Below are 56,864 nucleotides of genomic sequence, written 5' to 3'. Positions count from 1 at the left end.
CAGGACCGGGCCGGGGCGGCCGGTGGAGGCGATGTGGAACGCCTCGGCGATCGTCTTCGGGATGTCCGCGGCCCTGGTCACCAGGAAGTTGTGCTTGGTGATCGGCATCGTGATGCCGACGATGTCCGCCTCCTGGAAGGCGTCCGTGCCGATCGCCTTGGAGGAGACCTGGCCGGTGATCGCGACGAGCGGCACCGAGTCCATGTGCGCGTCGGCGATGGGGGTGACCAGGTTCGTGGCGCCCGGGCCGGAGGTCGCCATGCAGACGCCCACCTTGCCGGTGGCCTGCGCGTAGCCGGTCGCCGCGTGGCCGGCGCCCTGCTCGTGGCGGACCAGGATGTGGCGGACCTTGGTGCTGTCCATCATCGGGTCGTACGCCGGGAGGATGGCCCCGCCCGGGATACCGAAGACGGTGTCGCACCCCACCTCTTCGAGAGAGCGGATGAGGGACTGCGCACCCGTGACGTGCTCAACTGCGGCGGGCTGGTGTCCGCCGGAACGGGGCCGCGGCTGCGGATGGTGGGCCCCGGTGGCCTGCTCGGTCATCGGCATTCTCTTCTCGAAGCTGAGGGTTTTACGAGGATTCGAAGGTGTGCCAGTGCAACAAAAAACCCCTCGTGCCGGGAGGCAAGCGAGGGGAGCGCGTCGGGTGTGCGGAGCGGGGACATGTTGGTCCCAACTTCAGCCGACGCGCTTTCCAAGTACGAGAATTCGGGTGCGCATGGCACTGACCCTCCCTCCGGCGGGAGGGGGATGTCAAGCGGGTGGGACGGGCGTCTCATTATGTGAGCCTCTGCGGATGGCCATCGAGCCCCCGGACGAACCACCGGCCAAGGCAGGCTGGACCGCCCCGCCCGGTACTGGGAACGTACCGCGCACGAGCGCGCGGCGCAGCCTGTACTCGTCGAGTGGGCCGGAAAAAGCCACTCCCTGGCCGTGTGTGCACCCCATCGCACGCAGTGCCATGACCTGCTCCGGCAGGTCCACGCCGTCGGCGACCGACTGCATGCCCAAATCATTTGCGATGCGCAACAAACCAGCGGTGATCTTGTGGAGGCGGGCGGACTCGACCACGCCCTCGACCAGGCCGCGGTCCACCTTGAGGACGTCCACGGGGAGTCTGCGCAGGGCGCTGATGGCCGCGTAGCCGCTTCCGAAGCCGTCGAGGGAGATCAGGACCCCGAGGCGGCGCAGGGCCGCCAGGCGCCGCTCCAGCTCGTCGAAGGGCACTCTGGGGTCGGACACGGTCAGTTCGATCACCAGGGCCCCTGACGGCAGCCCGTGCCGGGTCAGCAGGGCCTCCACGGAGCCGAGCGGCGCGGCCCGGTCCAGCAGTCGCTGGGCGCTCATCCGTACGGCCACCGGCACGTCGTGCCCGATCCGGTGCCGCTCGGCGGCCTGCGCCACGGCCTCCCCCAGCAGCCAGTGGCCCAGCTCGGCGGCCCGGGTGGGCGTGCCCGCGGGGAGGCCGGAGCGGCCGTCGGACCCCGCCGCCGCGCCCTCGCTGTACTCGGCCACCCGGAGGAATTCCGCCGGGGTGAACAGAATCCCCTGGGCGGAGCGCCAGCGGGCCTGCGCCGCCACGGCCGTCACCTCGCCGGTCGCCAGCGAGACCACGGGCTGGTGCAGCAGGGCGAACTCCCCGTCGTGGAGCGCGGTGCGCAGCCGCCCCGCGAGCTCCGCCTTCCGTACGACCTCGGCCTGCATCTGGGGCGCGTACAGCTCGACCCGGTCCTTGCCGCCCGCCTTGGCGCGGTACATCGCGAGGTCCGCGTTGCGCATGAGGTCCGAAGGGGTGATGCCGGGGTCGGCGAAGGCCACGCCGATGCTGGCGGCCACCCGGACCTCGCTGCCGGCGATCCGGTACGGCTGGGACAGGGTGGTGCGCAGCCGGTCCGCGATCTCCTGCACCTGGCGTTCGCGGGCGCTGCGCTCGCGGGCGCCGTCGCCCAGGATCAGCGCCGCGAACTCGTCGCCGCCGAGCCGGGCCGCGGTGTCCCCGGCGCGCACCGAGTCCTGGAGCCGGCGCGCGGCCTCGGTCAGCAGCTCGTCGCCGGCCTGGTGGCCGATGGTGTCGTTGACCGCTTTGAACCCGTCGAGGTCGATGAAGAGCACGGCGGTGCTGTGGTCCCCCGCCCGCCGCCCGGTCAGGGCCTGGCGGACCCGGCGGGTGAACAGGGCCCGGTTGGGCAGGTCGGTCAGCGGATCGTGCTCGGCGCTGTGCTGGAGCTGCGCCTGGAGGCGGACCCGTTCGGTCACGTCGCGGCTGTTGAGGATGAGGCCGCCCTGGTGGCGGTTGACCGTGGACTCCACATTGAGCCATTCGCCGCTGCCGGACTTGAAGCGGCATTCGATGCGGGTGGTCGGCTCCTCGGCGGGCGGCGCGGCGAGGAAGCGGCGCACCTCGTGGACCACCCGGCCCAGGTCGTGCGGGTGGATCAGGGTGGCCAGCTCGGAGCCGACGAGCTCCTCGGCCTCGCGCCCGTAGACCCCGGCCGCCGCGGGACTGACGTACCGCAGGGTCCCGGTGGGGGCGGCGATCATGATGACGTCGCTGGAGCCCTGGACCAGGGAGCGGAAGTGGTTCTCCTTCTGGGCGAGTTCCTGCGTCAGCGCGATGTTGTCGATGAGCATGATGCCCTGCCGGATGACGAGGGCGAGGACCACCGTGCAGCCGGTGAAGACGACCACGCGGTCGACCTTCCGGCCGTCCACCACGTTGTACAGGATGCCCAGGGTGCAGACGGCGGCCGCGAGGTAGGGCGTGAGGGCGGGCAGCGAGCCGGTGATGGGGCGGCTGACCGGCCGGTCGGGGCGCGGCAGCCCCGGCGTGCCCGGGCCCGGATGGGCGCGCCGGGCCCCCCAGGGCGCGTACGCGAGCAGCAGCGAGCCGGCGAACCAGCCGGCGTCGAGCAGCTGACCGGACTGGTATTCGGCGCTCAGCAGCGGCGAGGTGAACAGGGCGTCGCTGAGCACGGTCAGGGCCAGGGCCGCGATGGCGGTGTTGACGGCCGAGCGGTTGGCCTCGGAGCGCCGGAAGTGCAGGACCAGCACCATGGAGACGAGCGCGATGTCCAGCAGCGGGTAGGCGAGCGAGAGCGCGGCGCGCGGGACGCTGCCGGGGGCTCCTGACTGGGCGGTCCGCGCCGCGTGCGCGAGGGCCAGGCTCCAGGACAGGGTGAGCAGGGAGCCGCCGATGAGCCAGGAGTCGAGCCCGAGGCAGACCCAGCCGGCGCGGGTGACCGGGCGTTTGGCGAGGACGAGCAGGCCCACGATGGCGGGCGGGGCGAAGCAGAGGAACGCGAAGTCGGCGAGCGAGGGCTTCGGCACGGCCTCGCCGAGGACCACCTCGTACCAGCCCCAGACGCCGTTTCCGCAGGCACCCATGAGGGAGGAGAACGCGAAGAGCAGCCAGGCCGGGCGTTCGCGGCTGTCGATCGTCCGCGCGTACGCGTAGCAGGAGACGGCGGCCAGTAACGCTGCGGCGCTGAGTCCGAAGTCGCCCATGATCTCGGCGAGTTCCTCGGAGCCCCAGCCGAGGGCGGCGCCGACGGCGTATCCGCCGCTGACCACGGCGAGGAGCAGCTGCATCGCCAGGCTCCTGCCGCCGCCCGAGGCGGGCGGCCTGGCCAGCAGCGCCGCCCCCGGGGCACTCACCGGTCCCCCTCGCCGGCTGGTTCCGGCGCAGCCCAGTCCTTGCAGCGTCGCCTTCGGCGGCTGTGCCGCATCGGATCCTTCGTCCATTGGCCGTGCATCGCCCGTCGCCCCCCAAAGTGTCCGATCACTTCCCAGCGCCAGACGAAAGCGCTGCAGCCCCTTGTTCCGGACGATACACCACTTTCGTCACTCAGGGACATAGACGGTCTACGCTCCGTTACCACGCGGGGAGTTGTTGCCACTGTGTGCGTTCGGACGGATGCGGAGCGTGCGCATCGCGCGTCAGTCGGTGATCAGGACCGTGTTCTCCACAGGCTCCCCGGCGGCGAACCGCTGGAGCTGGCGGGCCACCAGGCGCCTGGCCCGCGGCGCGAACGCCGTGCTGCTGCCGCCCACGTGGGGCGTGATCAGGACATTCGGAGCATGCCAGAGCGGATGGCCGGCGGGCAGCGGTTCCGGGTCGGTGACGTCGAGCGCCGCGCGCAGCCGGCCCGACTCCAGCTCCGCCAGCAGCGCCCCGGTGTCGGCGACGGGGCCGCGCGCCACGTTCACCAGCAGGGCGCCGTCCTTCATCCGGGCGAGGAAAGCGGCGTCGGCCAGGCCCTTCGTCCCGTCGGTCAGCGGGGTGGAGAGGATCACCACGTCGGCCTCGGGGAGCAGCCGGGGCAGTTCGGCGTGCGCGTGCACGGGGCCGCGCGTGGTGGTGCGCGCCGAGCGTGCGACCCGCGCGACCCGCGCGCACTCGAAGGGGGCGAGCCGGTCCTCGATGGCCGCGCCGATCGACCCGTACCCCACGATCAGTACGGACTTGTCGGCGAGGGCGTCGTAGAAGCCGGACCGCCACTGCTCGCGGTCCTGTCCGCGCACCATCCCCGGGATCCCGCGCAGCGAGGCGAGGGTGAGGGTGAGGGCCAGCTCGGCGGTGCTCGCCTCGTGGACGCCCCGCGCGTTGCACAGCCGTACACCGGGACGCAGCAGGTCGAGGCCGCCCAGGACGTGGTCGATGCCCGCGGTCAGCGTCTGCACGACCTCGAGGTCCGGCATGCCGGCCAGCGGGCGCAGGGTGACCTCGGAGGACTTCATGTACGGCGTGACGTAGAAGACGCAGGCGGCCGGATCGGCCGGGTAGGTGTCCTCACCGTCCCACCGGCGGTAGGTGAAGGCGTCGGGGAGGCCCTCGATCTGCTCGGCGGGGAACGGCAGCCAGACGTCCGCTGTCTTTGCATCCATGGCCAGGAGGCTATGCCAAGGCCAATGGATCCTGATCAAGCCGTTAGTTTGTTTGCCGGACCGGGAGGGGGACCAACGGGTGGAGCGCAGGTCGATCGGGGCGGGAGCGCTGACGGTGGGCGCCATCGGGCTCGGGTGCATGCCGATGAGCTGGGCGTACGCACCCTCGCAGCGCCGCGGGGCGGAGTCGCTGGCCACGGTGCACGCGGCGCTGGACCTCGGGGCGAACCTGCTGGACACCGCCGACATGTACGGGCCCTTCACCAACGAGCTGCTGCTCGGGCGGGTGCTGCGGGAGCGGCGGGCGGAGGCGTTCGTGTCCGCCAAGGTGGGGCTGCGGGCGGGCGAGCAGCACGTGGTGGCGGACGGGCGGCCCGCATACATGCGACGGGCCTGCGACGCCTCGCTGCGGCGGCTGCGGACGGACGTCATCGACCTCTACCAGCTGCACCGGGTGGATCCGGACGTTCCGGTGGAGGAGACCTGGGGGGCGATGGCGGAGCTGGTGGGCGCCGGGAAGGTGCGTTCGCTCGGGTTCTGCGCGCTCGGGGCGGGCGCCGGGCCGGGGGCGGGGCGGCGCGGGGACCGGGCGTACGAGGTGACCTTGGGACACCTGGAGCGGGTCCAGCAGGTGTTCCCGGTGAGCGCGGTGCAGGCGGAGCTGTCGGTGTGGTCCCCGGAGGCGGCGCGGTGGCTGCTGCCGTGGTGCGCGGCGCGCGGGGTGGGGTTCCTGGCGGCGATGCCGCTGGGCAGCGGGTTCCTGACCGGGACGCTCCGGCCGGGCGAGGGCTTCGAGTGGGAGGACGTGCGGGCCCGGCATCCGCGGTTCACGGCGGAGTCGATGGCGGCGAACCAGGTGCTGGTGGCGGGGCTTCGGCGGGTTGCGCGGCGGCTCGGGCCGCAGGTGACGGCGGCGCAGGTGGCGCTGGCGTGGGTGCTGGCGCAGGGGCCGCACGTGGTGCCGGTCCCGGGTGCCGACCGGGCGCACTGGGCGGCGGAGAACGCGGGGGCGGCGGAGCTGCGGCTCACGGCCGGGGACCTGGCCGAGATCGCGGCGCTGCCGGCGGCGGTGGGAGCCTGGGACTGAGCCCCGGCGCGAGCGGGGGCCGAGCCCTGGGCGAGGGTGGGGCGGCTCCGGGAACGAGCCCGGGACGGGTCCGGGACAACCACTCGATCGGGTGTACGAGGGCCGGAACTTCGGGAAGCGCCGCAGCTGTTGAGACGGGTGAAGGGCGCGATCGCCGACCGGAGGGGAGCAGGACGATGGGATACGGACAGGGGCACGAGAGGTACGAGGGCCCGCGCACCCGGACCCGTGGAGTGCTGGCGGCATTCGCCCTGGCGGGATGCGGGGCGCTGCTCGCGGCGGGCTGCGCGCCGGCGGGCTCCCCCGCCGCCAAGCCGGGCACGTCACCACCCGGCGCGGCGCCCGCCGCATCGGGGTCCGGGCCCGCGGGCTCCCCGTCCGGCCCCTCGGAGGCCGCGCCGCCGGCCAAGGGCTCGGTGACGGTGTCGGGCGAGGTCGCCAAGGGCCTGGAGTCCCCCTGGGGGGTGGCCCCGCTGCCGGGCGGGGACCTGCTGGTCGCCTCGCGGGACAAGGGGACGATCAGCAGGGTCGCGGCGGCCACCGGCACGGTGACGCAGATCGGCAAGGTGCCGGGCGTGGCCCCGGGCGGCGAGGGCGGGCTGCTGGGGCTCGCGCTGTCGCCCTCGTACGCCTCGGACCGGATGGTGTACGCGTACTTCACGACGGAGTCCGACAACCGCATCGCCCGGATGCGGTACGACGAGCAGCGGGATCCCGGCCAGCAACTGGGCGCTCCGGACACGGTGTTCCGGGGCATCCCCAAGGGCCTGATCCACAACGGGGGTCGGATCGCCTTCGGCCCGGACAAGATGCTCTACGCGGGGACGGGCGAGACCGGCGACACGGGGCTCGCGCAGGACAGGAAGTCGCTGGGCGGCAAGATTCTGCGGATGACCCCGGACGGGCAGCCGGTGCACGGGAATCCCGAGGCCGACTCGGTCGTCTACTCCTACGGGCACCGCAATGTGCAGGGTCTGGCCTGGGACAAGGACAAACGGCTGTGGGCGGCCGAGTTCGGCCAGAACACCTGGGACGAGCTGAATCTGATCGAGCCCGGGGCGAACTACGGCTGGCCGCAGGCCGAGGGGAAGGCCGGCAAGCCGGGTCTGCGCGATCCGGTGGCCGTGTGGAAGACCGACGAGGCCTCACCGAGCGGGATCGCCTGGGCCCAGGGTTCGGTGTGGATGGCGGGGCTGAAGGGCGAGCGGCTGTGGCGGATCCCGCTGGCCGGGACGAATCCGGTCGCCGAGCCGGAGGCCTTCCTGACGGGGAAGTACGGCCGGCTGCGCACGGTGATCGCCCTCGGCGGGGACAGATTGCTGCTGGTCACGAGCGAGACGGACGGGCGCGGGTCACCGGAGGCGGGCGACGACAGGATCCTCACACTGACAGTGCGGTGACCGACGAAGCCCCGGCGGGGGGGGGGGGGGGGCGAAAGGCACGGTGGACGCGGTGTTCAACATGATCGGGGAGCTCTTCGACCCGGGACGCAAGCACACGGACGAGGAGAAGAAGCGGCTGGAGCTGTCCCGGACCGACGTGCACGACGGCGATCCGGGACTGGGCCCGATAGACCTGGACTCCGGCACGGTCCTCATACGCCCGGCGGAGAAGTCCCCGCGGGAGTGAGCGGCGCGAACAGCCGCAGCCGGTGGGCCAGCGCGGCCGCCTCGCCGCGGCCGGCGACGCCCAGCTTGGCCAGGATGTTCGAGACGTGCACGCTGGCCGTCTTCGGGGAGATGAACAGCTCCTCGGCGATCTGGCGGTTGCTGTTGCCCGCCGCGACCAGGCGCAGGACGTCCCGTTCGCGGCTGGTCAGGCCCAGGGCCTCGACGGGGTCGGGGGCCGGTGCGGGCAGGGCCGGGGGCGTGTCGGTCCCGGTGAGCGGGATCCGGGCGCGCTGGGCGAGCAGGGCCAGGTCCTCGCGGAGCCCGCGGGAGCCGAGCCGTTCCGCGGTGGCGTAGGCCTCGCGGAGCAGGGCCGTGACGGGCTCGCGGTCGGCGCCGGAGGCCAGCAGGGCCTCAGCGAGCCGGTGGCGGGCGCGGGCCAGCAGGTACGGACGCTCCAGCGGGCGGATGGCCCGCTCGACGTCGGCCCAGTCGGCGGCGGTGTCGCGGTCCTCGGCCCGCAGCAGCTCCGCCCGGAAGAACTCGGCGTGGGCGGCCCATACGGGCACGGGGGTGGCCAGGGTGCGGGCGGCGGCGCGGAGCACGTCCAGGGCGGCTTCGCGGCCGGCGTCGGCGACCGGGAGTCCCCGGGCGTCCGCCTCGGCGGAGGCGGCGGCGAGCAGCAGCGGCCAGGCGTAGCGGTGGTGGCCCAGCGGGAAGCCGTAGGCGACCGCGTCGGTGATCTCCGCGCGGACGTCGGCGATCCGGCCCTCGCCGGCGGCGAGGCCGACGGCGAGGCGGTAGAGCGGTATGCGGTGCTGGGGCTGGCTGTCGTGGGTGCCGAAGTGGGCGTGGGCGGCGGTGAGCCGGCCGGTCGCCTCGGTCAGTTCGCCGCGCGCCAGGGCCAGGTAGGACAGCCGTGCGGAGGCGGAGCCGCGCGGGGCGGCGCTCTGGCCGACGCTCAGGCCGCGCTGGGCGGCTTCGGCGGCCTCGTCCCAGCGGCCGAGGCTGTACAGGCTCTCCGCCATGTTCCCGCTGAGCCAGGCCTCGGTGTCCAGCAGCCGTGACTTCTTGACGAGTTCGACCCCTTGTTCGGCCAGTTCCACGGCTTCGCGGGACCGGCCCATGCTTTCCAGCTGAGAGGTGAGGTTGATATGTGCGCGTCCCGTCAGCATGACGAGCCCGAGTTCGGCGGCCCGCTCCCGGACCACGAGCATCTCGGCGAGTCCGCGCTCGAGGTCGCCGGAGTCGGTGAGCAGGGAGCCCACAGTGATTCGGGCGTTGAGCTCGATCTCCTCCGCCCCGAGCATGCGGGCGTAGGCCGCGGCGCGTTCCGCGGCTTCGAGGTTGCCGGGGCCGGGGTTGTGGAGCATGCCCCAGCCCGCGGCCCGGACCAGGACCTCGGCGTGCACCTGGGACGGGGGCAGCCCCTTGACGAGCTCCTGGGCCTTGGCGAGTTCCTCCCAGCCGTCGCCGCGGGCCAGGCTGGAGACGAGCCGGGAGCGCTCGGTCCAGAACCAGGCGGCGCGCAGCGGGTCCTGCTCTTCTTCCAGCAGTCGCAGCGCCGTCTTGGTGAGCTTGAGGGCGCGTTCGCGTTCGCCGCCGAAGCGGGCGGCGACGGTGGCCTCGGCCAGCAGGTCGAGCCGCTTCAGCGGGGTGGTGGCCGGATCGCAGCCGCACGGAGGGTACACATCGGTGTAGTCGACCGGGCGCAGCGCCTCGCGGACCTCCTCCGGCGCGCTCTCCCACAGGTCCAGCGCCCTCTCCAGCAGGTTCAGCTGCTCGGAGTAGGCGTGCCTGCGGCGGGCGGCGACCGAGGCGGCGAGGACGGCGGGCAGCGCCTTGGCCGCGTCGTTGGCGCAGTACCAGTAGCTGGCCAGCCGGATGACGCGCTCCTCGGCCCGGATCAGCCAGTCGTCGGCTTCCATCGCCTCGGCGTAGCGGCGGTTGACGCGGGCGCGCTCGCCGGGCAGCAGGTCGTCGCTGACGGCCTCGCGGACCAGCGAGTGGCGGAAGCGGTAGCCGTCCCCGTCGGGGGTGGCGAGGAGGATGTTGGCGCCGACGGCGGCCCGCAGGGCCTCGATCAGCTCGTCCTCGCTCAGTCCGGCGACGGCGCGCAGGAGCGGGTACTCCACGGTGGAGCCGCCCTCGGCGACGATGCGCACCACCCGCTGGGAGGCCTCCGGCAGCACCTCGACGCGGACGAGCAGCAGATCGCGCAGGGACTCGGTGAGTCCCGCCTGGCAGCCGCTCCTCTTGCAGGCGGCGAGTTCCTCCACGAAGAACGCGTTGCCGTCGGAGCGGTCGAAGACGGAGTCGACGAAGGCCTCGTCGGGCTGCGAGGCGAGGATGCCGGCGAGCTGGCGGCGCACCTCGGCCCGGTTGAAGCGGGGCAGTTCGATGCGCTGGACGGTGCGGAGCCGGTCGAGTTCGGCGAGCAGCGGGCGCAGCGGGTGGCGACGGTGGACGTCGTCGGCCCGGTAGGTGGCCACGACGACGAGCCGGCCGCTCGCGAGGGTGCGGAAGAGGTAGGAGAGCAGGTGGCGGGTGGAGGTGTCCGCCCAGTGCAGGTCTTCCAGGACGAGGACGACGGTGCGGTCGGCGGCGAGCCGTTCCAGCATCCGGGCCGTCAGTTCGAAGAGCCGGGCGGTGCTCTCCTCGTCGTGCGGTCCGCGGGGGGTGTCGCCGAGTTCGGGGAGGATCCGGGCGAGTTCGTCCTCCTGGCCCGCGGCCGCGAGCGCCAACTCCCCCGGGAGCTGCCGGTGCAGGGTGCGCAGGGCCGTCGAGAACGGGGCGAAGGGAAGGCCCTCCGCCCCGATCTCCACACAGCCTCCGACGGCCACCACCGCGCCGCGGCGGGCCGACTCGCAGAGGAACTCCTCGGTGAGGCGGGTCTTTCCGACCCCGGCCTCGCCGCCGACGAGCATCGCCTGCGGCTCCCCGTCCGCCGCGCGGGCCAATGCGTCGGTGAGTACGGCCAGTTCGTCGGCTCGGCCGACGAACACCGGGCTGACAGATCTGGTCTCCACGTCGCCGAGCATCGCACAGGAGTCCTGGCCCGCGGCACTGGTCGGGGGTGCGCTTCTCATCACGTGTCAGTCCACGCGGTTCGCGGCGCGGGTCACGCGGCGCGCGTGAAGCGGCTTCGGTGGCCTCTCACCTGCCGTTCGGGTTCCTGGCTGCGCGAGGAGGCGCGGCGCGCCTTCTTGGCCTCCTGGACCAGGCGGTACCGGTCGGCCTGGCGGATGAGGTCGGCGCGGCGGGTGTTGGCGATCTCGTACTCGAACATCTCGTACTCCTCGGTTCGCGTTTCTCGGCACCTCGTTCGGTGTGATCCAAGATTCGCGTCCCAGGGGGTGCCGGCACATCGGGCGCATGCCGCATCTGTACGGGACGGGGGTCCTTAGGCCGCGGCCGAAGGACCCCGGGTCGGACCGGGAGTGCCTAGGAGGGGTCCTAGGCAGGTGGGTGGAGGTCCTAGGCGGCGGCCTTGGGGAGGGGAGCGAGGATGTCGAAGTACATGAGGCCGAAGAGCAGTACGCCCAGGGCGCCGAGGGCGACGGCGGCCCAGGAGACGGCGCGGACCCAGGTGGGGAGGGTGCGGCCGGGGGCGCCGAAGGCGGGGCGGGCCAGCACGAAGACGGCGAGCAGCAGGGCGAGGGTGGACAGGACGCCGTTGACGAGGGCGGTCATGTGCCAGGCGTCGCCGTACAGGGCCTCGATCTTCGCCTCGGTGGTGGCGGCGTTGACCGATTCGATCTGGCCCACGAGGGTCTGGCGCTCGGCTATGACGCGCGAGACCCAGCTTCCGCTGAGGGCGACGAGTCCGAGCCCGGCCGCGACGACGGCGGAGGCCGCGGCGCCGACGCCCTCGGACCGCTGCTCCGTCTCCTCGAGCTCGTCGTGGAGCTCGTCCTCGAGGTCCTCGTCGGCGAGGTCGGCCTCGGGGGCGTCGGCGGCCTCGGTGCTCTCCGCGGCGGGGGCGTCCTTGAGGTCGGCCGTGGCCTCGGTGGCCTCGGGGGCCTGGGGCTCGGCGGTGTCCGCCTCGGGAGCGGTCGGGGCGGCGGTCTTCGTGGTGTCCATGCGGGGCACCGTAGGCGGCTTGTCTGAGAGGTTTCTGAGAAGGCCCCGGCGCCGCCGGGCCGGGTCGGCCACGGGCCCCGGACCAGGGCCTCGGCGGCAGGTGTCAGGCGGTGGGGGCCGGCGGCCACTCGTGGGCGAGGACCGCCCAGATCTCGGTGTCCTGGCGGACACCGCGGTGCGGGTGGCTCTCGCGCAGGACGCCCTCGCGGGTCATGCCGAGGCGCTCCGCGACGGCGAGGCTCTTCCCGTTGGCGGCGGACGCGTGCCACTCGGCGCGGTGCATGCCGCGCTCCCGGAAGGCCCAGTCGATCAGGATGCGGCAGGCCTTGGTGACCAGGCCCCGGCCGGCCGCCTCGGGCTCCAGCCAGCAGCCGACCTCGCAGTTGCCCGTGTCGGCGTCGAAGGTCCGGAAGAGGACCCCGCCGACGAGGGTGCCGCCGACCCGGATGCCGTAGAGCCGCCCGCCGTCGGCGGCCGTCTTCTGCGCGTACGAGGAGAGGAATCCGCGCGCCGAGTCGAGGTCGGTGACGATGTCGGCCAGGACGATGTGCTCGCCGATGAACGCACGGCCGCGGTCCATGTGCGCCAGGAACTCCTCGGCGTGCCAGACCTCCAGCGGAAACAGCCGGGCGTCGTCGGCGAGGTCTGTCGAGAACATGCGGGTTCTTCCTTGGGTCTCATACGGCGGGTTGCCGGATCACCGGGATGCTGTGGCGGGCTCGGCGCCGTCCTCGCTCGTGGCGGGGACCTCGGCGGGCCGCTGCGCGGGCAGCGCCGCACGCGGGAGGCATTCCGGGGGCTCGATGCTGATCTTGGGCAGGCGGCGGTCCAGCCAGGCGGGGAGCCACCAGTTGGCACCGCCGAGCATGTGCATCAGCGCCGGGACGAGGAGGGTCCGCAGTACGAAGGCGTCGAGTGCGACGGCCGCGGCGAGCGCGATGCCGAACATCGCGATGATCCGGTCGCCGCTGAGCACGAAGGCCAGGAAGACGGAGATCATGATGACCGCCGCCGAGTTGATCACCCGGCTCGTCTCGGCGAGGCCGACGCGGACCGCCCGCCGGTTGTCTCCGGTCTCCAGCCACTCCTCGTACATCCGGCTGACCAGGAACACCTGGTAGTCCATGGACAGCCCGAAGAGGACCGAGACCATGATCACTGGCAGGAAGGGCTCGATCGGGCCGGCACTGCCCAGACCCAGCAGTTCACTGCCCCAGCCCCACTGGAAGATCGCGACGACGACGCCGAAGGAGGAGGCGACGGCCGCGACGTTCATGGCGGCCGCCTTGAGCGGGATGCCGAGAGAGCGGAAGGCCAGCAGCAGCAGGACGCAGCCGAGGGCGATCACCACTGCGACGAACAGCGGCAGCTTCCCGACGATGACGTCGGCGAAGTCGTCGTAGCCCGCGGTCACGCCGCCGACGTGGACGGTCATCGAGTTGCCGTGCCCGGCGGCCGGGATGACGTTCTCGCGCAGCGTCGTGACCAGCTCGCTGGTGGCCCGGGACTGCGGGGCGGAGTCCGGGATGACGGTCAGGACGGCCGTGTCCCCGCTGCGGTTGAAGACGGCCGGGCCCGTGGCTGCGACGCCGTCGGTCCTGCGGAGCGCCTCGGCCAATTGCCCGACGGCGAGCCGGTCCCCGGCGCCGTCGAGTCGGGAGACGACCGTGAGCGGGCCGTTCACTCCGGGCCCGAACCCGTCGGCGAGCAGGTCGTAGGCCTGCCGGGTCGTGGAGCCCGCCGGGTTGTTGCCCTGGTCGGAGGTGCCCAGGTGGAGCGAGAAGGTGGGCAGCGCCAGAACCGCCATGACCAGCGCGGCGACGGTTCCGAGCAGCTTGGGGTGCCGCTCCACGAAGGCCGACCAGCGGGCGGCGAACCCGGTGGGCGTCTCGGGCCGCGGGCCCTCGACGGCGAGCCTGCGGCGCTCGCGGCGCGAGAGGGCGCGTATCCCGATGTACGAGAGGAGGGCGGGGAGCAGGGTGACCGAGGCGGCGACGGTCAGCACCACCGTGAGGGAGGCGGCGATCGCGACGCCGTTGAGGAAGTTCAGCCGCAGCACCAGCATGCCGAGCAGCGCGATGCAGACGGTGGCCCCGGCGAAGACGACGGCCCGGCCGGTGGTGGCGACGGCCCGCTCGGCGGCCTCCTCGACCGGCAGGCCGCGCATGAGGCCCTTGCGGTGCCGGGTCACGATGAACAGCGCGTAGTCGATGCCCACGCCGAGCCCGACGAGGGTGCCGAGCATCGGGGCGAAGTCGGCGACGGGCATGGCGTGCCCGAGCAGGGTGATGCCGGAATACGCGGTGCCCACGCTGACCAGGGCGGTCGCGATGGGAAGCAGGCTCGCGGCGAGCGAGCCGAAGGCGAGGAAGAGGACGACGGCCGCGACGGCCACGCCGATGACCTCGGCGAGGTGGGCGGTGGGCGCCTCGGTCAGGGCGACGGCCTGGCCGCCGAGCTCGACCTGGAGTCCGCCCGCCTCGGTGATGGGGTTCTTCGCGGCGGCGACGACGGCCTTGGCCTGCGCCTTGGGTACGGAGTCGGCCGGCCGGTCGAAGGTCACCACGGCATAGGCGGTCCGCCCGTCCGGGCTGATCTGCGCGGCGCTCTCGGGGCCGGCGCCGTACGGGCCGGCGACCGAACCGACGCCGGGGAGCCCGGCGATGGTGTCGAGGGCCCTGGCCATGCGCTGCTCGACGGCGGGAGTACGAACGGTCTGATGCTCCGGGGTCCGCCACACGACGGTGTCGGTGTCGCCGCCCTGGCCGTGGAAGCCCGCGCGCAGGAGGGCGTGGGCGCGGCTGGACTCGGTGCCGGGGACCTCGTAGTCGTTGGAGAACGCCGATCCGGCGGCCGCGGCGGCCACGGCCGTGCCGCCGAGGGCGAGCAGCCAGAGGAGGACGGTCACCAGGCGGTGCCGCAGGCACCAGCGTGCGATCACTGCCAACGGACGTGCTCCCTGGTGGTTCGGATCTTTACCGGGGCTGCCCGACGCAAAGACGCTGGAACTCGTGAAGGCCCGGCCGACGGCCCGGGGATCGCCCGGGGGCAGGCCGGATATCGGCCGGATATCGGCCAAGATGGACTACACCGCCACGATCCCAGCGTTTCGTGATCGTTGGCCGCTTTCGTGTGCATCGTCACAGGGGCACAGGGCGGTACGGGACCAAGGTCATCCGCCGGACGGGCCGTTCGGGGGGCCGTCCGGTCCGTCCGGCCCGTCCGCCCGGTAGCCCGGGACGGAGGGCCACCTGACGGTGAGCACCACCGCGTCCTCCTCGGCGTACCAGGAGTGGTCGACGCCGCGGCCCCAGACCACGTAGTCGCCCTGCTCGGCGAGGACGACGGTCCGGCCGGGGAACTCCAGCCGGAAGCGGCCGCTGATCAGCACCTGGAGCGCGGTGCGCTCCTCGCCCCGCACCCACCGGTCCCGCTCCTCGCCCTTCGGGTGGACCCCCCACTTGATCTCCACGTCCTCGCTGTGGCGCGGATCGGCGGGGTCCTTGAAGTGGCCGAGCAGCCAGCCGCGGTCGGCGGCGGCGTCCGGGGCAGCCTTGCCCGTGTAGATGGAGTCGTCGTTCACGGGGGTGAGGCTAATGCAGTTGTGCGGGCATGCGGACGCCTGGTGAGCTGGGCCGATGACGATGAATGCCGACGAACTGGCGGACGTACTGGCCGCATACGACCGGGAGATGCGCCGTGGCGCGCTGCCGGACACAGCGGACGCCCGGGTGGAGCGGGTGGGGGCGGTCGTACGGCAGACCGCGGGAGGTACCGGCGCCGGGTGGAACGGCGTGCTCTGGTCGGACCTCGACGAGCGGACGGCGGACGCCGAGATCGCGGCGCAGGTGGCCTACTTCGCGGGGCGCGGGGCCGGCGAGGTCGAGTGGAAGCTGTACGGCCACGACCGCCCGGCGGATCTCGGGGACCGGCTGCGCGCGGCGGGCTTCGTACCGGAACCGGCCGAGACCCTCATGGTGGGACGGGTGGACGCGCTCGCCGCCCTGCCGGTGGAACCGCCCGGGGGGATCACCCTGCGGGTGGTGACGGACGAGGCGGGCGTCGACCTGATGATGGACGTCCACGCGAAGGCCTTCGGCAGGGAGCGCCCCGCGATCCGGCATCTCCTCCTCACCCTGCTGAGGGAGGAGCCGCAGACCCTCGCGGCGGTGGTGGCGATGGCCGGGGACACCCCGGTGAGCGCGGCCCGCATGGAGATGCGCCCGGGCTCCTCGTTCGCCGGACTCTGGGGCGGCGGCACCCTGCCGCAGTGGCGGGGCCGGGGCATCTACCGCCTCCTGGTCGCCCACCGGGCCCGCATCGCCGCGGCCCGCGGCATCCGGTACCTCCAGGTCGACGCCTCCCCCGACAGCCGCCCGATCCTCCAGCGCCTGGGTTTCGCGACCCTGGGCACGACCACCCCGTACATCTGGACCCCGAAGCCGTAGCGGGAGGGGGAGGCTCCGGGGGAAGATCGGGGGATGGAACGTATCGGGCCGCCGCTGACCGGGGACGAGCGGGAGACGCTGCGCGCCTTCCTCGACTATCACCGGGCCACCCTCGCCTGGAAGTGCGAAGGGCTCACGGACGAGGAGCTGCGACGGCCCTCGATGCCGCCGTCCACCCTGTCCCTTCTGGGCCTGGTCAGGCACATGGGCGAGGTGGAGCGGCACTGGTTCCGCCGCACCCTGAACGGCGAGGAGCTCCCCCACCTCTGGTCCGACACCCACGACTTCCAGGCCGCCTACGACGCCTCCGCTTCCACGCGCGAGGAGGCGTTCACGGCCTGGGAGGCGGAGGTCGCGCACGCGCGCCGCATCGAGGCGGCCGCCGAGTCCCTCGACGTCACGGCGTACGTGGTCAGTTGGAAGGAGGAGGCCTCGCTGCGCCTCGTCATGCTCCACCTGATCCACGAGTACGCGCGCCACAACGGCCACGCCGACTTCCTCCGCCAGGCCGTCGACGGCGCCACCGGAGCCTGACGGTCCGCCCCGACGGGACCGCCCTGCCCCACGGCGGTCCGTCCGTCCGGGGATCCGTCAGGCCGCCCGCCAGTAGCCCAGGCCGTTCACCCGCTGCTTCGGGAGGGACAGGTCCTTGCGGAAGTAGGCCGTCAGCGTGCGGGTCGTCGCCGTGTCGCACGCCAGCCAGACGTACGCCGACTCCGGGTCCGCGACGAGCTCCGGGAGCTCCGTCTTGACCTGCTCCACCAGCGCCGAGCCCGCGCGCTCGACCCGCCTGATCTCGTGCCGGGCCGGGTCCAGCCGCACTGGGAGGTCGGCGTCCGAGGCGTGCTGGGTCTCCAGCCAGATCGTGGCCGGGGTCTGCGGGTAGGCGTCCAGCAGGGAGTTGATCGCCGGGACCGAGGCCGGGTCGCCGATCACCAGCAGCCGCTCCGGCACCGGCGCCGGAGCGGTGAAGCCGGTCCCCTGGACGGTGGCCTCGATGGTGTCGCCCGCCTTCGCGGCCCGCGCCCACGCACTCGCCGGGCCGTCGTGGAGGGCGAACTCCAGGGCGAACGTTCCCGCCTCCGGATCCGGGTCGACGAGCGTGTACGCCCGCGTGTGCGGCTTGCCCGCGTTGTCGAACCACAGCCGCACCCACATCGTCGGGTGGAGCGATTCACCGGCCGCCGCGAGCAGCCCGCCGTCCGTCACGTACACACGGCGGTAGTGCTCCGTGACCTCTTCCGCGCCCGTGACCGTGAACGTGAAGTCCTTGCCGCGCAGAAGCCGCAGGACCACGCCTTCCCATCCCTTGCCGACGCCCGCCATGTGCGACCACCCCTCCCTCTGGAACCCCTATAGTTAGGGCAGCCTAACCTAATGCACTGGGGGAAGAGTGTGAGCCTTCTGAACAACGCCGGCACGTTCGAGCTCTACCGGGACGACTGGGGCATCCCCCATCTCCGCGCCGCCGACCCCGACCGCCTCGCCTACGCCCAGGGCTACGCCACCGCCCTCGACCGCGCCTGGCAGCTGGAGGTCGAGCGCCACCGCGCCCAGGGCTCCAGCGCCGCCTTCCTCGGCCCGGACTCCGTCTCCTGGGACCGGTTCGTCCGCCAGGCCCGGCTCGCCGACACCGCCCGCCGCTGCCACGAGGCCCTCGACCCCGGGACCGCCGCCTGGGTTGGGTCCTACGTGGCCGGCGTCAACGACGGGCTCGCCCAAGGCGCTGCCCGCGACGAGCGGTTCGCGCGCACCGGCCACGCCCCGACCCCCTGGGAGCCGTGGGTCCCGCTCGGCATCTGGATCGCCACCCACATCCTCTTCGCCGGGTTCGCCACCAAGCTGTGGCGCGAGCGCGTGGCCCGCGCCCTCGGCGACGAGGCCGTCACCCTCTTCGCCACCGACGGCCCCGGCACCGCCGGCAGCAACGGCTGGCTGGTCCCGGGCGAGCGGACCGGCACCGGCTCGGCGCTCATCGCGGGCGACCCGCACCGGTTCATCGAGGACCCGGGCGTGTACCAGCAGATACGGCTCTCCTGCCCGGAGTACGACGTCATCGGCCTGGCCGTCCCCGGCATCCCCGGCCTCGGCCACTTCGGCCACACCGGCAGCGCCGCCTGGGCGATCACCAACGCCATGGCCGACTACCAGGACCTGTACGTCGAGCGGCTGCGCCCCGCCGCCGACGGCGCCGGCATCGAGGCCCTCGGCCCCGACGGCGCATGGGAGCCCGTCCACCGGCACACCGAGACGATCACCGTCGCCGGCGCCGACCCCGTCGAGGTCGAGGTGCTGGAGACCGCCCGCGGCCCCGTGATCACCCACGGCGCAGCCGCGGACGAGGAGCAGCACCAGGAGCAGGGCCAGGGCCGGGACCGGGACCGGGACCGGGACCGGGAGCAGACCCTCTCGCTCCGCTACCCGCCCCGCGTCCGCCGCGACCTCGGCTTCGCCGTCCTGCCGGCCCTGCTGCGCGCCCGTACGGTCGCCGACATCGACCGCGCCCTCGACGGCTGGGCCGAGCCCGTCAACGTCGTCCACGCCGCCGACACCGAGGGCGGCCTGCTGCACCGCGTGGCCGGCGCCGTCCCGCTGCGCGACCCGGCCAACCGGCTGCGCCCGGTGCCCGCCTGGGACCCGCGGTACGCCTGGCAGGGCTGGGCCGAGACCCCCTCCGAGCCCGTGCAGGGCTTCGCCGTCATGGCCAACGCCCGCGGCATCGCCTCGCCGCTCGGCGTGGAGTTCGCGCCCCCGCACCGGGCCAACCGCATCCGCGAGCTGCTCTCCGGCTCGGCGGACTGGTCCCCGAAGGCGATGGCCGACGTACACCGGGACACCCACCTGGCCTCGGCCGCACCGCTGCTGGCCCTGCTGCCCGGGCTCGACGGCCTGTCCCCCGCCGCGCAGGCCCTGCGCGCCCGGCTGCTCGCCTGGGACCGGCACATGGCCGCCGAGAGCACCGACGCCACCGTCTTCTCGGCTTTCCGGACCGCGACCGTACGCCGCTTCGCCGCCGATCCCGCCCTCGCCGGGCTGGCGGGGGCGCCGACCGGCCCCGGCGTGTTCCACCCCTGGCTGTACCTGGTCCCCCGCGTCGGCTACGCCCTGGAGGGGCTGCTGGGCACCGCCCTCCTGCCCGGTCTGGACCGGGCGGCCCACGTACGCGCCGCCCTGGAGGAGACCGCCGCGGCGGACACCCCCGACACCCCGTGGTCGCAGGTGCACCGCCTCACGCCCTGGTCGGCGCTGCCCGACCCGGACGCGCAGTGGCCCGGCCTGGGCGGCGACCACGACTGTGTGAACGCCACCTCCACCGTGCCCGGTTTCACCGACCTCACCGCCCGCGCCTCGGCCGCCCGCTACGTGTGGGACCTGGCCCGCCGCGAGGACAGCCTCTGGGCGGTCCCGCTCGGCGCGGACGGCGTCACCGGATCACCCCACCACCGCGACCAGCTCCCGTACTGGGCCCGGTGCGAACTCATCCCCGTCGTCACCGACTGGACCCGTCTCACCAAGGAATCCGTATGACCAGCAGCAGCGCGTCCGCCTCCGGCGCCGGCACCCGGCAGCCCGTGTACTCCCAGCGCGTCGAGGGGGTCGGCACGGTCACCCTCACCCCCGTCGACCCGGCCACCGACGCCGCGCTGATCCACTCCTGGGTCACCGAGGAACGGGCCCGCTTCTGGGGCATGCGCGAGGCCAGCCGCGAACTCGTCCGGGAGATCTACGAGGACGTCGACCGCCGCACGACCCACCACGCCTTCCTCGCGCGCCGCGACGGCGAGCCCGCCGGGCTGTTCCAGACGTACGACTGCGCCGAGGACCGGATCAGCGAGTGCTACGAGGTCCTGCCCGGTGACACGGGCGTGCACCTCATGGTCGGCCCGGCGCAGGGCGCCTCCGAACGCGGCTTCAGCGCGGGCCTGATCGGGGCCTCCCTCTCGTACGTCGTCTCGCAGGAAAGCACCCGCCGGGTGGTCGCGGAGCCCGACGCCCGCAACGAGAAGGCCATCGCCCGCCTGGTGCGCAGCGGCTTCGAGCTCGGCCCGGAGATCGAGCTCCCGGAGATCGACCTGCCCGAGGTCTACCTGCCGGCGAAGAAGGCCCGCCTCGTCTTCTTCCACCCCCGGGCAAACTGACCGTTCCGATTGACCGTGTGATTCCGGCCACGCCAGACTGATGCCCACTCAAAGCATCGGCGCTGGGGGGAAATTGACCAGCCAGAATCTGCACATCGGGCCGGATGCGGCAGCCGACCGGTACCGGCTGCTCCGGTCGATCGGGCGCGGCGGGGAGGCCGTGCTCTATCTCGCGGAGATCGAACTCGCGGGTGGCAGCGAACCGGTGGTCGTCAAGGTGCTCGACTCCAAGACGACCATCACACCCGACGAGTTCGACCGGATCAGCCGCAAGTGGAACGAGCAGGCCGAGCTCCTGCGCTTCGTGCACCGTCCGGGCGTCGTCGGTGTCCGGGAGCACTTCGAGGGGCCGCCGATCCACCGGTCGGGAGAGTCCGGGACCCTGACCGGGCGGGCCCTCGTCCTCGTGATGAACCACGTGGACGGGCTGGACCTGCGCGACTGGCGGGCCGAACGGAACCTCGCCACCGCCGCCGAGCGGCGTGAGGTGATGCGGACGCTGGAGCAGCTGGCCGACGTCCTGGACTGGCTGCACTCCGGAAAGGCCACCCCGTCCGGGCGCCAGGTCATCCACGGTGACCTGTCACCGGGCAATGTGATGGTGGACGGCCACGGGCAGGCCACCCTGGTGGACTTCGGGCTCAGCAAGCTGACCGCCGACCACCAGACGGCGGAGGTCTGGTTCACCCCGGGGTACGCGGCACCCGAGGTCTTCGACGGCAAGCGCACCCCGGCGGCGGACCGCTACGCCTTCGGGGCCATCGCCTACTTCCTGCTGAGCGGCGAATCGCCGCCCAACTCCCCGGAGCAGCTGGCCCGGGCGATGGCGGCGCTGCCGCAGATCGCGGTGCTGGACGCCGAGCGGCGCGAGCGGATCACCGCCGTCCACGCGGGTGATCCGACGCAGCGGCCCGTCAGCCTGGCCGGCTGGATGAAGGACGTACGGCACGCGGTCGTGTCCACGACCGCGTCCACCTCGCAGCGGGCGGTGCAGGACGCGGTCCCGGCGCCGGTCCCGGTCAAGCCCGTGGTCCCTCCGCAGCCCGCGAGCCCTCCGCCGGCCGCGGAGCCGGTCCACACACCGGTCCAGGAGTCCTCCTACGCCCCGCCCCCGCCGGCCCGGGACTCCTGGCCCCAGCCGCAGGCGCAGCCCCAGCCACAGCCGCAGACCCGGCCCGAGCACGTGCCCGCCGGGTACGGGCCGACGTACCCGCTGCACGAGTCCCCGCCGCCGGGGCCCGCCGCGCCGAAGAAGCGCCGGGCCGCGATCGTCCTGGGCTCGGTGGCCACCGTCCTGGTCGTCGCGGCGCTCGCCGTGCTCGGCGTACGGCTGCTCGACAAGGACAAGGGCGGCGACCAGGCCACGGGCGGCAAGGGCGGCAGCTCCGCTTCCGACCCGGCCGTACCGGCGGAGGAGGAGTCCCCCACGCCCACCCCCTCGCCGAGCACGAGCGCGAGCGCGAACGGCAGCGACGACTCCGGGGCGACGCCCGATCCCACCGCCAGTGGCACCCAGCCGGGAGGCGTGGCAGCGGACATCAAGGCCGCCGACCTGACCCAGCTGACGCCGATCGCCGGGCTGGGCAACTTCACCGTCGGGGCCGCGAAGATCAACACCAAGCAGTACGGGGCGGCGTTCATCGCGCACCCGGACTGCAACGACGAGGCGATCACGGAGTTCGACCTCAACCGCGAGTGGAAGCACCTGGAGTTCACCGCCGGCATCGACGACGGCTCCACGAACGCGAAGGGCCGGGTCAGCATCTCGCTCGACGGGAAGCCCGCGGCCTTCTCCGAGCTCGTCGAGCTCGGCAAGCCGGCCACGAAGTCGGTGGACGTGACCGACGCCCTGCGGCTGCGCGTCAAGGTGGACATGGGCTGCGACAACGGCACCGTCGTCATCGCCGCCCCGCAGCTCACCCGCTGAGCCGCACCGGGCCGAAACGGCAGGCACAGCACGCACGGGACGCACGGCGGCCCCGCACCGGACACCGGTGCGGGGCCGCCGCCGTACGCGGGGTGCCGCTACTCGGAAACGCCCAGGCGCTCCAGGATGAGCTCCTTGACGCGGGCCGCGTCGGCCTGGCCGCGGGTGGTCTTCATGACCGCGCCGACCAGGGCGCCCACGGCCGCGATCTTGCCGCCGCGGATCTTGTCCGCGATGGCCGCGTTGCCCGCGATGGCCTCGTCGACGGCCGCGCCGAGCGCGCCCTCGTCCGAGACGACCTTCAGGCCGCGCTTCTCGACGACCTCGTCCGGGGTGCCCTCGCCGGCGAGGACGCCCTCCAGGACCTGGCGGGCCAGCTTGTCGTTCAGCTCGCCTGCCGCGACCAGGGCCGCGACGCGCGCCACCTGCTCCGGGGTGATCGGCAGCTCGTCGACGACGACGCCCTGCTCGTTGGCGTTGCGGGCCAGCTCGCCCATCCACCACTTGCGGGCGGCCGTCGAGTCGGCGCCGGCCTCGATGGTGGCGACGATGGAGTCCACCGCGCCCGCGTTGAGGATCGACTGCATGTCGTGCTCGTTCACGCCCCACTCCTCGCGGAGGCGGTTGCGGCGCACGCGCGGCATCTCGGGCAGACCGCCGCGCAGCTCCTCGACCCAGTCACGGGCCGGGGCGACGGGGACCAGGTCGGGCTCCGGGAAGTACCGGTAGTCCTCGGCGTTGTCCTTGATGCGGCCGGCGGTGGTGGAGCCGTCCTCCTCGTGGAAGTGCCGGGTCTCCTGCACGATCGTGCCGCCGGACGACAGCACGGCCGCGTGGCGCTGGATCTCGAAGCGGGCCGCGCGCTCGACGGAGCGCAGCGAGTTGACGTTCTTCGTCTCGCTGCGGGTGCCGAACTCGGACTCGGGGGTCGGGCGCAGCGACAGGTTCACGTCGCAGCGCATCTGGCCCTTGTCCATGCGGGCCTCGGAGACGCCGAGGGCCTTGATGACCTCGCGCAGCTCGGCGACGTACGCCTTGGCGACCTCGGGGGCCCGCTCGCCCGCGCCCTCGATCGGCTTGGTGACGATCTCGATGAGCGGGATGCCGGCGCGGTTGTAGTCCAGCAGGGAGTGGGACGCGCCGTGGATACGGCCGGTGGCACCGCCGACGTGCAGCGACTTGCCGGTGTCCTCCTCCATGTGGGCGCGCTCGATCTCCACGCGGAAGATCTCGCCGTCCTCCAGCTGCACGTCGAGGAAGCCGTTGAAGGCGATCGGCTCGTCGTACTGGGAGGTCTGGAAGTTCTTCGGCATGTCCGGATAGAAGTAGTTCTTCCGGGCGAAGCGGCACCACTCGGCGATCTCGCAGTTCAGCACGAGGCCGATCTTGATGGCCGACTCGATGCCGATCGCGTTGACGACGGGCAGCGAGCCGGGCAGACCGAGGCAGGTGGGGCACGTCTGCGAGTTGGGCTCGGCGCCCAGCTCGGTCGAGCAGCCGCAGAACATCTTGGTCTTGGTGCCGAGCTCGACATGGACCTCAAGGCCCATGACGGGGTCGAACGAGGCGAGAGCGTCCTCGTACGACAGCAGTTCGGTGAAGGTGGTCACGGTGAAACTTTCCCTCTCAGCCCAGCAGGACGTCGTCGTCGCCCAGGCGCTTCAGCTCGCGGTACAGGATCGCGAGACCGGTGGCGATGGCGGCGGCGGACACGACGGCGTCGACGAGCTTCAGCGTGTCGTGCTCGGTGCGGGCCTTCTTGACCTGCTTGATCACGCCGAGGGCGCCGAAGGCGGTGGTGCCCATCGACAGGTACGTGCCGGTCTTGGACTTCTTGAAGCCCTTGGCCTTGGTCAGTGCACTGGTGCTCACAGGGACGGTGCCTCCTCAAGCAGCGGGTGACCCCAGCGTGCGACGAAGGCTGCCTCCACGGCGGCGCCGACCTTGTACAGCCGGTCGTCCTTCATCGCCGGGGCGATGATCTGCAGCCCGACCGGCAGGCCGTCCTCCGGTGCCAGGCCGCAGGGCAGCGACATGGCGGAGTTGCCGGCCAGGTTGGTCGGGATGGTGCACAGGTCCGCGAGGTACATCGCCAGCGGGTCGTCGGTGCGCTCACCGATGGCGAAGGCGGTGGTCGGGGTCGTCGGGGAGACGATCACGTCGACCTGCTCGAAGGACTTCTCGAAGTCCCGCGTGATGAGCGTGCGGACCTTCTGGGCGGAGCCGTAGTACGCGTCGTAGTAGCCGGAGCTCAGCGCGTACGTACCCAGGATGATGCGGCGCTTGACCTCGTCGCCGAAGCCGGCTTCGCGGGTGAGCGCGGTGACGTCCTCGGCGGACTTGGTGCCGTCGTCGCCGATGCGCAGGCCGTAGCGCATGGCGTCGAAGCGGGCCAGGTTCGAGGAGCACTCGGACGGCGCGATCAGGTAGTACGCGGCCATCGCGAGGTCGAAGGAGGGGCAGTCCAGCTCGACGATCTCGGCGCCCAGCTCCTTGAGGAGCTCGACGGACTCGTTGAAGCGCTGGACGACGCCCGCCTGGTAGCCCTCGCCGGCGAACTGCTTGACGACGCCGACGCGCATGCCGGCGACGGAGCCGTTGCGGGCCGCCTCGACGACCGGCGGGACCGGGGCGTCGATGGAGGTGGAGTCCATCGGGTCGTGGCCGGCGATGACCTCGTGGAGGAGCGCCGCGTCCAGGACCGTACGGGCACAGGGCCCGCCCTGGTCGAGGGAGGAGGAGAAGGCGACCATGCCGTAGCGGGAGACGCCGCCGTACGTGGGCTTCACGCCGACCGTGCCGGTCACGGAGGCGGGCTGGCGGATGGAGCCGCCGGTGTCCGTGCCGATCGCGAGGGGGGCCTGGAAGGCGGCCAGCGCGGCCGCGGAGCCGCCGCCGGAGCCGCCGGGGATGCGGGTGAGGTCCCAGGGGTTGCCGGTGGGCCCGTACGCGCTGTTCTCGGTGGAGGACCCCATGGCGAACTCGTCCATGTTGGTCTTGCCGAGGATGACGACGTCGGCCTCCTTCAGCTTGCGCGTCAGGGTGGCGTCGTACGGCGGGATCCAGCCTTCGAGGATCTTCGAACCGACGGTGGTCGGGACCCCGACCGTGGTGAAGATGTCCTTGAGGGCGAGCGGGACGCCGGCCAGCGGGCCCAGCTTCTCGCCGCGCTCGCGCTTGGCGTCGACGGCGCGCGCCTGGGCGAGGGCGCCCTCGCGGTCGACGTGCAGGAAGGCGTGCACCTTCTCGTCGGTCGCGTCGATGCGGGCCAGGTGGGCCTCGGTGACCTCGACGGCCGTGAGCTCGCCGGAGGCGATCTTCTCGGCGGTCTGCGCGGCCGTGAGCTTGATGATCTGGTCAGTCATGGTTGTTAGTCCTCCCCCAGGATCTGCGGCACCTTGAAACGCTGCTGCTCCTGGGCGGGAGCGCCGGAAAGCGCCTGCTCGGGGGTGAGCGACGGTCGGACCTCGTCCGCGCGCATGACGTTCGTCAGCGGCAGCGGGTGGGAGGTCGGCGGGACGTCTTGGTCGGCGACCTCGGAAACGCGGGCGACCGCGCCGATGATGTCGTCGAGCTGTCCGGCGAAGTGGTCCAGCTCTTCGGCCTTGAGCTCCAGACGTGCCAGCCGAGCGAGGTGGGCAACCTCCTCGCGCGTGATGCCAGGCATGCAGCGATCCTCTGGGGGTGGTGAGTGTGTAGTTTCGTGCCCAATCCTATGGGGCGGGGCCCCGGACCCACGAAACCGTTTCCCACCAGGGGCGCCCCGGGCCCGGTGGGGGCCGCGGGGCGGGCTGCACGTACCACGGCTCGTACGGCCGCTTTGCGGATGCCTGCCCGGCCCCCGGCCCTCTACTGGGCCGGGGTTTCCGCCGGGGCCGGGGCGGCGGCCAGTTCCGCCGTGATGTCCGCCGGGCGGCGCCAGCCGCGTTCACCGCGGGCCAGCAGCCACGCGGTGGCCTCCTGCGGGGGCATGGCGGCCGCGACCAGCCAGCCCTGGACGGCGTCGCAGCCGAGGTCCCGCAGGCGCTCCCAGGTCTCGTCGTCCTCGACGCCCTCGGCGACGACGAGCAGCCCCAGCGAGTGCGCCAGGTCGACGGTGCAGCGGACGATCTCCGCGTCCTGCGCGTCCACCGCGAGCCGCGCCACGAACGAGCGGTCGATCTTCAGCTCGCTGACCGGCAGCCGCCGCAGGTGCACCAGGGAGGAGTAGCCGGTGCCGAAGTCGTCGAGCGACATCTTCACGCCGTGGCCGGTCAGGCCCGCCATGGTGTCGGCGGCCCGCTGCGGGTCCTCGAGCAGGACGTGTTCCGTTATCTCCAGCTGGAGCCCGCTGGCCGGGACCCCGTGGCGGGCCAGCCGGGCCGCGACCGCGCCCGCGAAGCCGGGGGTGTGCACGTCGCGCGGCGAGACGTTGACGGCGACCGGGACCTTCAGGCCCTGCGCCCGCCACCGGGCCACCTGGGCGAGGGCGGTCTCCAGCACGTACTCGGTGAGGTGGGGCATCAGCCCCGAGGTCTCGGCGATCGCGATGAACTCGTCGGGCGAGACCCGGCCGCGCTCCGGATGTACCCAGCGCACCAGGGCTTCGAGCCCGGCCACCTGGCCGTCGAAGCGGACCTTGGGCTGGTAGTGGAGTTCCACTTCGCCGGCGTCGAGGGCGCGGCGCAGGTCGCCGAGGAGGCCGAGCCGGTCGGGCGTGTTGCTGTCGCGCTTGGACTCGTACACCTCCACGCCGGTGCGGTCCCGCTTCGCCTGGTACATCGCGACGTCGGCGCGGCGCAGCAGCCCCTCCGCGTCGAGGGCGTGGTCGGGGAAGACGGCGAGGCCGGCGCTGGCCTCCAGGACGAGGGTCAGTCCGTCCAGGTCCAGGGGCGAGCTGAGCTCGGCGACGAGGTGGCGGGCGACGCGCTGGGCGCTGGTGGTGGAGTCGGCGACGGGCAGCAGTACGGCGAACTCGTCGCCGCCGAGGCGTGCGGCCTCGGCGTCCTCGGGCAGGGCTTGGCGGAGCCGGTCGGCGATCTGGAGCAGCAGCCGGTCGCCGGCGAGGTGACCCAGCGTGTCGTTGACCGCGCGGAACCGGTCCAGGTCGATCAGCACAAGAGCCGACCGGGTGCCCAAACGTTCAGCCTCGTCCAGAGCGGACCAGGTCCGCTCCAGCAGCCACTGCCGGTTCGGCAGCCCGGTCAGCGGATCGCGCAGCTGCTCCTCGGCGCGCGCCCGGGCGATCCACAGCGTGGAGTCCAGGGCGATCAGGGGTACGGCGAACAGCGGCAGCAGCACGGGCTGCGTCACGGCGACCACGCAGATCAGCGGGGCGATGCCGAGCAGGGCGACCGCGACTAAGGCCTGGCGGAGCAGGGCCGTACGGGCGACGGTGGGCAGGGCGCCGCCGCGCGGGGTCTGCGCGAGCCACAGCAGCACCTTGGTGACCAGCAGGTAGGCGAGGGCCACCAGGATGATCTCGGGGACCGCCTCCAGCCCCCAGGTGGTGGGCCGCCACGGGGTCTCGACGGTCGGATCCTCGCCGAACGCGGCGAGCACGAGGGCGCCCGCGCCGATGCCGAGGATGTCGGTGGCGCCGTGCAGCAGCCCCTGGCGCCAGCGGTGCCGGCGCGCGGCCCCGACCAGGGAGACCACCGCGAGCGAGACGAGTCCCGCGGGCACCCAGCCGTAGAGGACGAGGACGCCGAGGGTCAGCGCCGCGCCCGAGCCGGTGCCGCCCCACCAGCGGTCGCGGCCCAGCGCGACCAGGTGGCCGACGATGATGCCCGTCAGCAGGGCGAGGGCCCAGCCGACCGGGCCGCCGGGGAAGAGGGCGTGACGCTCGCTCAGCGCGGAGACGACGCCGATCGCGAGGGCGACGGCGGACAGGCCCACGACGATGAACGGCAGCACGGTGCGCTGCTCCGCTCTGCCCGATCCCGCGCCGCCGTCGAGCGGATGGGTGTCCGGCGTCCTGGCACCCAGGACATTCAGCCGGCCCGTCCGCATGGACGGGATCTCCCCGCCGACATCAGGTGACGGGTCGGCGCTTTCGGTGGGTTTCATGCCCGTCCCTCTCACAGCCGGCAATGCCGATGCCACGCGATGGCCCCGATGCCATGCCATCACGGCCGGAAGCGCATCACGCGGCCGTGCACGACAGGCGCCCCCCTCAACAGTAGGACGCGAGAGGCCCCCAAGGGCAGCGGTCGGCGGCGGTTGCCCGAATGCGACCCAGCCATCCTCATCAGTACGGTATCCGCCGAACGGGTGAGTTCGAACCAGGAATCCCGGGTCACCCATCCGATGATCCGACAGGTCACCGCCCTGCGAACAGCCCTGTACCGGCCTTTTACCACCGGGAGTTGCGCCTGGCGTGCGCCCGCCCGTACGGCCGCACGCCACGCATCCGTTCGCCTTCGCTACTCCCCTGGTACGAGACCTGCGTGTCGCCCGGGGGGGGTGTTACTCCGCTTCGGCGCCGCCGTCCACCGGGAGCGCCGCCTCGCGGGCCGCGTCCGGGCCCTCTTCGAGCAGCACCGCGAAGCCCGCGTCGTCGAGGACGGACAGTTTCAGCTGCATCGCCTTGTCGTACTTGGAGCCCGGGTTCTCGCCGACGACGACGAAGGAGGTCTTCTTCGAGACGGATCCGGTCACCTTGGCGCCGCGGCTCTGCAGGGCCTCCTTCGCACCGTCCCGCGTGTGGCTCTGCAAAGTGCCGGTGACGACGACGGTCAGGCCCTCCAGCGGGCGCGGCCCCTCCTCCTCGCCGGTGCCTTCGTCCTCCATCCGCACCCCGGCCTCCCGCCACTTGCGCAGGATCTCCTGGTGCCAGTCGACGGCGAACCACTCCTTGACCGCCGCCGCGATGATCGGCCCGACGCCCTCGGTCGCGCCGAGCTCCTCCTCGGTGGCCTGCTCGATCCGCTCGACCGACCGGAACTCGCGGGCCAGGGTCTGCGCGGCGACGGGCCCCACGTGCCGGATGGAGAGGCCGTTGATGAACCGGGCCAGCGGACGGTCCTTGGCGGCCGCGATGTTCTCCAGCATGGACAGGGCGTTCTTCTTCGGCTCGCCCTTCTGGTTGGCGAAGACCGTGACGATCTTCTCCTCGCCGGTCTTCGGATCGCGCTTGGGCAGCCCGCTGTCGGCGTCCAGGACGTACGCCTTGATGGGCAGCAGCTGCTCGATCGTGAGGCCGAAGAGGTCGCCCTCGTCGAGCATCGGCGGCTCGGCCGGCTCCAGCGGGCCGGTGAGCGCGGCCGCGGCCACGGCGCCGAAGTTCTCGATGTCCAGGCACTCGCGGCCGGCCAGGTAGAAGAGCCGCTCGCGCAACTGGGCGGGGCAGGTCTGCCCGTTGGGGCAGCGGAGGTCGATGTCGCCCTCCTTCATCGGCCGCAGCGCCGTCCCGCACTCGGGGCACTGGGCCGGCATCACGAACTCCCGCTCGGTGCCGTCGCGCAGGTCCACCACGGGGCCGAGGATCTCGGGGATGACGTCGCCGGCCTTGCGCAGCACCACGGTGTCCCCGATGAGCACGCCCTTGGCCTTGACGACGTCCTGGTTGTGCAGGGTCGCGAACTCGACCTCCGAGCCGGCCACCGTCACCGGCTCCACCTGCGCGTAAGGAGTCACCCGGCCGGTGCGGCCGACGCCCACCTTGATGTCGATCAGCTTGGTGTTGACCTCTTCGGGGGCGTACTTCCACGCGATCGCCCAGCGCGGGGCGCGGGCCGTGGAGCCCAGGCGGCCCTGGAGCGGGATCTCGTCGAGCTTGACGACGACGCCGTCGATCTCGTGCTCCACGGAGTGCCGGTTCTCGCCGAAGTACGCGATGAACTCGCGGACCTCCGCGAGGGAGGACACCGCCTTGTTGTGCCGGGCCGTGGGCAGGCCCCACTCCCCGAGCAGCTCGTAGGCGTGCGACAGCTTGTCGATCTCGAAGCCGTCGCGCGCGCCGATGCCGTGCACCACCATGTGCAGCGGGCGGGTGGCGGTGACCTTCGGGTCCTTCTGGCGCAGTGAACCGGCTGCCGCGTTGCGCGGGTTGGCGAAGGGCTTGTCGCCGGCCTCGACGAGCCGGGCGTTGAGCTCCTCGAACTTCTCCATCGGGAAGAAGACCTCGCCGCGGATCTCGACCAGGTCGGGGATCCGGTCGCCCTTGAGGCGGTCCGGGATCTCCGCGATGGTGCGGACGTTGGGCGTGATGTCCTCGCCGGTGCGGCCGTCGCCGCGGGTGGCGGCCCGGGTCAGGCGGCCCTTCTCGTACGTGAGGTTGACGGCGAGGCCGTCCACCTTGAGCTCGCACAGGTAGTGGAAATCGGGGGTGTTGACGTCCCGGGCCACCCGCTCGGCCCAGGCCGCCAACTCCTCGTCGTCGAAGGCGTTGTCGAGGGAGAGCATGCGCTCCCGGTGCTCGACGGACGCGAAGTCCGTCCGGTACGCCCCGGCCACCTTCTGGGTGGGGGAATCGGGCGTGCGCAGCTGGGGGTACTGCTCCTCCAGCGCCTCCAGCGAGCGCAGCAGCTTGTCGAACTCGGCATCGCTGACGACCGGCTGGTCGTTCACGTAGTACCGGAAGCGGTGCTCCTCGACCTGCTCGGCCAGCAGCGCGTGCTGTTCGCGCACCGCCGCCGGTGCGGCCGCGCCGTCTCCGGCCTGCTTCTGTTCGGCTGCCATGCCGTGTCCTCCCGTGGCCCGTCTGTTTCCGTCACTCAGGGTTGTCGGCGAGCGACCTCGCCGCCCTGACGCAGTGCGCCTGCACGGCGCGGGCGTAGGCGGGCGAAGCGCCCGCCAGACCGCACGCCGGGGTGACCACGACGGACTCCGCCAGAGTCCCCGGGGCCAGTCCCAGCCTGCGCCAGAGCTTCCTGACACCCATGACGCTACCGGCAGGGTCCGACAACGGGGCGTCGGTGCCCGCCACCACTCCGGCGAAGAGTTTCGTGCCGCTTTCCACGGCCTCGCCGATGGCGTCGTCCTCGCGCTCGGTGAGCAAGGAGAAATCGAACGACACCCCCGTGGCGCCGGCCCGCCGGAGCAGCCCGAAGGGCACCTCGGGGGCGCAGGAGTGGACGACGACCTCCCCGTCGTGGACGGCGAACAGCTCGCGCAGGGTGCCCTCGACGACCTGCCGGTCGACGGCCCGGTACGTGCGGTACTTGCTCGCGGACCGCACGCGCCCCAGCAGCACCGCGGTCAGCGACGGTTCGTCGAGCTGGAGCACGATCTGGGCTCCGGGGATGCGCTTGCGGACGTCGGCCAGGTGCTCGCGCAGGCCCTCCGCGAGCGATCCGGCCAGGTCCCGGCAGGCGCCGGCGTCCTGGAGGACGGCCTCGCCGCCGTGCAGTTCCAGGGCGGTGGCCAGGGTCCACGGGCCGACGGCCTGGACCTTGAGCTTGCCGGTGTACCCCTGGGTGAACTCCTCCAGGGCGTCGAGGTCTTCGCCGAGCCAGGAGCGGGCCCGCTTCGCATCGCGTCCCGGGCGGTCGCTGATCCGCCAGCCGCTGGGCTCGACGTGGGCGTACATGTCGACGAGCAGTCCGAGGGAGCGGCCGATCATGTCCGCGCCCGGCCCGCGGGCCGGCAGCTCGGGGAGGTACGGGAAGTCCTCGAAGGACCCGGTGGCGGTCCTGGCGGCCTCGCGGGCGTCGCCGCCGGGGAGGGAGCCGATGCCGGTGGCGCTCGCGCTCATCGGCCGGGCCTGACGCTCAGGTCGTTGACCTCGGCGTCGCGGGGCAGGTCGACGGCCATGACGATCGTGGTGGCCACGGACTCGGGGTCGATCCAGGCGGAGGGGTCGTACTCCTTGCCCTCCTGCGAGTGCACCTTGGCCTGCATCGCGGTTGCGGTCCGCCCGGGGTAGACGGAGGTGACGCGGATGCCGTTCGGCTTCTCCTCGGCGCGCAGCGAGTCGGCCAGGGCCCTGAGCCCGTGCTTGGAGGCGGCGTACGCGCTCCAGTCGGCGTGGGCGTTCAGGCCGGCGCCGGAGTTCACGAAGACCACGGTGGCGCGGGAGGCGCGCAGGGTGGGCAGCAGCAGCCGGGTGACCTCGGCGGGGGCGATCAGGTTCACGTTGAGCTGCTGGTGCCAGGTCTTGGGGCGCAGGTCACCGACGGGGCCGAGGTCGACGATCCCGGCGATGTGCAGGAGCGAGTCGATCCGCTCGGGGAGGGGCTGCTTGGAGAACGCCCACGACAGCCGGTCGGGGTCGGAGAGGTCGCCGACGAGCGCGCGGGAGCCGGGGTAGCGCTCGACGAGCTGCTTGCCGCGGGCGGCGTCGCGGGCGAGCAGGACGAGGTCGTCGCCGCGTGCGTGCAGCCGGGCGGCGACGGCGGCGCCGATGCCCGCGCCGGCACCGGTGATCAGGTGAGTAGCCATACGCCCCATGCTCGCACCCCCGGCGCGCTGCCCCGGCCCCTGTCAGCGGCCCTTGGCAGCGCCCCCGGCCGCGCGGTGGGCCGCCTCGATCACGGCGCGGGCGGCGGGCGCCCGTTCGGCGGTGACGGGCGGCAGGTACGCGTGCCCGACCAGGGCCCCCGGGGCCGCCGCCACGACCGCCGCCCGCATGTCCCGGGGCCCCGGCCCAGAGCTCCAGCGCGTCGTCCCGTACGTCGGCCAGCGCGGCGGCGTGGTCCGGCGCGGCCGGGGCGAAGCGGCCGTCCGCGGCCCGGACGTGCTCGCTCCAGCGGTCCTCCCAGAACTCCACGGTCCAGCCGGCCCAGAGTGCTGCCGCCCGCTCCGCCCGGGGCTGGGCACCGAGCAGCCACCAGCCGACGCTGCGGCGTGCGGGGTCGATGTGCAGTCCCGCCCCGGCATGGGCCGTGTACGCGGTGTGGCGGGGGGCGTCGTCGAGCCGGCGGAGGAGGCCGGGGCCCTCGGTGAGGGGGTGGTCGGCGCCGAGGTCGAGCACGTGGCAGCGGTCGGCTCCGATGGTGACCACGGCCGTCATCGGCTCGGCGCCGGCCAGTTCCTCGTCGTCGGGGCCGAGCGGGAACAGGGGGTACGAGGTGCCGGTGGTGCTGTGGTCGTCGGCCGGGTCCAGGCCGAGCCGGGTCCGCAGGCCGGTCTGGCCCTCGTAGGCCCAGCGCACCTGCCAGTCCGGCCAGGCACGGCGCAGCAGCATGAGGGCCGCGCTCCGCGTGCGCATCGTGGCCGAGGCCCCCTCCTGGGCGAAGAGGAGCAGCTCCCGGCGGACGGGGTCGACCAGGACTCCGGCCTCGACGGAGTCGTCGGAGCGGCGGAACGCCTCGTCGCGGGCGGTGTGCGTGCGCAGCAGCGGCAGCAGGACGTCCGGGCCGGCCAGGAGGTGGAGGTCCAGGGCGAGGGAGCCCCAGGAGTCGTAGGCGCCCAGGTGGCCGTGGGCGCCTACGAGGACGTGGACGGCGGGGTGGCTCATCACAGGCCCGCTTCGGCGCGCAGGCGGGCCGCCGTCTTCGTCGCGTCGTAGCCGGGCGGGACGCCGTCCACCAGGATGACCTCGCCCCGGATGTGGCGGGTGCGCAGCGGGATCAGGGCCTGGTAGGCCGGGGAGGCGTACCAGGCGCGGGCGCGCCCGATGTCCGGGAAGCCCAAAACCACCACGGTCCCGGGGAAGGGGCCCTCCACGACCTCGATCTGCGCCCCGTGGACCAGGAAGCGCCCCTCGAAGGGGTCCATCGTCGACTGGATCTCCTCGATGTAGCGGAGGATGTCCTCGTTCATGGTCTCGGGGCGTATGTGGGCGATGGCGTACGCGGTCACGGGACTGACCTCCGCGGTCTCAAGTGGTGGGCCGGATCGAGCTGTTGATCCGATCCTGCCAAGCCGGGGAGCCCAGGGCCATGACCTCCGGGGTCATGCCTCCACGGGCACCGGACTGCCGGGCCGGAAGGTCCGGCGGTAGGCGATCGGCGAGATGCCGAGGGCGGCCCGCATGTGCTGGCGCAGCGAGTTGGCGGAGCCGAAGCCCGACCGGTGCGCGACCAGGTCGACCGGCAGGTCGCTGGATTCCAGCAGCTGGCGGGCGACTTCGAGGCGCTGGACGGTGAGCCACTGCACCGGGGTCATGCCCACCTCGTCGCGGAACCGCCGGGTGAAAGTGCGCAGGCTCATCCGGGCGTGGGCGGCGAGCTCGGCCAGCGTGACCGGCTCCGCCAGCCGCTCCAGCGCCCAGGCGCGGGTGGCGGTGGTGGTGGCGACGGTGGGTTCGGGGACGGGCCGGTCGATGTACTGGGCCTGCCCGCCGTCCCGCCACGGCGGTACGACGCACAACCGCGCGGCGCGGTTGGCGGTGGCGGTGCCGTGGTCGGCGCGGATCAGGTAGAGGCACAGGTCGATGCCCGCGGCGACGCCCGCCGAGGTGAGGATGGAGCCGTCGTCGACGAAGAGCACGTCCTCGTCGAGCAGGACGCGCGGGAAGGCCCGCTGGAACTCCGGCGCGTGCGCCCAGTGCGTTGTGGCGCGCCGCCCGTCGAGCAGCCCGGCGGCGGCGAGCACCTCGGAGCCGGTGCAGATGGACACGATCCGCGCGCCGGGGCGGATGACGGCGAGGGCGTCGGCGAGCTCGGGCGGCAGCGGCTCGCCGCGCAGCAGCCCGGGCATGGCGTGGGTGGGCGGGACGATCACGGTGTCGGCGGCCGCCAAGGCCTCGGGGCCGGCGGTGACGCCGATGGTGAAGCCCGCGTCGCTGGCCACGGGCCGGCCGTCGGCGGTGCAGACGGTGACCTCGTACAGGGCGCCGCCGTCCTCGCCGCGGGCGTTGCCGAACACCCGGGACGGCATTCCGAGCTCGAAGGGGGCGACGCCCTCGAGGGCGAGTACGGCGATTCGATGCAAAACGGGCATGGCCAGATCCTGTCACATGGTGGCCGTACGGCCAACACCACGGGGTGCCGGATGCGGCCAAGCTGAAGTCACCGGCCGGGAAAACCGGCACGGAACACCCCGAGCACCACCAAGGAGACAGTCATGCGCGCGGTCGTCGTGAGCCAGTGGGGCGGACCCGAGGTACTCACCGAGGTCGAGACGGAGCGGCCGGTGGCGGGCCTGAACGAGATCCTCGTACGGGTCCACGCGGCCGGCGTGAACCCGGTGGACTGGAAGACCCGGGCCAGCGGCGGCCTGATCGGCTGGGGCGAGGTCCCGATGGTCGGCTGGGACGTCTCGGGCACCGTCGAGGCGGTCGGCCCGGGCGTGACCCTGTACCGCGAGGGCGACGAGGTGTACGGCATGCCGAACTTCCCGCGTCAGGCGGGCGGCTACGCCGAGTACGTGGTCGCCCCGGCCCGGCACTTCGCCCGCAAGCCGGCCTCCCTGGACCACGTGCAGGCGGCGGCCCTGCCGCTGGCGGCGCTGACCGCCTGGCAGGCCCTGGTGGACACGGCCGGGGTCACGGCCGGGCAGCGGGTGCTCGTCCACGCGGCGGCGGGCGGGGTCGGCCACCTGGCGGTGCAGATCGCCAAGGCCCGCGGCGCATACGTGATCGGCACGGCCAGCGCGGCCAAGCACGAGCTGCTGCGCGGGCTGGGCGCCGACGAGGTGCTCGACTACCGCACCACGGATTTCGAGGACGCCGTCTCCGACGTGGACGTCGTGATCGACGCGGTGGGCGGGGACCACGGGCAGCGCTCGCTGAAGGTGCTGAAGCCCGGCGGGCACCTGGTGACCCTGCCCGGCCCGGACGGGCTCCCGGCCGACCCGCAGGGCGTGCACGCCTCCTGGGTACTGGTGGAGCCGGACCTCAAGGGGCTGGAAGAGATCGCGGCCCTCGCCGACCGGGGCCTGCTCCGTCCGCTGATCGACACGGTCCTGCCGCTGGCGCAGGCCGCGAAGGCCCACGAGATCGGCGAGCGGGGCCGGACCACCGGGAAGATCGTCCTGACGGTGGCCTGAGCACCGGCCCGGCCGTACCGGGCGCGTCCTGCGCGCCCGGCGGACCGGGCCGGCGCGGTGACCTCACATGGGCCTGGCGAACATCTGGACGGCGCGGTCGCCAGAGACTCCGACGCCGGTCTCGGTGAAGTTGCAGTTCAGCATGGCTCCCTTGTGGGGTGCGCTCTTCAGCCAGCCGTCGACGTGGGCCTTGGAGTCGGGGAAGCCCGAGGAGACGTTCTCGCCCCAGGCGCTCCACTTGTAGCCGACCTTGGCGAGCCGGGCCTCCTCGTTGGAGCCGTCGGACCCGGTGTGTCCGTTGAGGTTGTTCTTGGCCATGTCCTCGGCGTGGGCCTGCGCGGCCTGGGTGAGCTGCGGGTTCACGGTCAGCGGGGGGCAGTTGGCCTTGGCCCGCTCCGCGTTGACCAGCGAAACGATCTCACCGGCGTTCGAGTCCCGCACGGTGCCGGGCACGGCCGCGGCGGTGGCCACGCCGGCGGCGGCCCCGGTGAACAGCAGCGGGGCCGCGCAGGCGGCCACGGCCAGACGGCGGACGCGATGGGTTCTGGTGCTCATGTGGTGTCCCTTTGGCGGTACGGCCCGGAGGTTCCTGCACCCTCCCGCCCCCGGGATCCCCAGTTCCGAGTCTGGGCGCGCCGCCCCGGTCCCGCACCCTGGGAGGGGGCTCACACGGACGCGGACGCGGCCCGGGTCGTCGTCGCGATGGTGGCGGAGCCGACCACGCGCGTGCCGTCGTACAGCACGATCGCCTGGCCCGGGGCCACACCGCGGACCGGCTCCGTGAAGCGGACCCGCAGCTCGCCGTCCACGACCTCGGCGAAGACCTCGCTCTCGCCGCCGTGGGCGCGCAGCTGCGCGGTGTACGTGCCGGGGGCGGCGGCCGTGGAGCCGCACCAGCGGGGGCGGATCGCGGTCAGGGCGCTGACGTCGAGGGCCTCGACGGGGCCGACGGTGACGGTGTTGTTCACCGGGGAGATGTCGAGGACGTAGCGCGGCTTGCCGTCGGGGGCGGGGTGGCCGATCCGCAGGCCCTTGCGCTGGCCGATGGTGAAGCCGAACGCGCCGTCGTGGGTGCCGACCTTCTCGCCGGTGGCCCCGTCGACGATGTCGCCCTCGGCCTTGCCCAGGCGGTTCGCGAGGAAGCCCTGGGTGTCGCCGTCGGCGATGAAGCAGATGTCGTGGCTGTCGGGCTTCTTCGCCACGGCCAGACCGCGCTCCTGCGCCTCGGCCCGGATCTCTTCCTTGGTGGTGAGGGTGTCGCCGAGCGGGAACAGCGCGTGGGCGAGCTGCTTCTCGTCGAGGACGCCGAGGACGTACGACTGGTCCTTCGCCATGTCGGAGGCGCGGTGCAGCTCGCGCGAGCCGTCCTCGCCCAGGACGACGGTGGCGTAGTGGCCGGTGCAGACGGCGTCGAAGCCGAGGGCCAGGGCCTTGTCGAGCAGGGCCGCGAACTTGATCTTCTCGTTGCAGCGCAGGCAGGGGTTCGGGGTGCGCCCGGCCTCGTACTCGGAGATGAAGTCCTCCACGACGTCCTCGCGGAAGCGCTCGGCGAGGTCCCACACGTAGAACGGGATGCCGATGACGTCGGCGGCGCGGCGGGCGTCGCGGGAGTCCTCGATGGTGCAGCAGCCGCGGGCACCGGTCCGGAAGGACTGCGGGTTCGCGGACAGTGCGAGGTGGACGCCGGTCACGTCGTGCCCGGCTTCGACGGCGCGGGCGGCGGCGACGGCGGAGTCCACGCCGCCGGACATGGCGGCCAGGACGCGAAGCGGGCGGGGGGCGCGCGGCAGGTTCTCAGTCATAGCACCGTCCAGAGTACGGGGGAACCGGCCGGGGTCACAGCGCGTTATCACGTGCAGGGGGTGGATCACATGGGGAGCAAGGTGGATGCCGCGCCGAAAGCGGGGCCGCGCAGGACCCGCCGGGCAGTGCTGTTCGGGGGTCTCGGGGTCTTCGCGGTGGCGGCGGTCGCCGGGCAGGACGAGCTGCGGCGTGCCTGGTGGCTGCTGCCGGGCGTGGGCAAGCCCCGCAAGGAGGGCGAGGTGGACCACGCGGGCGCGGGCTGGACCTCGGCCTCGCCGGCGAACTGGCGGATGGCGGACCGGCCCGAGGACTACCGGGTGGACCGGATTGTCGTGCATGTCACGCAGGGCAGCTTCGCGTCCTCGGTGGACGCCTTCAAGAGTCCGTTCCACCAGGCCTCGGCGCACTACATAGTGGGCCAGGACGGCCGCGTGGAGCAGATGGTGCGCGAGATGGACGTCGCCTTCCACTCGGGCAACCGCACGATGAACGAGCGCAGCGTGGGCATCGAGCACGAGGGTTTCGTGGACCGTCCGCAGGACTTCACGGAGGCGATGTACGCGGCCTCCGCCCGCCTCGCCGCCGACGTCTGCCGCAGGTACGGCATACCCGTGGACCGTTCGCACATACTGGCCCACTCCGAGGTCCGGGGCACCGACCACACGGACCCGGGCCCCCTCTGGGACTGGGACCGGTATCTGGGCCTGGTCCACTCGGAGCTCGCGGCGGGCGGGGCGGCCCCCGCCCCTGCCCCCGCCAAGGCCCCTAGCTGAGGCCTGCCGTACGGGCCCGTACGACGGCCGGACCGATGGCCGCGGCCACGGCCGCGACGTCCTCCTTGGTGGAGGTGTGGCCGAGGGAGAAGCGCAGGGTGCCGCGGGCCAGCTGCGGGTCGGTCCCGGTGGCCAGCAGGACGTGGCTGGGCTGGGCCACGCCGGCGGTGCAGGCGGAGCCGGTGGAGCACTCGATGCCCTGGGCGTCCAGCAGGAGCAGCAGCGAGTCGCCCTCGCAGCCGGGGAAGCTGAAGTGCGCGTTGGCCGGGAGCCGGTCGTCGGGGTCTCCGCCGAGGACGGCGTCGGGCACCGCGCGGAGCACGGCGGCGACCAGTTCGTCGCGCAGCGCGCCGATCTCGGCGGCGAACCGCTCGCGCCGTTCGGCGGCGATCACGGCGGCCACCGCGAAGGCGGCGATGGCGGGCACGTCGAGGGTCCCGGAGCGCACGTGCCGCTCCTGGCCGCCGCCGTGCAGGACGGGTACGGGCGTCTGGTCGCGGCCGAGCAGCAGCGCGCCGATGCCGTACGGGCCGCCGATCTTGTGGCCGCTGACGGCCATCGCGGCGAGGCCGCTGTCCCCGAAGCGGACGTCGAGCTGCCCGACGGCCTGGACGGCGTCGGAGTGCAAGGGGACGCCGAACTCGCCGGCGACCGCTGCCAGTTCGCGGACCGGCATGACGGTGCCGATCTCGTTGTTGGCCCACATGACGGTGGCCAGGGCCACGTCGTCGGGATTGCGCGCGATGGCCTCGCGCAGGTCATCGGGGTGCACGCGGCCGTAGCGGTCGACGGGCAGGTACTCGACGCGGGCGCCCTCGTGCTCGCCGAGCCAGTGCACGGCGTCGAGGACGGCATGGTGTTCGACGGGGCCGGCGAGCACCCGGGTCCGGGCGGGGTCGGCGTCGCGTCGGGCCCAGTAGAGGCCCTTGACGGCGAGGTTGTCGGCCTCCGTGCCGCCCGCGGTGAACACCACCTCGCTCGGGCGGGCGCCGAGCGCCTCGGCGAGGGCCTCGCGGGCCTCCTCGACGGTACGGCGGGCACGGCGGCCGGCGGCGTGGAGGGAGGAGGCGTTGCCCGTGGCGGCGAACTGCGCGGTCATCGCCGCAGCGGCCTCCGGGAGCATCGGGGTGGTGGCGGCGTGGTCGAGGTAGGCCATGATCCCCTGATTCTACGAGTCCCCTCCCGGGCCCCGGACCCCCCGGTGCGACGGGGGGTCCGGGTCGGCGCGGACCGGAGGCTCGCGGCGGCCGGGATCCCGGCTCAGCGCGGGGCGCGGGCCAGCTGGCGGGACTGGGCGACCAGGTGGTCCGTGGAGTCCCAGACCTCGGCGTCCTCCTCCAGGAAACCGCCGGCCAGGTTCCGCGTGGTGATGGAGATCCGCAGCGGGCCCGGGGCCGGGCGGCGGCGGACGTGCGCGGTGAGCTCGATGGTCGGGCTCCAGCCCATCAGGCCCAGGTCGAAGCAGGTCGGCGGCAGCGCGTCCACCGCGAGCAGCAGCGACAGCGGATCGGCGTCGCGGCCGTCGGCGAGCTCGAACCAGGCCCGCATCTCGCCCTTCCCGGAGGGCGCGCCGACCGCCCAGCCCGCCGTCGCCGGGTCCAGCCGCAGCCGGAGCCGGTCGACGATCGCGTTGCTGCCGGGTATCGGGGCCGGGCCGGCCTCCGGGCCGAGGCAGTCCTCGTACGCCGGGAACCGCGGCGGGACCGCGGTGGTGCGGACGTCGTCCGGGAGGGAGGCGAGGTCGCCGTACGAGGCGACGACCCGGATCCGCTCGACCTCGGCGCCGCTCTCGTCGAACTGGAGGAGGGAGGCCTGGCCGGTGGAGAGGGTGCGCCCGATCCGGACGACCTCGGTGCGGATCACGGCGGGGCCGGGCACCGACGAGGTCAGGTAGTGGGCGGAGACGGTGAAGGGGTCCGGGTGCGGCAGGGCCGCCGACAGGGCCCGGCCGACCAGGGCCAGCAGGTAGCCGCCGTTCACGGCGGTGATGATCGTCCACCCGGCGGAGAGCTCCGCGTCGTACACGCCGGACTCGTCCGCGCGCGCGGTGACGGTGGTGTCCCGGTCGAATTCGCTGTCGCCGATGGATGCCTGGGCCGCTGCGTATGCCATGGTTTTGAGCCTACAACGCGATGCTACTAAGCGGTAGCTTTCCTTTGCTACATGCTGGTTACGGCTCTTCGGCCACCGAGGAGCGGCGGTTCCAGGCCAGCGGGGCGCGCCAGTGGTAGCGCATCGCGAGGAGCCGGAGCACGAACGTGGTGACGATCGCCGCGCCGGTGGTCACTCCGTTGAGGCTGTCGAAGGCGATCGACAGGGCCACCATCGCGGCGCCGACGATGGCGGGGACGGCGTACATCTCGCGGTCGCGCAGCAGCGACGGGACCTCGTTGGACAGTACGTCGCGCAGGACGCCGCCGCCGACGGCCGTGGCCACGCCGAGCGCGGCGGAGGCGGTGAGTCCGAGGCCGTACTCGTAGGCCTTGGTCGTGCCCGTGACGCAGAACAGGCCGAGGCCGGCGGCGTCGAACACGTTGATGGCGCGGTTGATCCGCTGCACCTCGGGGTGGAGGAAGTACACGATGACCGCCGCGACCAGCGGGGTCACGAAGAAGCTGAGCTCGCCGAAGGCCGCGGGCGGGACGGCGCCGATGACGAGGTCGCGGAAGAGGCCGCCGCCGAGGGCGGTGACCAGCGCGAGCACGCAGATGCCGAAGACGTCGAAGTTCTTGCGTACGGCGAGCAGCGCGCCCGCGGTGGCGAAGACGAAGATGCCGGCGAGGTCCAGGGCATGCTGGATCCCGGGCGGGAAGAGATCGTGGAGCACTGCCCCATTGTGCAGCGCGCCCGGCCGGCGGCTCGACGGGTACGGTCCGACAGCCCGCACGCCGCCGTCCCGGGGCTCCGTTCGCGGGCCCGGGACGGCGGGTGCGGGGGTTACTCCGAGACCGCGGCCAGGGCTTCCGCCGCGCCCGGGAGGGCCGGGTCGCCCGGTGCCTGGTCGGGGGCGTTCTCCGGGTGGTGGCAGGCCACCTGGTGGCCGGTGGCCGGCGTCAGCATCGGCGGCTCCTGCGTCGTGCAGATCTGCGTGGCCTTCCAGCACCGCGTGTGGAACCGGCAGCCGGAGGGCGGCGAGATCGGCGACGGTACGTCGCCCTTGAGCAGGATGCGCCCGCTCTTCGCACCGCGCCGACGCGGGTCCGGCACCGGCACGGCCGACAGCAGCGCCTTGGTGTACGGGTGCATCGGGCTCTCGTAGAGCGACTTGCGGTCGGTCAGCTCCACGATCTTGCCGAGGTACATCACCGCGATGCGGTCCGACACGTGCCGGATGACCGACAGGTCGTGCGCGATGATCACGTACGTGAGGCCGAGCTCCTCCTGGAGGTCGTCCAGCAGGTTCACCACCTGGGCCTGGATCGACACGTCCAGCGCCGAGACCGGCTCGTCGGCGACGACCAGCTTCGGCTTCAGGGCCAGGGCGCGGGCGATGCCGATGCGCTGGCGCTGACCGCCCGAGAACTCGTGCGGGTACCGGTTGTAGTGCTCCGGGTTGAGGCCCACCAGGGACAGCAGGCGCTGCACCTCCGCCTTCAGCCCGCCCTCGGGCTGGACGCCCTGGAGCTTGAACGGGGCGCTGACGATCGTGCCGACCGTGTGCCGCGGGTTCAGCGAGCCGTACGGGTCCTGGAAGATCATCTGCACGTCGCGGCGCATCGGCCGCATCGCGGAGACCCCGAGGTGCGTGATGTCGCGCCCCTCGAACTCGACCGTGCCGCCGGTGGGCTCCAGCAGGCGCGTGATCAGCCGGCCCATCGTCGACTTGCCGCAGCCGGACTCGCCGACCACGCCCAGCGTCTCACCGCGCCGGACGTCGAAGTCGATGCCGTCGACGGCCTTGACGGCCCCGGCCTCCCTGCGCAGCAGCCCCTTGCTGAGGGGGAAGTGCTTGACCAGGCCGGTCACCTTCAGCAGCGGTTCCGCCTCGGAGGCCTGCGGCGCGTCCGTCTTCTTCATGTCGGTCACAGCTTCGGCGCAATCTCTTCGGTCCAGATCCGGGTCCGCTCCTCCTGCGACATGTGGCAGGCGGACCAGTGCCGGCCGTCGTCCTCGGTGAGCTCGGGCCGCACGGTGCGGGTGATGCCGCCCTTGGGGACGTCGGCGTACGGGCAGCGCGGGTTGAAGGCGCAGCCGCTCGGGATGTTGATGAGGCTGGGAGGCGAGCCCTTGACCGGGATCAGGCGCTCGGTCTGCTCGCGGTCGATGCGCGGCATGGAGCCGAGCAGGCCCCAGGTGTAGGGGTGGCGGGGTTCGTAGAAGACCTTCTCGGCAGTGCCGCGCTCGATGCACCGGCCGCCGTACATCACGAGGATGTCGTCGGCCATCTCGGCGACCACGCCCAGGTCGTGCGTGATCATGATGACCGCGGAGCCGAACTCCTTCTGGAGGTCACGGATCAGGTCGAGGATCTGCGCCTGGACGGTGACGTCGAGGGCGGTGGTCGGCTCGTCCGCGATGAGCAGTTCGGGGTTGTTGACCAGCGCCATCGCGATCATCGCGCGCTGGCGCATACCGCCGGAGAACTCGTGCGGATACGCGTCCACGCGCCGGTGGGGCTCCGGGATGCCGACCCGGTCGAGCATCTCGACCGCCCGGGTGCGGGCGGTCTTCTTGTCGACGTCGTGGTGGGTCCGGTACGCCTCGACGATCTGCTTGCCGACCGAGTAGTACGGGTGCATCGCGGACAGCGGGTCCTGGAAGACCATCGCCATCTTGCGGCCGCGCAGCTTGCGCACGTGGTCGGCGTCGGCCCGTACGAGGTCCTCGCCGTCGAGCACGACCTCACCGGAGATGTGCGGGCGGCTGCGGGCGTTGCCGGTGCGGTGCAGGCCCATGATGGCCAGCGAGGTCACGGACTTGCCGGAGCCGGACTCGCCGACGATCCCGAGCGTCTTGCCGCGCTCCAGGTCGAAGGAGAGCCCGTCGACGGACTTGACCAGGCCGTCGTCGGTCGGGAAGTGCACCTTGAGGTCGCGCACGGAGAGGAACGCGGTGCCCTCGGACGGCGGCGGCCCGGCCTGCTCGGGCACGAACGCGGGCCCGCTGCCGGTGGTGGGGTTCTCGGTCACGTCAGCCTCACGCGCGGGTCGATGACGGCGTACAGCAGGTCCACGATCAGGTTGGCCATCACCACGAAGAGCGCGGCGAGCAGGGTGACACCCATGATCACGGGCAGGTCGCCCTGGCCGATGGCGGCCACGGCCGCCGTCCCCAGACCCTGGAAGTTGAAGGTCGTCTCGGTGAGCACCGCGCCGCCGAGGAGTCCGCCGAGGTCCAGGCCGAACATCGTGACGATCGGGGTGAGGGTGGAACGCAGGGCGTGCTTGCGGATGACCACGCCCTCCTTGAGCCCCTTGGCGCGGGCGGTGCGGATGTAGTCCTCGCCGAGCACGTCCAGCATCGTGGCGCGGGTGATGCGGGCGTAGGTGGCGGCGAAGAGGAAGGCCAGGGTCACCCAGGGCAGGATCATGGAGTTGAGCCACGCCACCGGATCCTCGGTGAGTGGTTTGTAGTTGGACACGTCCAGCCAGCCGAGGCTGTAGACGAAGATCGCGGGGGCCACCATGCCGGTGAAGAAGATCGGCAGCGAGACGCCGGCGAGGGCGCCGACCATCACGGTGCGGTCGATGGCGGTCCGGCGTTTGAGCGCCGAGATCACACCGGTGGCCACACCGGCGATCACCCAGATGACCGCCGCGCCGAGGGCGAGCGAGAGGGTGACCGGCATGCGGTCGACCATGGTCTCCCAGACGGGGGCCTCGGTCTTGAAGGAGTAGCCGAAGCAGGGGGCGGCGCAGTGGGTGACATCGGTGCCGCCGTCGTAGTCGCGGCCGGCGAAGATGCCCTTGACGAAGGTCAGGTACTGCTCGGAGATGGGCTTGTCGAAGCCCATCTTCACGCGGATGCCCGCCAGGGCGGTCTCGTTGGTCTCGCGGCCGGCGTACATGAGGGCCGGATCGCTGCCTGTGATCTTGGGGACCGCGAAGAAGATGCCGAAGGTGACCACGGAGACCACCAGCAGCGTGGCGACGACGTTGAAAAGCCGCCGTATGAGGTAGACGAGCACTGCAGTCGGCCGCCCGGGGCGGGCGGCTGCCGTCCCTCGTGGGGACGACAGCCGCCGCCTGCGGCCTTCACCTGCCCTTCGGACTAGCGCATGTGCGGTGAAGGCACTTGCCTGTTGTTACGTGACGACTCGACGACTCGACTACTTGGCGGCGATACCGACGGTGGCCAGGTCGATCTTGCCCATGGAGTCGTTGAAGTAGACGTTCGTCAGACGCGGGTTGTGGTAGACGAAGGCCTTGTCGAAGTTGATGGGAAGGTAGAGGGCCTTCTCCATGACCTTCTTGTTGATGTCCGTGTAGAACGGAGCAGCGGCTTCCGGAGTCGCGGCGGCGGCAGCCGTCTTGAAGAGCTCGTTGATCTCCGGGTCGTTGATCTCGGTGTAGTTGTTGTTGCCGTTCGGCTGGATGAACTTGCCGTCGACGAGCGGCTGGAGGAAGCCTGAACCGGAGTTGTAGTCGGCGCCCCAGCCCATCACGATGATGCCGTAGCCCTTCTTCTTCACGTTCTCGGGCGAACCGATCACGGAGGAGGAGAGCTTGCCGTCGTACTGGTCGATGGTGACCTTGATGCCGACCTTGGCGAGCGACGCCTGGAGCGACTCGGCGGTCTTCACCTCGGGGGCGCGGTTGTTGCGCACCGCGATGGTGGTCTCGAACCCGTCCGGCTTGCCACAGGCCTTGAGGGCCTCCTTGGCCTTCGCCTCCTGCGGCTCGCCCTTGGTCAGGCTCCACGGGTCGTAGCTCTTGTCGGAGCCGGGGATGCCGGGCGGCAGCATGTTCGCGCCGAGGTCACCGCTGGTCGGGCCGCCGCGGGCGGTCTGCAGGGACTTCGGGTCGGCCGCGTAGATGACGGCCTTGCGGCACTCGATGTTGTCGAACGGCGCGACCGTGGTCGGGAAGGCGAAGTAGCGGATGTAGCCCGTGAACGGGTTGTCCGCGTTCTTCTTGAGGTTCTCGTCCTTCAGGACCTTGTTCTTGCCGGCCTGCTGCATGCCCGTGCCGTCGATGGCGAGGTCGATGTCGCCCGACAGCAGACGCGAGTCCATGTCGTCCGGGTTGGTGGTCACCGTGAAGGAGACCTTGTCCGGCAGACCCTTGCGGATCGTGTCGGTCTTCGGGTCCCAGTTCTCGTTGCGGACGAAGGTCGCGCCCTTGCTCGCGGTGAAGCTCTCGACCTTGTACGGGCCGGTGGAGACCGGCTTGTTGGTGTACGTGGCGCCCGTGTCCTTGGCCGCCGGGACCGGCGAGGAGGACGGCATGGCCAGCAGGTAGCTGAAGTCGGAGTTGGCGCTCGCGAGGTTGAAGACGATCGTCTTGTCGTCCGGCGTCTCGACGGACTTCAGACCCATCTTGTTGGGGTCGGTGTCCTTGTACGGGCCGGGGTACTTCTGGCCCTGGTCCAGGAGGTCGATCAGGTAGGTGGGGCCGCCGGACAGCACGTCCTGCGCGAAGACGCGCTCGATGCCGTACTTGAAGTCCTTCGAGGTGATCGGCGTGCCGTCCTCGAACTTGACGCCGTCCTTGATCTTGAGGGTGTACGTCTTGCCCTCGTTGCTCAGGACCGGCAGGGCCTCGGCGAGGTCCGGGACGATCTTGCTGCCGTCCTTGCCCGGCTTGCTGTCGTACGCGAGCAGCTGGCGCACGTAGAGGCGCTGGATGTCCCACACGAAGCCGTAGTAGGCACGCGCCGGGTCGAGGTAGTCGACGTCCTGCGGCGACCAGAGCTTGAGCTCACCGCCCTTGGCGTCCGAAGGGTTCACCATGCCGGTGGTGGCGGCGTTGAAGGCGGCGCCGCCACCGCCCTTGCCCTCGGTCTTCTTGTCGCCACTGCCACCGCACGCGGCGGTCAGGGACAGGGCGGCGATCACGGCGGTGATCGCGAATGCCTGCTTTCTGCGGATCACGTTGGTCCAACCTCCATTGGTGGGTGAATCGGTGAAGCGGTTCAGCTGCCCTTGGGGTCGAGTGCGTCGCGCAGCCCGTCCCCGAAGAGGTTGAACGCCAGGACGGTGATGAAGATCGTGATACCGGGGACCACCATGTACGCGGGGTCGTCCTGGTAGATGGGGATGGCGTCGGACAGCATCTTTCCCCAGGAGGCGGTGGGCGGTTTGACGCCGGCGCCGAGGAAGCTGAGGGCCGCCTCCGTCAGGATGTTGGTCGGGATGAGCAGCGTCGAGTAGACGAGGATCGGCGCGACCAGGTTGGGCAGCAGCTCCTTGATCAGGATGTAGCCGCGCCCGGCGCCGAGGCTGCGCGCGGCCTCGACGTACTCGCGCTCCCGCAGGGAGATCGTCTGGCCGCGCACGATGCGGCCGATGTAGGGCCAGCCGAAGAAGCCGATCACGACGATCAGTACGCCCATCCGGACACCCGAACCCGAGAACCCCCAGAGGGAGTTGGGGACGACGGAGACCAGGGCGATGGTGAACAGCAGCTGCGGGAAGGCGAGCAGCAGGTCCATGATGCGGCTGATGACGCCGTCGACCCAGCCGCCGATGAACCCGGCGAGGGCGCCGAGCAGGCTGCCTATCGTGACCGACACGAAGGCCGACAGGAACGCGACGACCAGCGAGATGCGGGCGCCGTAGACGATCCGGCTGAACACGTCGCGGCCGTTGGTGGGTTCGACGCCGAGCAGGAAGTCGGAGCTCATGCCGCCGAAGGAGCCGAGCGGCGTGCCGAGGTCCGGGTCGATCAGGTCCTCGTGGAACTCGTTGGGCGGGTGGCCCAGCAGGCTCACGATCTGCGGCGCGAAGACCGCCACCAGGATCAGGAAGATCACGACCACGCCGCCGGTCAGCGCGACCTTGTCGCGCTTGAGCCGCATCCAGGCGATGCGGCCGGGCGAGCGGCCTTCGATGGCCTTGGCTGGGACGTCGGCTACGGACACGGGTGCGGGTGATTCCGCGCTCGTGTCATGCAGTGGTGCCGTCATCGTGGTGGGGACCCCTCTCGGCCGACGGGTTGCCGGCCCATGCCCGCCGCTGTGGCGGCGTTGGTGCGGAGTGGCGCTCGGAGTGCGTGGTGACACGCAGGACGCGTGTGAGGTGCAGGAATTGCGGGAAGTGCCGTGCAAAGCGACAAGCAAAAAATCATTTGCCGAACCGGGCTTTGGAGGACTGACCGGCTCTTGGGTGGGGAGTCTTCATCGGCGCTGCGATCAGCCGCCAGACCCGCAGGTGAATGGATGCGCAACCGTGATGTGAGGGTCGGGTTCCCGTTATCCGGACTTCGCTCTCGCCTGAGCGGATCAACACCGTCCGTTCGGTACGTAATCGGACATGGCGCCCAACTCGCGGTAGGACCATGCCTTTTGGACCCACAAGGGTGGTGAAATCCGGACAAGCCGAAGGCCGCGGGGAACGATGTTCCCCGCGGCCTCGGTTGGTTCGATACGGCCGTCCCGGTCCGTGGACCGGTGGCCCGGTCTGTGGACCGGTCGCTCGGTCAGTAGCCGGCTGCCTGGCCCTCTCGGTCGTAGAAGGGCCGCGTCTGGGCGCGCAGCCACATCGCCACGGGGTCGTGCTCGTCCGCCAGTGCCACCGTGCACACCGGCACGCCCTCGGGCACCGCGCCGACCGACTGGCGCATCATCTCGCGTACGGATTCCAGCGCGGGCGCGGAGGCGTCGTACAGGTCGAGCCCGACCGCGAGGTACGGCGAGCCCAGCGAGGGCTGCACCCAGGCGCGGCGCAGCGAGCGCACGGCGGGGGTGCGGTGCGCGTGCTGGGTCAGCAGCCCGTAGAACTGCGGGAGCTCCAGGGCGGGCTCGGAGAGCCGCAGCGGGCCGGCCGGCATCCGGTCGAGGCCGGTGGCGATGCGGCGCAGATCGGCCCAGGGGATGCCGAGGCCGCCGCCCTGGGCGTGCGGGTTGAGCCACAGGCCCCAGCGGTCCGGGTAGAGGGCGCGGGCGATGTCCCGGCCGGTGACCACCTCGTAGCCCCGGTTCCAGCCGCTGGCGGCCAGCTCCTGCGGGGAGGTCACGCAGGGCGCGTACCCGAGGCCCTCGACCTCCATGCCGCCGTACTGGGCGTCCGGGGAGCCCGGCTGCCCCTGCCAGAGCAGCATCCACAGACGCCCCTCGGCGAGGCCGTGCAGAAGCGACTCGTAGCTCTCGAAGCGCCCGGGCGTCACCTGGCGCATCATGTGCTCGACCTGCCCGGCCGCGGCCGTGCCTGACGCACTCACCCGGAACCCCTCTTCGTCCGCCCGTCCACCCGTATCGGCACCCAGCTTAAGCGGCGCTAAGCCGTGTAGAAGGGGCGTACGCGCTCGGCGATGAAGTCGACCACCGGGTCCTGTGCGGCGTCGAGGAGGATCAACTGCACGGGCCAGGGCGGCGCCACGCGGCCCAGGGCGCGGCCGAGGGCGTCCATCGGGGCGCTGCGCATCCCGGGCTCCCATCCCAGCAGCCGGACACCGATGTAGAGCTCCGGTGCCCCGCCCTCGACGCTGGCCAGGCAGCGGTGGGCGGCGGCGACCACGCCGGTGGCGCGGAACTCCTCGGCGGCGGCGGTCAGGAAGTCCACCGGGTCCTCCTGCCAGTCGGGCTCGTAGAGCCGGACGCGGCCGCCGGTGGCGGGGCCGTCGAGGGGGCTCCGGCCGGTGCGGCAGAGCTCGGCGACGGCGGGCGGGGGCAGCGGCACGCCGACGGCGCCCTCGGGGTTCACGGCGATGCCGAGCTGCGGGGGCAGGCCGCGGGCGAACTCGACGGCGGGGGCCACGGCGAAGTCCATGGCCGGGCCGACGCAGGCGCGGAACTGGGCCTCGGAGCTGTACACGGGCACGTACGGCGCGCCGTTGATCTCCATGGTGGGCAGGGTGAGACCCCCGGCCGCGTCCGGGCCGCCACCGCCGGGCAGCGGCACCCAGAGCCGGCTGCGCCCGAGCACCTCGACGATGCGGGCCCCGGCGTCCGCCTGCCCGAGGGCCGCCCCGAGCACCTGCTCCAGCTCGTTGTCCGGCCAGCCGCCGCCCTGCATGTACGCCTCCGCTGTGTTCCGCCCCACGCTGTCGGCCCGAGGTTAACGGCTCGTACCGACACGGCCGCCGGGGGCCCCGGCCGCCGTCGGCGCCCCGCGGCTCCCTGGGGGGTGTCCGCCGGACACCCCCCAGGGCATGTCTAGGACCGCCGGAAGGCTATGCGGGTCACGCGGGCCGCCGAGCCGCGGTCCAGGAGGACCGCCGAGGTGCAGCCGGCCGGAAGGCGGCCCGATTCGGCTTCGCGCAGCAGCCGGGCCACCGCTCCCCGGTGGCGGGCGAAGGCGTACGCCGACACCCCGCGGCCGCGCGCCGCCTGCCCGGCCAGCGCCTCCTCCGGGCTGGTGTCCAGCAGCAGCAGGTGCAGCGACCGGCCCCGCCGCCGCGCGGCGGCGGCCAGCAGGCCGCGCACCCACGACTGCGTTCCGCAGTCGTGGACCACCGCCGAGGCGCCGGAGCGCAGGGTCCGCCAGAGCCCCCAGTAGTGCGCGAAGCGGACCAGCGGCCGGTACGCGGCGTACGGCAGCGCCCTCGGCATCCGGCGCTCCCAGCGCTCGCGCACGTCCTGGGAGTCGATGCCGCCGTCCTGTGCGGCCCGCTTGATCAGCGTGCTCTTGCCGCCGCCCGGGAGGCCGGACACCACGACGATGTCCCCTTCCGCGAAGCCGAGCCACTGCGGTCCGTGCGCGCCGCGGCCACGCAGGTCGCGTACGAGGGCGTCCTCGGCGCACGCCCGCCGCGCCGCCGGCACCCCGTCCACGGACCCCGTCCCGGTCAACGCCAGCACTCCGAATCGCCGCACAGTGATCGCCTCCCCCAATCGGGCCCTGCGGGGGCCCCATGCCCACTGAGTGTAAAGAGACGGTAATACGGCACGCCCGGTTCCGGTCGGCGCATCCCGGCCGAACCCGGCCGATCCCGGCCGAACCCGGATGCGTCACCGGCCCGTCGTACCGGCCCGTCGTACCGGCCCGTCGTACCGGTCCGCCGTCACCGGTCCGCGCCTCTTCCGTACGTTGCTTCGCACGTTCTTCCGGGCCCGCACCCCCGATCGCCCGGACGGCGTGCAATGATGTGCGCCATCTGGACCAACTGCATACCGGCCGCTTGAATCCGCGCGGGAGAGTCCCGGCACGCCGCGAGGCGGTGCCCGGGCGCCGAAGGAGCAAGTACCTCCCTTGAATCTCTCAGGCCCCGTACCGCGTGGATGAGGCAGATCTGAAAAGCGAGCCGCGCCACCGTCCCCCGCGACGGCATCCGCGTGTGCTCCACCCAAGGTGCAAGTCGACGTTCCCCGGGTCCGACCGGGAACTCTCGGCGAACCTCTCAGGTTCCGATGACAGATGGGGAGGATCGTCCTCGTCATGTCATGCCCTGGGACCCGGGAGCCACACCCATGAGCACTGCCCCCCGCTTGACCGCCCTCGATGCGCTGCACCGTTCGCTCGGTGCGACCATGACCGATTTCGCGGGCTGGGACATGCCCCTGCGGTACGGCAGTGAGCGCGACGAGCACAACGCCGTCCGGACCAAGGCCGGCCTGTTCGACCTGTCCCACATGGGCGAGATCACGCTGACCGGCCCGGAGGCCGTCAAGGCCCTGGACCACGCGCTGGTCGGCAACATCTCCACCGTCGGCGTCGGCCGCGCCCGCTACACGCACATCTGCCAGGAGGACGGCGGGATCGTCGACGACCTGATCGTCTACCGCCTGGGCGAGACCGAGTACATGGTCGTCGCGAACGCCTCCAACGCCCAGGTCGTCCTGGACGCCCTGACCGAGCGCGCCGCCGGCTTCGACACCGTGGTCCGCGACGACCGCGACGCGTACGCGCTGATCGCCGTCCAGGGCCCGGAGTCCCCCGGCATCCTTGCCTCCCTCACCGACGCCGACCTGGACGGGCTGAAGTACTACGCCGGCCTGCCGGGCACCGTCGCGGGCGTGCCCGCGCTGATCGCGCGTACGGGCTACACGGGCGAGGACGGCTTCGAGCTGTTCGTCTCCCCCGAGCACGCCGTCGAGCTGTGGCAGGCGCTGACCAAGGCCGGCGAGGGCGTCGGCCTGGTCCCGGCCGGCCTGTCCTGCCGCGACACGCTGCGCCTGGAGGCGGGCATGCCGCTGTACGGGCACGAGCTGACCACCTCCCTGACCCCGTTCGACGCGGGGCTGGGCCGGGTCGTGAAGTTCGAGAAGGAGGGGGACTTCGTCGGCCGCGCCGCGCTGGAGGCCGCCGCCGAGCGCGCCGCCACCAACCCGCCGCGCAAGCTGGTCGGCCTGATCGCCGAGGGCCGCCGCGTCCCGCGCGCCGGGTTCCCGGTCGTGGCCGGCGGCCAGGTGATCGGCGAGGTCACCTCGGGCGCCCCGTCCCCGACGCTCGGCAAGCCGATCGCGATGGCGTACGTGGACGCGGTGCACGCCGCGCCCGGCACCTCCAGCGTCGGCGTGGACATTCGCGGTACGCATGAGCCGTACGAGGTCGTGGCCCTGCCGTTCTACAAGCGGCAGAAGTAATTCCCCTCCGTCTCAGTACGCAAGACCACTGTTCGTTCGTACTCCCCCGCATCCAGGAGAATCAGGTCATGAGCAACCCCCAGCAGCTGCGTTACAGCAAGGAGCACGAGTGGCTGTCGACCGCCGAGGACGGCGTCGCGACGGTCGGCATCACGGAGTTCGCGGCCAACGCGCTCGGTGACGTCGTCTACGCCCAGCTCCCCGAGGTCGGCGACACGGTGACCGCGGGCGAGACCTGTGGCGAGCTGGAGTCGACCAAGTCCGTCAGCGACCTGTACTCCCCCGTCACCGGTGAGGTCGTCGCCGCCAACCAGGACGTCGTGGAAGACCCGGCGCTCGTGAACACCGCTCCGTTCGAGGGCGGCTGGCTGTTCAAGGTGCGTATCACGGACGAGCAGGACGACCTGCTCTCCGCCGAGGAGTACGCCCAGCTCACCGCCGGTAAGTAACGACCCCAGGGGATCCTGATGTCTGTTCTGAACACCCCCCTCCACGAGCTCGACCCGGACGTCGCCGCCGCCGTCGACGCCGAGCTCGCCCGCCAGCAGTCCACCCTGGAAATGATCGCGTCGGAGAACTTCGCCCCGGTCGCCGTCATGGAGGCCCAGGGTTCGGTCCTGACCAACAAGTACGCCGAGGGCTACCCGGGCCGCCGTTACTACGGCGGCTGCGAGCACGTCGACGTGGTCGAGCAGATCGCGATCGACCGCGTCAAGGCGCTGTTCGGCGCCGAGGCCGCGAACGTCCAGCCGCACTCCGGTGCGCAGGCGAACGCCGCCGCGATGTTCGCGCTGCTGAAGCCGGGCGACACGATCATGGGCCTGAACCTGGCCCACGGCGGTCACCTGACCCACGGCATGAAGATCAACTTCTCCGGCAAGCTCTACAACGTGGTCCCGTACCACGTCGACGAGACCGGCGAGGTGGACATGGCCGAGGTCGAGCGCCTCGCCAAGGAGTCCAAGCCGCAGCTGATCGTCGCCGGCTGGTCCGCCTACCCGCGCCAGCTGGACTTCGCCGCCTTCCGCCGCATCGCGGACGAGGTCGGCGCGTACCTGATGGTCGACATGGCGCACTTCGCCGGCCTGGTGGCCGCCGGCCTGCACCCGAACCCGGTGCCGCACGCCCACGTCGTCACCACCACCACGCACAAGACCCTCGGCGGTCCGCGCGGCGGTGTCATCCTGTCGACGCAGGAACTGGCCAAGAAGATCAACTCCGCGGTCTTCCCCGGTCAGCAGGGCGGTCCGCTGGAGCACGTGATCGCGGCCAAGGCGGTCTCCTTCAAGGTGGCGGCCTCGCCCGAGTTCAAGGAGCGCCAGGAGCGCACCCTGGAGGGCTCGAAGATCCTCGCCGCCCGCCTGGTCCAGGACGACGTCAAGGCCGTGGGCGTGGACGTCCTCACCGGCGGCACCGACGTGCACCTGGTCCTGGTCGACCTGCGCAACTCCGAGCTGGACGGCCAGCAGGCCGAGGACCGCCTCCACGAGGTCGGCATCACGGTCAACCGGAACGCGATCCCGAACGACCCGCGGCCTCCGATGGTCACCTCGGGTCTGCGGATCGGCACGCCGGCGCTGGCCACCCGCGGTTTCGACGCCGAGGCCTTCACCGAGGTCGCCGAGATCATCGCGCAGGCGCTGAAGCCGGCGTACGACGCCGAGGACCTCAAGGCGCGCGTCTCCGCGCTCGCCGCGAAGTTCCCGCTGTACCCGACGCTCTAGGTCTCGCGGGTTCCAGGCGGTGACCTGGAAGGGCCCGGCCCTCGTTTCGCACAGGGCCGGGCCCTTCCCGTAACCAACGATCATCTCGGCCGCGATGGTGATCTCTTACCTGATCGGACCGGTCGCCGTGGGCGTCTTCCGCCGCACGAAGCCGGAGCTGCCGCGCCCCTTCCGGCTGCCGTACGCCCGTGCCCTGCCCGCCGACGTTCGTCTTCGCCGCCTGCGCGCCGTACTGGTCGAAGTGGCCGAACACCGGCATCGTCACGGCCCTGACCCTGCCGGCCGCCCCGATCGCCGCACCGTTGCCGTCCCGCAGGGGCGAGCGGAACCCCGCCCGGCAGTTCGCCCCGGCCTGGTGGATCGTCTTCTTCCTCGGCGCCCTGTCCCTGCTCTCGCACCTCGGCTCCACCGGCTTCGGCGGCCGGGGGCGTACGCCTGGCGGTGCGTGCGGGTGTCCAGGCCCACTCCGCCGGGCTGCCAGGGCCCGACCCCATCCTGGAGGGGGCGGCGCAGTCCGGCGCCCGCCCCGTCGTGGAGCGGGAACGTGACCTGACCCACGCCTAACCGCAACCTCGCGCACCCGGTCCGGCAGCCGAGCCGTTCACTTCACCGCGTTAAGCTCGTCTGTCGGACAAAATCCGAACAATCACCCCTCCTGAAGCACCCGAACCGCCCGAACCACCGCACCGCCGCTCCTGCCCCCTCCCACCCCACGAGCAGACAAGGGAGTCCGCCACCGTGGCCATCTCCGTCTTCGACCTCTTCTCCATCGGCATCGGCCCCTCCTCCTCCCACACGGTCGGCCCGATGCGGGCCGCCCGCATGTTCGTGACCCGGCTGAAGAAGGACGGCGTACTCGCCCAGACAGCGGCGGTCCGGGCGGAGCTGTACGGGTCCCTCGGCGCGACCGGCCACGGCCACGGCACGCCCAAGGCGGTGCTGCTGGGCCTGGAGGGCCACTCCCCCCGCTCGGTGAACGTGGAGAGCGCCGACGACGAGGTGGAGCGCATCCGCAGGACGGGCCGCCTGCGCCTGCTCGGCACCGAGATAGGGGGCGCGCACGAGATCGCCTTCGACGAGCCGAGCCAGCTGATCCTGCACCGCCGCCGGTCCCTGCCGTACCACGCGAACGGCATGACGCTCTTCGCGTACGACGCCGCGGGCGCCCCGCTGCTGGAGAAGACGTACTACTCGGTCGGCGGCGGCTTCGTGGTGGACGAGGACGCGGTCGGCGAGGACCGGATCAAGCTCGACGACACGGTGCTGAAGTACCCGTTCCGCAGTGGCGACGAGCTGCTGCGCATGGCCCGCGAAAGCGGTCTGTCGATCTCCGCGATGATGCTGGAGAACGAGAAGGCCTGGCGCACCGAGGAGGAGATCCGCGAGGGCCTGCTGGAGATCTGGCGGGTCATGCAGGCGTGCGTCGCGCGCGGCATGTCGCGTGAGGGCATCCTGCCGGGCGGCCTGAAGGTCCGGCGCCGGGCCGCGAACACCGCCCGCAAGCTCCGCTCCGAGGGCGACCCGCTGGCGCTGTCCATGGAGTGGATCACCCTCTACGCGATGGCCGTGAACGAGGAGAACGCGGCCGGCGGCCGGGTGGTCACCGCCCCGACGAACGGCGCCGCGGGCATCATCCCCGCGGTCCTGCACTACTACATGAACTTCGTGCCCGGCGCCGACGAGGAGGGCGTGGTCCGCTTCCTGCTGGCGGCCGGTGCGATCGGCCTGCTGTTCAAGGAGAACGCCTCGATCTCCGGCGCCGAGGTCGGCTGCCAGGGCGAGGTCGGCTCGGCCTGCTCGATGGCGGCGGGCGCCCTCGCCGAGGTGCTGGGCGGCACCCCGGAGCAGGTGGAGAACGCGGCCGAGATCGGCATGGAGCACAACCTGGGCCTGACCTGCGACCCGGTCGGCGGCCTGGTCCAGATCCCGTGCATCGAGCGCAACGGCATGGCGGCGGTCAAGGCCGTCACCGCGGCCAAGATGGCCATGCGCGGCGACGGCACCCACAAGGTCTCCCTCGACAAGGTCATCAAGACCATGAAGGAGACCGGCGCCGACATGAAGGTCAAATACAAGGAGACCGCCCGCGGCGGCCTGGCGGTCAACGTCATCGAATGCTGATCCTCAGCGCGTGACGAAGGAGGGGCCCGGCGCGGTGCGCAGGGCCCCTCCGGCGTTCCACAACATGGTTGATCCGCAGGCCAATTGAGGTTTGGGTCGAGTTGATCACGCGTGAGGGCGAACCCTCCGCTCCGCTCTGGTCTCCCGGTGATCACATGCGCCATGGTGATCACGTGACGTCGCGGCCACACCCCCGGCGGCCGGCCAACCGCCTTGGACCGCAGCCTTTTTGCGTACTGGAGGACTTCATCATGGCAAGCAACCGCAGCATCCGCGCCCTGGCGGCCGTCGCAGCACTCCCCTTCGCCGTCGCGCTCTTCGCGGGCGCGGCCCAGGCCGACAACGGCGCCGGTGCGGGCGTCTCGTCCAATGCCGCCGTCGGCGAGATCCTCGGCAGCGGGGTAGCCGGCGGCAACCTGGGCAACTCCTCCACCACCCAGCAGGTCGCCACGGGGTCCGGGGCGTCCAACCAGGGCAACGGCGCCCAGGCCGACGGCGCCGGCTTCACGGCGATCGGGCAGTCCAACGGCTCGTTCGTCTTCAACCCCGTCCCGTAGCGGACCGGTGACGCGAAGGGCCCGCCCTCCCCCCGGAGGGCGGGCCCTTCGCGCTCCCGTCCCCTTTCCTGTGAGAAGAGGGGCCCAGCGGCCCCCGGGGTCGGGACCTTCGGCCCGCGGGGGCGGCCGGGGGGTGGGCTAGGGTCTGTTGCGAAAGTGGATCTTGTTCGTTCATGATCACGTCTTGTGGGACGTGGAGATCTGACGAACGGCCAGTGGGCCCGGCTTGAG

At 72.3% G+C, this 56,864-nt stretch carries 50 protein-coding genes and 1 riboswitch (1 of these 51 running past the window's edge); of the genes, 16 read left to right on the top strand and 34 right to left on the bottom strand.

Annotated features, from left to right (window positions below; translation table 11 throughout):
* From ACFXGI_RS18155 to ACFXGI_RS18145, 3 genes are all read right to left on the bottom strand, one after another.
* On the bottom strand, nt 1-552 hold the 5' portion of the coding sequence (locus ACFXGI_RS18155; protein WP_384707227.1) for an acetolactate synthase large subunit. It extends 1,335 nt beyond the left edge of the window; only the first 552 of its 1,887 coding nucleotides appear in the window; its start codon is at nt 550-552; the stop codon falls past the left edge of the window.
* 204 nt (nt 553-756) lie between these two features.
* On the bottom strand, nt 757-3,657 hold the full coding sequence (locus ACFXGI_RS18150) for a putative bifunctional diguanylate cyclase/phosphodiesterase (RefSeq protein ID WP_384707224.1): 2,901 nt from the start codon (nt 3,655-3,657) through the stop codon (nt 757-759).
* A 282-nt stretch (nt 3,658-3,939) separates the two neighbouring features.
* Nucleotides 3,940-4,887, bottom strand: coding sequence for a 2-hydroxyacid dehydrogenase (locus tag ACFXGI_RS18145; RefSeq protein WP_384707221.1), 948 nt, complete (start codon nt 4,885-4,887; stop codon nt 3,940-3,942).
* A 79-nt stretch (nt 4,888-4,966) separates the two neighbouring features.
* Here ACFXGI_RS18145 and ACFXGI_RS18140 point away from each other — a divergent pair, with 79 nt between their 5' ends.
* The 3 genes from ACFXGI_RS18140 to ACFXGI_RS18130 all read left to right on the top strand — a co-directional run bounded on the left by ACFXGI_RS18140 (nt 4,967) and on the right by ACFXGI_RS18130 (nt 7,603).
* The gene (locus ACFXGI_RS18140) at nt 4,967-5,974 is read left to right on the top strand and encodes an aldo/keto reductase (protein ID WP_384707218.1); all 1,008 of its coding nucleotides are present in this window, start codon (nt 4,967-4,969) and stop codon (nt 5,972-5,974) included.
* Between the two features lie 176 nt (nt 5,975-6,150).
* A complete protein-coding gene (locus ACFXGI_RS18135; protein ID WP_384707215.1) occupies nt 6,151-7,374 on the top strand; it encodes a PQQ-dependent sugar dehydrogenase in 1,224 nt (407 codons plus the stop codon).
* Nucleotides 7,375-7,426: 52 nt separating this feature from the next.
* The gene (locus ACFXGI_RS18130; RefSeq protein WP_384707212.1) at nt 7,427-7,603 is read left to right on the top strand and encodes a DUF6191 domain-containing protein; all 177 of its coding nucleotides are present in this window, start codon (nt 7,427-7,429) and stop codon (nt 7,601-7,603) included.
* Here the strand turns inward: ACFXGI_RS18130 and ACFXGI_RS18125 are convergent.
* The 6 genes from ACFXGI_RS18125 to ACFXGI_RS18100 all read right to left on the bottom strand — a co-directional run bounded on the left by ACFXGI_RS18125 (nt 7,569) and on the right by ACFXGI_RS18100 (nt 15,247).
* Nucleotides 7,569-10,622 (bottom strand): AAA family ATPase, encoded by a 3,054-nt coding sequence (locus ACFXGI_RS18125; RefSeq protein WP_384707434.1) that lies wholly within the window; start codon nt 10,620-10,622, stop codon nt 7,569-7,571. The genes ACFXGI_RS18130 and ACFXGI_RS18125 overlap by 35 nt on opposite strands.
* Nucleotides 10,623-10,702: 80 nt before the next feature.
* The gene (locus ACFXGI_RS18120; protein WP_384707209.1) at nt 10,703-10,870 is read right to left on the bottom strand and encodes a hypothetical protein; all 168 of its coding nucleotides are present in this window, start codon (nt 10,868-10,870) and stop codon (nt 10,703-10,705) included.
* Between the two features lie 188 nt (nt 10,871-11,058).
* On the bottom strand, nt 11,059-11,664 hold the full coding sequence (locus ACFXGI_RS18115; protein WP_384707206.1) for a hypothetical protein: 606 nt from the start codon (nt 11,662-11,664) through the stop codon (nt 11,059-11,061).
* 103 nt (nt 11,665-11,767) lie between these two features.
* On the bottom strand, nt 11,768-12,322 hold the full coding sequence (locus ACFXGI_RS18110; RefSeq protein WP_384707203.1) for a GNAT family N-acetyltransferase: 555 nt from the start codon (nt 12,320-12,322) through the stop codon (nt 11,768-11,770).
* Nucleotides 12,323-12,361: 39 nt separating this feature from the next.
* A complete protein-coding gene (locus ACFXGI_RS18105) occupies nt 12,362-14,611 on the bottom strand; it encodes an MMPL family transporter (RefSeq protein WP_384707200.1) in 2,250 nt (749 codons plus the stop codon).
* A gap of 225 nt (nt 14,612-14,836) precedes the next feature.
* The gene (locus ACFXGI_RS18100; RefSeq protein ID WP_384707197.1) at nt 14,837-15,247 is read right to left on the bottom strand and encodes a signal peptidase I; all 411 of its coding nucleotides are present in this window, start codon (nt 15,245-15,247) and stop codon (nt 14,837-14,839) included.
* Between the two features lie 61 nt (nt 15,248-15,308).
* On the opposite strand from ACFXGI_RS18100, the gene ACFXGI_RS18095 reads away from it, so the two are divergent.
* Complete coding sequence (locus tag ACFXGI_RS18095) at nt 15,309-16,112, top strand: GNAT family N-acetyltransferase (protein ID WP_384707431.1); 804 nt, start codon at nt 15,309-15,311, stop codon at nt 16,110-16,112.
* A 33-nt stretch (nt 16,113-16,145) separates the two neighbouring features.
* Entirely contained in the window at nt 16,146-16,646 is a 501-nt protein-coding gene (locus ACFXGI_RS18090) for a DinB family protein (protein ID WP_384707194.1), read from the top strand.
* Nucleotides 16,647-16,703: 57 nt separating this feature from the next.
* Here the strand turns inward: ACFXGI_RS18090 and ACFXGI_RS18085 are convergent, their stop codons facing one another.
* Nucleotides 16,704-17,438: a siderophore-interacting protein gene (locus tag ACFXGI_RS18085; protein ID WP_384707191.1), complete on the bottom strand. Its 735-nt coding sequence runs from the start codon at nt 17,436-17,438 to the stop codon at nt 16,704-16,706.
* Nucleotides 17,439-17,507: 69 nt separating this feature from the next.
* Here ACFXGI_RS18085 and ACFXGI_RS18080 point away from each other — a divergent pair, with 69 nt between their 5' ends.
* From ACFXGI_RS18080 to ACFXGI_RS18070, 3 genes are all read left to right on the top strand, one after another.
* A complete protein-coding gene (locus tag ACFXGI_RS18080; protein WP_384707188.1) occupies nt 17,508-19,640 on the top strand; it encodes a penicillin acylase family protein in 2,133 nt (710 codons plus the stop codon).
* The gene (locus ACFXGI_RS18075) at nt 19,637-20,251 is read left to right on the top strand and encodes a GNAT family N-acetyltransferase (protein ID WP_384707185.1); all 615 of its coding nucleotides are present in this window, start codon (nt 19,637-19,639) and stop codon (nt 20,249-20,251) included. The genes ACFXGI_RS18080 and ACFXGI_RS18075 overlap by 4 nt, the downstream gene beginning before the upstream one ends.
* Before the next feature lie 73 nt (nt 20,252-20,324).
* Complete coding sequence (locus tag ACFXGI_RS18070) at nt 20,325-22,178, top strand: protein kinase (RefSeq protein ID WP_384707182.1); 1,854 nt, start codon at nt 20,325-20,327, stop codon at nt 22,176-22,178.
* Between the two features lie 98 nt (nt 22,179-22,276).
* Here the strand turns inward: ACFXGI_RS18070 and gatB are convergent, their stop codons facing one another.
* The 9 genes from gatB to ACFXGI_RS18025 form a co-directional block, all read right to left on the bottom strand.
* Complete coding sequence (gene gatB / locus ACFXGI_RS18065) at nt 22,277-23,788, bottom strand: Asp-tRNA(Asn)/Glu-tRNA(Gln) amidotransferase subunit GatB (protein WP_384707179.1); 1,512 nt, start codon at nt 23,786-23,788, stop codon at nt 22,277-22,279.
* 16 nt (nt 23,789-23,804) lie between these two features.
* Nucleotides 23,805-23,984 (bottom strand): hypothetical protein, encoded by a 180-nt coding sequence (locus ACFXGI_RS18060; RefSeq protein ID WP_384707428.1) that lies wholly within the window; start codon nt 23,982-23,984, stop codon nt 23,805-23,807.
* Nucleotides 23,985-24,046: 62 nt separating this feature from the next.
* A complete protein-coding gene (gene gatA, locus ACFXGI_RS18055) occupies nt 24,047-25,543 on the bottom strand; it encodes an Asp-tRNA(Asn)/Glu-tRNA(Gln) amidotransferase subunit GatA (RefSeq protein WP_384707176.1) in 1,497 nt (498 codons plus the stop codon).
* 5 nt (nt 25,544-25,548) lie between these two features.
* Complete coding sequence (gene gatC, locus ACFXGI_RS18050; protein WP_010984178.1) at nt 25,549-25,845, bottom strand: Asp-tRNA(Asn)/Glu-tRNA(Gln) amidotransferase subunit GatC; 297 nt, start codon at nt 25,843-25,845, stop codon at nt 25,549-25,551.
* Between the two features lie 182 nt (nt 25,846-26,027).
* A complete protein-coding gene (locus tag ACFXGI_RS18045) occupies nt 26,028-28,226 on the bottom strand; it encodes a putative bifunctional diguanylate cyclase/phosphodiesterase (protein WP_384707173.1) in 2,199 nt (732 codons plus the stop codon).
* A gap of 399 nt (nt 28,227-28,625) precedes the next feature.
* Nucleotides 28,626-30,839 (bottom strand): NAD-dependent DNA ligase LigA, encoded by a 2,214-nt coding sequence (ligA, locus tag ACFXGI_RS18040; protein ID WP_384707170.1) that lies wholly within the window; start codon nt 30,837-30,839, stop codon nt 28,626-28,628.
* 31 nt (nt 30,840-30,870) lie between these two features.
* Nucleotides 30,871-31,854 carry a methionine synthase gene (locus tag ACFXGI_RS18035; RefSeq protein WP_384707167.1) on the bottom strand — a complete coding sequence of 328 codons (984 nt, stop codon included), beginning with the start codon at nt 31,852-31,854 and terminating at the stop codon, nt 30,871-30,873.
* The gene (locus ACFXGI_RS18030; protein WP_384707163.1) at nt 31,851-32,540 is read right to left on the bottom strand and encodes an SDR family oxidoreductase; all 690 of its coding nucleotides are present in this window, start codon (nt 32,538-32,540) and stop codon (nt 31,851-31,853) included. Before ACFXGI_RS18030 ends, ACFXGI_RS18035 begins: the two co-directional genes overlap by 4 nt.
* Nucleotides 32,541-32,582: 42 nt before the next feature.
* On the bottom strand, nt 32,583-32,729 hold the full coding sequence (locus ACFXGI_RS18025; RefSeq protein ID WP_384707160.1) for a hypothetical protein: 147 nt from the start codon (nt 32,727-32,729) through the stop codon (nt 32,583-32,585).
* A 247-nt stretch (nt 32,730-32,976) separates the two neighbouring features.
* Between ACFXGI_RS18025 and ACFXGI_RS18020 the strand changes: the two genes are divergently transcribed.
* Nucleotides 32,977-33,609, top strand: a complete 633-nt coding sequence (locus tag ACFXGI_RS18020) for a hypothetical protein (RefSeq protein ID WP_384707157.1) — start codon at nt 32,977-32,979, stop codon at nt 33,607-33,609.
* Here the strand turns inward: ACFXGI_RS18020 and ACFXGI_RS18015 are convergent.
* Together ACFXGI_RS18015 and ACFXGI_RS18010 are read right to left on the bottom strand one after the other, a co-directional pair.
* Nucleotides 33,558-33,902, bottom strand: a complete 345-nt coding sequence (locus ACFXGI_RS18015) for a DUF1330 domain-containing protein (RefSeq protein WP_384707154.1) — start codon at nt 33,900-33,902, stop codon at nt 33,558-33,560. The two genes, ACFXGI_RS18020 and ACFXGI_RS18015, sit on opposite strands and share 52 nt — an antisense overlap.
* Before the next feature lie 93 nt (nt 33,903-33,995).
* Entirely contained in the window at nt 33,996-34,985 is a 990-nt protein-coding gene (locus ACFXGI_RS18010) for a GlxA family transcriptional regulator (protein WP_384707151.1), read from the bottom strand.
* A gap of 123 nt (nt 34,986-35,108) precedes the next feature.
* Here ACFXGI_RS18010 and ACFXGI_RS18005 point away from each other — a divergent pair, with 123 nt between their 5' ends.
* Nucleotides 35,109-36,032: an NADP-dependent oxidoreductase gene (locus ACFXGI_RS18005; RefSeq protein WP_384707148.1), complete on the top strand. Its 924-nt coding sequence runs from the start codon at nt 35,109-35,111 to the stop codon at nt 36,030-36,032.
* Nucleotides 36,033-36,095: 63 nt separating this feature from the next.
* Here the strand turns inward: ACFXGI_RS18005 and ACFXGI_RS18000 are convergent, their stop codons facing one another.
* Both ACFXGI_RS18000 and mnmA read right to left on the bottom strand, forming a co-directional pair.
* Nucleotides 36,096-36,587 (bottom strand): CAP domain-containing protein, encoded by a 492-nt coding sequence (locus ACFXGI_RS18000; protein ID WP_384707145.1) that lies wholly within the window; start codon nt 36,585-36,587, stop codon nt 36,096-36,098.
* A gap of 110 nt (nt 36,588-36,697) precedes the next feature.
* Nucleotides 36,698-37,834 carry a tRNA 2-thiouridine(34) synthase MnmA gene (gene mnmA / locus ACFXGI_RS17995; protein WP_384707142.1) on the bottom strand — a complete coding sequence of 379 codons (1,137 nt, stop codon included), beginning with the start codon at nt 37,832-37,834 and terminating at the stop codon, nt 36,698-36,700.
* A gap of 69 nt (nt 37,835-37,903) precedes the next feature.
* Here mnmA and ACFXGI_RS17990 point away from each other — a divergent pair, with 69 nt between their 5' ends.
* Nucleotides 37,904-38,608 carry an N-acetylmuramoyl-L-alanine amidase gene (locus ACFXGI_RS17990; protein WP_384707139.1) on the top strand — a complete coding sequence of 235 codons (705 nt, stop codon included), beginning with the start codon at nt 37,904-37,906 and terminating at the stop codon, nt 38,606-38,608.
* Here the strand turns inward: ACFXGI_RS17990 and ACFXGI_RS17985 are convergent.
* From ACFXGI_RS17985 to ACFXGI_RS17935, 11 genes are all read right to left on the bottom strand, one after another.
* Nucleotides 38,601-39,764, bottom strand: coding sequence for a cysteine desulfurase family protein (locus ACFXGI_RS17985; RefSeq protein ID WP_384707136.1), 1,164 nt, complete (start codon nt 39,762-39,764; stop codon nt 38,601-38,603). The genes ACFXGI_RS17990 and ACFXGI_RS17985 overlap by 8 nt on opposite strands.
* Before the next feature lie 104 nt (nt 39,765-39,868).
* Nucleotides 39,869-40,720 carry a thioesterase family protein gene (locus tag ACFXGI_RS17980; RefSeq protein WP_384707133.1) on the bottom strand — a complete coding sequence of 284 codons (852 nt, stop codon included), beginning with the start codon at nt 40,718-40,720 and terminating at the stop codon, nt 39,869-39,871.
* 58 nt (nt 40,721-40,778) lie between these two features.
* Entirely contained in the window at nt 40,779-41,435 is a 657-nt protein-coding gene (locus tag ACFXGI_RS17975) for a trimeric intracellular cation channel family protein (RefSeq protein WP_384707131.1), read from the bottom strand.
* Nucleotides 41,436-41,545: 110 nt separating this feature from the next.
* Entirely contained in the window at nt 41,546-42,625 is a 1,080-nt protein-coding gene (locus ACFXGI_RS17970; RefSeq protein ID WP_384707128.1) for an ABC transporter ATP-binding protein, read from the bottom strand.
* A 5-nt stretch (nt 42,626-42,630) separates the two neighbouring features.
* Nucleotides 42,631-43,737: an ABC transporter ATP-binding protein gene (locus ACFXGI_RS17965; protein ID WP_384707125.1), complete on the bottom strand. Its 1,107-nt coding sequence runs from the start codon at nt 43,735-43,737 to the stop codon at nt 42,631-42,633.
* On the bottom strand, nt 43,734-44,735 hold the full coding sequence (locus ACFXGI_RS17960) for an ABC transporter permease (protein WP_030857349.1): 1,002 nt from the start codon (nt 44,733-44,735) through the stop codon (nt 43,734-43,736). Before ACFXGI_RS17960 ends, ACFXGI_RS17965 begins: the two co-directional genes overlap by 4 nt.
* A gap of 141 nt (nt 44,736-44,876) precedes the next feature.
* Complete coding sequence (locus ACFXGI_RS17955) at nt 44,877-46,640, bottom strand: ABC transporter substrate-binding protein (protein WP_384707121.1); 1,764 nt, start codon at nt 46,638-46,640, stop codon at nt 44,877-44,879.
* A gap of 41 nt (nt 46,641-46,681) precedes the next feature.
* Entirely contained in the window at nt 46,682-47,674 is a 993-nt protein-coding gene (locus ACFXGI_RS17950; RefSeq protein ID WP_327133687.1) for an ABC transporter permease, read from the bottom strand.
* A 512-nt stretch (nt 47,675-48,186) separates the two neighbouring features.
* Entirely contained in the window at nt 48,187-48,927 is a 741-nt protein-coding gene (locus ACFXGI_RS17945; RefSeq protein ID WP_384707117.1) for an enhanced serine sensitivity protein SseB C-terminal domain-containing protein, read from the bottom strand.
* A 56-nt stretch (nt 48,928-48,983) separates the two neighbouring features.
* Complete coding sequence (locus ACFXGI_RS17940) at nt 48,984-49,721, bottom strand: enhanced serine sensitivity protein SseB (protein WP_384707425.1); 738 nt, start codon at nt 49,719-49,721, stop codon at nt 48,984-48,986.
* A 140-nt stretch (nt 49,722-49,861) separates the two neighbouring features.
* A complete protein-coding gene (locus ACFXGI_RS17935; RefSeq protein WP_384707422.1) occupies nt 49,862-50,527 on the bottom strand; it encodes an AAA family ATPase in 666 nt (221 codons plus the stop codon).
* A gap of 300 nt (nt 50,528-50,827) precedes the next feature.
* A riboswitch (glycine riboswitch) is annotated at nt 50,828-50,931 on the top strand.
* A gap of 184 nt (nt 50,932-51,115) precedes the next feature.
* Between ACFXGI_RS17935 and gcvT the strand changes: the two genes are divergently transcribed.
* The 5 genes from gcvT to ACFXGI_RS17910 all read left to right on the top strand — a co-directional run bounded on the left by gcvT (nt 51,116) and on the right by ACFXGI_RS17910 (nt 56,633).
* Complete coding sequence (gene gcvT / locus ACFXGI_RS17930) at nt 51,116-52,231, top strand: glycine cleavage system aminomethyltransferase GcvT (protein WP_384707114.1); 1,116 nt, start codon at nt 51,116-51,118, stop codon at nt 52,229-52,231.
* A 68-nt stretch (nt 52,232-52,299) separates the two neighbouring features.
* Nucleotides 52,300-52,680: a glycine cleavage system protein GcvH gene (gene gcvH, locus ACFXGI_RS17925; protein WP_384707111.1), complete on the top strand. Its 381-nt coding sequence runs from the start codon at nt 52,300-52,302 to the stop codon at nt 52,678-52,680.
* An 18-nt stretch (nt 52,681-52,698) separates the two neighbouring features.
* Nucleotides 52,699-53,955: a serine hydroxymethyltransferase gene (glyA, locus tag ACFXGI_RS17920; protein WP_384707108.1), complete on the top strand. Its 1,257-nt coding sequence runs from the start codon at nt 52,699-52,701 to the stop codon at nt 53,953-53,955.
* Nucleotides 53,956-54,693: 738 nt separating this feature from the next.
* The gene (locus ACFXGI_RS17915; RefSeq protein ID WP_384707105.1) at nt 54,694-56,076 is read left to right on the top strand and encodes an L-serine ammonia-lyase; all 1,383 of its coding nucleotides are present in this window, start codon (nt 54,694-54,696) and stop codon (nt 56,074-56,076) included.
* Nucleotides 56,077-56,327: 251 nt separating this feature from the next.
* Entirely contained in the window at nt 56,328-56,633 is a 306-nt protein-coding gene (locus tag ACFXGI_RS17910) for a hypothetical protein (protein WP_384707102.1), read from the top strand.
* The last annotated feature ends 231 nt before the right edge of the window (nt 56,634-56,864 follow it).

It is taken from the genome of Streptomyces sp. NPDC059355, assembly GCF_042752335.1.
GTDB lineage: Bacteria > Actinomycetota > Actinomycetes > Streptomycetales > Streptomycetaceae > Streptomyces.
This window is presented reverse-complemented; position numbering and strand designations above follow the sequence as displayed.

Coding starts and splice junctions, on each gene's coding strand:
- ACFXGI_RS18075 (WP_384707185.1), top strand. CDS start 19,637: ATGACCAGCAGCAGCGCGTCCGCCTCCGGCGCCGGCACCCGGCAGCCC.
- ACFXGI_RS17980 (WP_384707133.1), bottom strand. CDS start 40,720: ATGGCATACGCAGCGGCCCAGGCATCCATCGGCGACAGCGAATTCGAC.
- ACFXGI_RS17910 (WP_384707102.1), top strand. CDS start 56,328: ATGGCAAGCAACCGCAGCATCCGCGCCCTGGCGGCCGTCGCAGCACTC.
- ACFXGI_RS18045 (WP_384707173.1), bottom strand. CDS start 28,226: ATGAAACCCACCGAAAGCGCCGACCCGTCACCTGATGTCGGCGGGGAG.
- ACFXGI_RS17970 (WP_384707128.1), bottom strand. CDS start 42,625: ATGAAGAAGACGGACGCGCCGCAGGCCTCCGAGGCGGAACCGCTGCTG.
- ACFXGI_RS18120 (WP_384707209.1), bottom strand. CDS start 10,870: ATGTTCGAGTACGAGATCGCCAACACCCGCCGCGCCGACCTCATCCGC.
- ACFXGI_RS18030 (WP_384707163.1), bottom strand. CDS start 32,540: ATGGCTACTCACCTGATCACCGGTGCCGGCGCGGGCATCGGCGCCGCC.
- ACFXGI_RS17950 (WP_327133687.1), bottom strand. CDS start 47,674: ATGACGGCACCACTGCATGACACGAGCGCGGAATCACCCGCACCCGTG.
- gcvT (WP_384707114.1), top strand. CDS start 51,116: ATGAGCACTGCCCCCCGCTTGACCGCCCTCGATGCGCTGCACCGTTCG.
- ACFXGI_RS18035 (WP_384707167.1), bottom strand. CDS start 31,854: ATGAGCGCGAGCGCCACCGGCATCGGCTCCCTCCCCGGCGGCGACGCC.
- ACFXGI_RS18095 (WP_384707431.1), top strand. CDS start 15,309: ATGAATGCCGACGAACTGGCGGACGTACTGGCCGCATACGACCGGGAG.
- glyA (WP_384707108.1), top strand. CDS start 52,699: ATGTCTGTTCTGAACACCCCCCTCCACGAGCTCGACCCGGACGTCGCC.
- ACFXGI_RS18010 (WP_384707151.1), bottom strand. CDS start 34,985: ATGCCCGTTTTGCATCGAATCGCCGTACTCGCCCTCGAGGGCGTCGCC.
- ACFXGI_RS18060 (WP_384707428.1), bottom strand. CDS start 23,984: ATGGGCACCACCGCCTTCGGCGCCCTCGGCGTGATCAAGCAGGTCAAG.
- ACFXGI_RS18020 (WP_384707157.1), top strand. CDS start 32,977: ATGGGCCGTGTACGCGGTGTGGCGGGGGGCGTCGTCGAGCCGGCGGAG.
- mnmA (WP_384707142.1), bottom strand. CDS start 37,834: ATGACTGAGAACCTGCCGCGCGCCCCCCGCCCGCTTCGCGTCCTGGCC.
- ACFXGI_RS17940 (WP_384707425.1), bottom strand. CDS start 49,721: ATGCAGGGCGGCGGCTGGCCGGACAACGAGCTGGAGCAGGTGCTCGGG.
- ACFXGI_RS17990 (WP_384707139.1), top strand. CDS start 37,904: ATGGGGAGCAAGGTGGATGCCGCGCCGAAAGCGGGGCCGCGCAGGACC.
- ACFXGI_RS17985 (WP_384707136.1), bottom strand. CDS start 39,764: ATGGCCTACCTCGACCACGCCGCCACCACCCCGATGCTCCCGGAGGCC.
- ACFXGI_RS18005 (WP_384707148.1), top strand. CDS start 35,109: ATGCGCGCGGTCGTCGTGAGCCAGTGGGGCGGACCCGAGGTACTCACC.
- ACFXGI_RS18135 (WP_384707215.1), top strand. CDS start 6,151: ATGGGATACGGACAGGGGCACGAGAGGTACGAGGGCCCGCGCACCCGG.
- gatA (WP_384707176.1), bottom strand. CDS start 25,543: ATGACTGACCAGATCATCAAGCTCACGGCCGCGCAGACCGCCGAGAAG.
- ACFXGI_RS18025 (WP_384707160.1), bottom strand. CDS start 32,729: ATGCGGGCGGCGGTCGTGGCGGCGGCCCCGGGGGCCCTGGTCGGGCAC.
- ACFXGI_RS18145 (WP_384707221.1), bottom strand. CDS start 4,887: ATGGATGCAAAGACAGCGGACGTCTGGCTGCCGTTCCCCGCCGAGCAG.
- gatC (WP_010984178.1), bottom strand. CDS start 25,845: ATGCCTGGCATCACGCGCGAGGAGGTTGCCCACCTCGCTCGGCTGGCA.
- ACFXGI_RS18125 (WP_384707434.1), bottom strand. CDS start 10,622: ATGCTCGGCGACGTGGAGACCAGATCTGTCAGCCCGGTGTTCGTCGGC.
- ligA (WP_384707170.1), bottom strand. CDS start 30,839: ATGGCAGCCGAACAGAAGCAGGCCGGAGACGGCGCGGCCGCACCGGCG.
- ACFXGI_RS18085 (WP_384707191.1), bottom strand. CDS start 17,438: ATGGCGGGCGTCGGCAAGGGATGGGAAGGCGTGGTCCTGCGGCTTCTG.
- ACFXGI_RS18000 (WP_384707145.1), bottom strand. CDS start 36,587: ATGAGCACCAGAACCCATCGCGTCCGCCGTCTGGCCGTGGCCGCCTGC.
- ACFXGI_RS18110 (WP_384707203.1), bottom strand. CDS start 12,322: ATGTTCTCGACAGACCTCGCCGACGACGCCCGGCTGTTTCCGCTGGAG.
- ACFXGI_RS18090 (WP_384707194.1), top strand. CDS start 16,146: ATGGAACGTATCGGGCCGCCGCTGACCGGGGACGAGCGGGAGACGCTG.
- gcvH (WP_384707111.1), top strand. CDS start 52,300: ATGAGCAACCCCCAGCAGCTGCGTTACAGCAAGGAGCACGAGTGGCTG.
- ACFXGI_RS18115 (WP_384707206.1), bottom strand. CDS start 11,664: ATGGACACCACGAAGACCGCCGCCCCGACCGCTCCCGAGGCGGACACC.